Source organism: uncultured Pseudomonas sp., from assembly GCF_913774235.1.
GTDB lineage: Bacteria > Pseudomonadota > Gammaproteobacteria > Pseudomonadales > Pseudomonadaceae > Chryseomonas.
On the sequence record NZ_CAJYDW010000005.1, the window covers coordinates 396,984 to 453,828 of the forward strand.

The following is a 56,845-nucleotide window of genomic DNA, read 5'->3' on the forward strand; positions in this document are numbered from 1 at the left end:
CGACAGCCCCTGCACCAGGCCGATGGTGGCCTGCAGTTCGCGGCGACCCTGGCTGGTGTTGCCTTCCACCTGGCGCGAGCCCTCGGCGGCTTCGGTGGTGCTGCGGGCGACGTCCTTCACCGTGGCGCTCATCTCGGCGATGGCGGTGGCCACCTGGTCGGTGCCCAGGCGCTGCTGGGCGACGTTCTGGCTGGTCTGGATGGCCACTGCCGAGGCCTCTTCCGCCGCGGTGGCGACTTGCACGGTAGCGGCGCCGATCTCCTGGATCACCTGGCCGAGCTCCTGGCTCATGAGGTTGAGATTGCCGGTGATGGTGCCGAATTCGTCCTTGCCCTGGTAGGCGCAGCGGGCGGTGAGGTCGCGGGTGGCCAGGCGGGTGAGGGTGCCGTTGACCTGGTCCACCGCCTGCTTGATGTTGCGGATGATCACCCAGGCCAGCGCCGAGACGGCTACCAGTACCCCCAGTACCAGGCCGAGGGTGATCCAGAGGTCGCGACTGGCCTTGGCCCGGGCCTGCTCGGCCTGGGCACCGACGCCGGCGCCGAGGTCCGCCTCCACCTTGCCCATCAGGTCGATGCGCTGGGTGGCCAGGTTGAACCAGTCTTCCGGCTTGACGCCAAGGGCGTCGCCCAGCGGGACGGTGAAGGCCAGCTGTTGCAGCCGACTGACTTCCAGGGCACTGGGTTGCTTGAAGGTGTCTTCGAGCTGGCGGACGAACTCGGGCGTGGCCTTGCGCTGGAACGCATCGGCATAGGCGGAGAATTCACCCAGGTTGCGGGCGAAGCGCGACAACAGAGCGGCATCGAAGCGATTCTGGTTGAAGGCCAGGCCGAGTAGTACCCGCTCGCGACCGGCGCGTTCCTTCATCTCGACGAACAGGTTGAGGGCGCCCAGGGCGCGCAGGATGGCCGGATCGTTCACCCCGGCTTCGAGGGCGTGGGTATAGCCGATCAGGGTTTTGATCAGATCGGTGTAGGCGGTGCCGGACTGGGTGCTGTTGAGGCTCAGGCCATCCACCTTGCTGCGCAGCTCACGCAGGCCGTCCGTGGCTCCCAGGGCGGTCTGGAGGTCGGCGTCATCGCTGGTGGCCAGGGCGCGCAGGGCGGCGAGAGCCTGGTCGCTGTCCTGGCGGAAGGTCTTGAGCTTGTCCTGCATCGCCTTGCCGCCGCTGCCGAGGAATACGCCGCTGGCGCCGCGCTCGCGCTGCAGGCTGGTGACCAGGTTGCTGATGCGTTGGGCCGCGGCGCTGGCGGTCACGGTATGCTCCATTTCCCTGAACGTCTTGTAGCGCTCGGCGGTATAGAGGCTGGCAACCACCAGAAAACCGGCCAGCGGCAGGACCAGGATCAGCAGCAGTTTGGTACTTAGGGGGGCGTTCCTGAGCATGGGTGGCTTCTCTGAGGCGAGCAACTGACGCGCGGATGGTGAGGCGATGAGCTGGCAAAGGTGGGAGGGCTTGCGTTTATGTCGGTGGCCAGAGAGGAATCTTTATAGTCAGGTTATTAAAGCGGACGAGAGGCTGTCGCGGGCGTGCCAAGCCACACGGCAGAACGGTAGCGAAAACAGCGCCCGGAGCGTCCGGGCGCAATCGGCGGACCTGGAGTTAGCCGAGCTGCGCCCTGGCGAGCAGGGCATAGCCCAGCAGCATGAGCGGCCAGCCCACCACCGGGCCGAACAGCAGGCGCCAGAGCCTCAGGCGCGGCACGAAGCCGACACCGTGGACCAGGCCGGCGGAGACGCCAAGCATGACCAGCATCAGCAGCGGATGGCTGTAGTGGCCGCTGGCGTCGAGCATCAACCCGGGATGGATCAGCAGCAGCAGCGCCAGGGGCGCCGCCAGCAGCAGGGACAGCGCCCGCCCCAGCGGGTGGACGCGGGGCAGGGCTTCAGCATTCTGCATCGTCATGGACGTCCAGCTCCCGAGTGCTTTCCAGCCAGAGGGCGTTGATGATGCCGAAGCTCGCGGCGAGCAGGACGCCGAGGATCCAGGTGAAGTACCACATGGCGAATCTCCTTGAGAGGGACCGATCAGTAGAGGCCGTGCGGGTTGGCGTCGATGAAACGATCATCGACCTTGCCCCACATCCGCACGTAGCTCCACAGGGTGTAGGCCAGGATAATGGGCACGAAGATCGCCGCCGCGACGAACATGATGCCCAGGGTGCGCTGGCTGGAGACGGCGTCCCATATCGTCAGACTCGACGCCGGCTCCAGGCTCGACGGCAGCACGAAGGGGAACAGCGCGCAGCCGGCGGTGGCGAGGGTGCCGACGATGGCCAGGGCGGTGCCGGTGAAGGCCAGACCGGCCTGGCGCCAGCTGCTGCCGAGCAGGGCCAGGATACCGCCAAGGACGCCCAGCACCGGCGCGAGCAGGGTCAGCGGCTGAGCCTGGTAATTGGCCAGCCAGCCCGGATTGCCGACCGTCACCACCTTGTGCAGCGGGTTCAGCGCGCTGCCGGGATCGCCCTGGCTGATCAGCAGGTAGCCGTCGACGCTGGAGACCAGCCAGACGCCGGCCAGGCCGAAGGTGACGAGATGCAGCAGGGCGCACAGGCCGGTGGCGCGACGGGCACGCTCGCCCATGGCCTGGTGGGTGCGCAGCATCAGCCAGCTGCCGCCGTGGGCGCAGAGCATGGCCAGGCTGACCAGGCCGCAGAGCAGGGCGAAGGGGTTGAGCAGGGCGAAGAAGCTGCCGCTGTAGGTGGATCTCAGGGTGTCGTCGAGCTGGAAGGGCAGGCCCTGGAAGAGATTGCCGAAGGCGACGCCGAACACCAGCGCTGGGACCAGGCTGCCGGTGAACAGGCCCCAGTCCCAAGCGGCGCGCCAGCGCGCGTCTTCCAGCTTGCTGCGGTAGTCGAAGCCCACCGGGCGCAGGAACAGGGCGAAGAGCACCAGCAGCAGCGCCCAGTAGAGTCCGGAGAAGGCGGTGGCATAGACCAGCGGCCAGGCGGCGAAGAGGGCACCGCCGGCGGTGATGAACCACACCTGGTTACCATCCCAGTGCGGCGCGATGCTGTTGATGGCGGCGCGGCGTTCCTTGTCGGTCTTGCCGATCAGGGGCATCAGGATCATGGCGCCCAGGTCGAAGCCGTCGGTAAGGGCGAAGCCGATCAACAACACGCCGATCAGCACCCACCAGCTGAGCTTGAGCATTTCATAGTCGAACATGGTGGTCTCCTCAGACGTTGGCCGCAGTGGTGGACTTGACCAAGGCAGCCTGGCGCAGGGCGTCGCCCACCTGGGCAGCGCGTTCGTGGAAGTAGCGGCCGGTATGCAGGCTGCTCGGGCCGAGCCGGGCGAAGCGAATCATCAGGTACAGCTCCACTGTCAGCAGCAGGGTGTAGAAGGCCACCAGGGCACCGATGGAGCCCAGCAGGTCGGCCGGGGCCAGGGTCGACGCGGACAGGTGGGTGGGCAGCACCTCGCTGATGGTCCAGGGCTGGCGACCGTGCTCGGCGACCCACCAGCCGGTCTGGGTGGCGATCCAGGGCAGCGGCAAGCTCAGCAGAGCCCACTTCAGTAGCCAGGGCTTCTGCAGCTCGTTACGCCGGGTCGAGGCCCAGAAGGCGCAGAGGAACAGCGCCAGCATCAGCACGCCGCAGGCGACCATGATGCGAAAGGTCCAGAACAGGCTGGCGACGCCGGGAATGGTATCCAGCGCGGCCTGGTGCACCTGCTCGGGCGTGGCCGTGGTGGGATCGTTCACGTACTTCTTCAGCAGCAGGCCATAGCCCAGGTCGTGCTTGTGGGCGTCGAAGGCAGCGCGAGTGGCGGCGGAATCGTCGCCGGCGCGTAGCTGCTCCAGCACCGCATAGGCCTGGGCGCCGTTGCGGATGCGCGCCTCGTACTGCAGGACCAGATCCTTGATGCCGGTGACCGGCTCATGGGTCGAGCGAGTGGCGATCAGGCCCATCAGGTAGGGGATCTTCACCGCGTAGTCGGTGCGCATCTCTTCTTGGTTGGGAATGCCGAACAGGGTGAAGGAGGCCGGGGCTACTTCGGTGTTCCACTCGGCTTCGATGGCGGCCAGCTTGACCTTCTGCACCTCGCCCACGCGATAGCCGGACTCGTCGCCCAGCACGATCACCGAGAGTACCGCGGCGGTACCGAAGGCGGCGGCCACGGCGAAGGAGCGTCGGGCGAAGCCGATGTCGCGACCCTTGAGCAGGTAGTAGCTGGAGATGGCCAGCACGAAGATGGCGCCGGTGACGTAGCCCGAGGCCACGGTATGAACGAACTTCACCTGGGCCACGGGGTTGAGCAGCAGGGCGCCGAAATCCACCAGCTCCATGCGCATGGTCACGTAGTTGAACTCGGCGCCCACCGGATTCTGCATCCAGCCGTTGGCCACCAGGATCCACAGCGCGGAGAGATTCGAGCCCAGGGCCACCAGCCAGGTCACCAGCAGGTGCTGGCCCTTGGACAGTCGGTCCCAGCCGAAGAAGAACAGCCCGATCAGCGTCGATTCGAGGAAGAAGGCCATCAGCCCCTCGATGGCCAGGGGTGCCCCGAAGATGTCGCCGACATAGTGGGAGTAGTAGGCCCAGTTGGTGCCGAACTGGAACTCCATGGTCAGGCCGGTGGTGACGCCCAGGGCGAAGTTGATGCCGAACAGCTTGCCCCAGAACCGGGTCATGTCCTTGTAGACCTGTTTGCCGGTCATCACATAGACCGACTCCATGATCCCCAGGATCACCACCAGCCCCAGGGTCAGGGGCACAAAGATGAAGTGATACAGCGCGGTCATGCCGAATTGCAGGCGTGACAGGTCCACGACGGATTCCGAGATCATCCCGGCAATCTCCTCAAGCGATGGGAAGGGGGCTAGTCCAGCAGGTGGGCGCTGACCGCCTGGGTGGCGTCGGGCGGAACCGTGGGGGCGCTGAACCAGAGGCTCTTGATCACCATCAGCAGCGCCAGCTTGAGCAGCAGGATGACCAGCAGTTCCTTGACCAGGCGTCCGTTCATGGCGACCTCGCGAGCCGTGGCGCCAATCCAGGACGGAGTGGCGGCTGCATGCAGGATGCGCCTGCTGGCCCTGGGCAAAACTGATCCAGATCAATTGGCCAGTGGCCATCGCCTGGGGCAGGTTGTCGCAGTCGTTCAGGTCGGGTTCAGAGGGGTTAAGACGGCGTTAAGACGCCAGGGCGCAAGGTGAAGCCGTGACTGACGCCGGACCGCTGCCGCGGCGACGCCAGGCCCCTTGCTCTCCACCGGAGGATTCACCATGAACGTCTTCAACAAGATGGCCGCTCTCGCCCTGCTCAGCACCGCCAGCTACACCGCCATGGCCGCGGAAGTGGAGCAGCGCCGTGCCCCGGCGGCGCCACAGCCGACCGTCGCCGAAGCCGACGTCGGCCGCAGCCAGGACGTGACCCCGGCTGGCTGGGACCAGGTGCTCGACCCCCATGCCTATGGCCAGGTCTCGGTGCGTTATCAGGCTCGTACCGTGGACCCCGCGCTGCTGCGGGGTGTCAGCTTCGGCTAGGACTGCGCCGGCGCTAGACGTACTGCGCCGCGGCGTACCCCGAGGCCCAGGCCCACTGGAAGTTGAAGCCGCCCAGGTGGCCGGTGACGTCCAGCACCTCGCCGATGAAGTACAGGCCGGGTGATTTGAGCGATTCCAGGGTCTTGGACGACACCTCTCGGGTGTCGACGCCGCCGAGGGTGACTTCGGCGGTGCGATAGCCCTCGGTGCCCGCCGGCACCAGCTGCCAGTCGTTCAGGCGGGCGGCGATGGCCTTGAGTTCGTCAGGGCTGTATTGCTTCAGCGGCTTGGACGCAAACCAGCTGTCGGCGAGCAGCGTGACCATCTTCTTGGTGAACAGCTCGCCCAGCAGGGTCTTGAGTTCGCTGTTGGGACGCGCCTGGCGCTGCTCGGCGAGCCACAGCGGCAGGTCGAGGTGGGGCAGCAGGTCGATGCTGAGGCTATCGCCGGGCTGCCAGTAGGAGGAGATCTGCAGGATCGCCGGGCCGCTGAGGCCACGGTGGGTGAACAGCAGGTTCTCGACGAAGCTCTGGCCGTTGCAGGTGATCCGGCAGTCTTCCACGGCAGTACCCGACAGGGCGCTGCAGAAGTCCTTCAACTGCGGATCGGTGACGGTGAAGGGTACCAGGCCGGCGCGGGTGGGTAGGATCTGGTGGCCGAACTGCCGCGCGACCTTATAGCCGAAACCGGTGGCGCCCAGGGTCGGGATCGACAGGCCGCCGGTGGCGATCACCAGGGACTCGCCACGCACCGGCCCCAGGCTGGTCTGCAGCTGATAGCCACCCTGGTCGAGGCGGGCGATCTCCTGCACCGAGGTATTGAGGCGGAGGTCGACACCGCCCTGTTCGCACTCGTCCAGCAGCAGGGCGAGGATGTCGCTGGCCTTGTTGTCGCAGAACAGTTGGCCGAGCTTCTTCTCGTGGTAGGGCACGCCGTGCTTGGCCACCAGGGCGATGAAATCCCACTGGGTGAAGCGCGCCAGCGCCGATTTGCAGAAGTGCGGATTCTGCGAGAGGAAGTTGGCCGGCTCGCAATAGAGATTGGTGAAGTTGCAACGGCCGCCGCCGGACATGAGGATCTTCTTGCCGGCCTTGTTGGCGTGATCGAGTACCAGCACCCGACGCCCGCGCGCGGCCGCGCTCAGCGCACACATCAAACCTGCGGCGCCGGCACCGATGATGATGACCTGGGTTTCGAACACGCTGAACTCCTTGCCTACCGACGTCTGGCTTGCGGCGGCGCATGTTACCCGATAGGTCGCACGAATAGCGTTTTCAAGGTGCGATCGTTAACGCTGGCAGTCTTGAGCGATGGCCGGTAGTGCGCACAGGGGCAGTATCTGAACGTTGATCGGCGTAGTCGTGACGGCTCTTTGTGCCGGCGCGGTTTGCGGGATATCCCATTGACATATCCCTTAGAGTGGTTAAGGTGGGATATACGCTTGATATATCCCGTGAGGTATCCCATGGAGCAAGGTTCGGTTTTTCAGAGCAATCGGAGTCAGGCAGTCAGGCTGCCCAAGGCGGTTGCCTTGCCTGATGACGTAAAGCGAGTGGATGTGGTCGCTCTAGGGCGCACCCGCATCATCAGTCCCGCTGGCGAAGCCTGGGATAGCTGGTTCGACGGCGAGGGCGTGACGGCCGACTTCATGGCAGAGCGTGAACAGCCTGCCGATCAGGAGCGCGAGACCTTCTGATGCTCAAGTTCATGCTCGACACCAACATCTGTATTTTCACCATCAAGAACCGCCCACAGGCGGTGAGAGAGACCTTCAAACGGCGCCACGGTCAGATGTGCATCAGTACGGTCACCCTGATGGAGTTGATCTATGGTGCGGAGAAGTCCTCCAACCCTGAGCGCAATCTGGCGGATGTGGAAGGCTTTGCCGCTCGCCTGGAAGTACTCACCTATGACCAGGACGCGGCCTTTCACACCGGACAACTTCGCGCCGAGCTGGCTCGTATTGGTCAGCAGATAGGTCCATACGACCAGATGATCGCCGGGCATGCCCGCTCCAAGGGGCTAATTATCGTCACCAACAACCGCCGCGAATTCGACCGTGTGCCTGGGTTGAGAGTCGAGGATTGGGCATCCTCGAACGAATGAAGGACAGCGGTTGGAGGCGCATCCTGGGTAGCGGATTCAGACTTCTGACTATTCGCCGTGCAACACAGTCAGGCAAAGTGTCGGCTGAGCAACAGGCGATACGCCGATTGATCTCTTAACCAATTGTTATAAAAGGATTTTTTAGATGGCATAGGCCGTGCAATGGCTGCAGGGTTTCCTTAAGGGAGTCCTTGCATGGCCGTTGCCACCTCACTCACTGCCATCCCCCGCGCCGTACCCGAACGTCCCGCCACCGTCCTGCGCGACGCCACCGAAGCACTCGATGCCGCGGCCGCGCTGGCCGAGGACTTCGCCCGCGAAGCGCGCAGCCGCGACCAGGAGCGACGCCTGCCCTGGGCCGAGCTGGAACGCTTCTCGGCCAGCGGGCTGTGGGCCATCACCGTGCCGCGCGCCTTCGGCGGCGCCGGGGTCGGCTTCGGCACGGTGGCAGAGGTCATCGCCCGCATTTCGGCGGCCGATCCGTCGCTGGGGCAACTGCCGCAGAATCACCTGGGCGTGGTCAACAACCTGCTACTGACCGGCAGCCCCGAGCAGCAACGGCACTACCTGGGGTTGGTGCTCCAGGGTTACCGCTTCGGCAATGCCTTTTCCGAAGCGCGCAGCAAGACCGTCACCCAGTTCGAGACGCGCATCCGCTTCACCGGCGACACCGCCTGGATCGATGGCGAGAAGGCCTACTGTACCGGCGCGCTGTTCGCCCACCTGGTCCCCACGGTGGCGCTGGACGAAGAGGGCCTGGCCCATCTCGCGCTGGTGCCCCGCGATGCCGGCGGCCTGACGGTGATCGACGATTGGGACGGCTTCGGCCAACGCACCACCGCCAGCGGCCGCGTGCTGCTCAAGGGCGTCAGCGTCCCGCGCAGCGCGGTGCTGCCGGCCTGGAAGGCTTTCGAGCGGCCCACGGCGGATGGTCCGGTGTCCCAGATCATCCAGGCGGCGGTGGATGTCGGTATCGCCCGCGGCGCCTTCGCCGCGACCTTGGCGGCGGCGCGCCAGTCACGTCCCTGGACCGACAGCGGTCTCGAATACGGCTGGCAGGATCCACTCGGCCAGGCGCTGATCGGTGACCTGAGCTGGCGTCTGGCCGCCGCCGAGGCCCTGCTGGAAGAGGCCGGAGTTGCCGTGGACAGTGCCCTGGCGGCGCCGTCCGCGGCCAGCGTCGCCGAGGCCTCGGTGGTGGTGGGGCAGGCCAAGGTGGCCTCGACCGAAATAGCCCTGGCGGCGGCCTCTCGCCTGTGCGAACTGGGCGGTACCCGCAGCGTCTCCGAACGCTTCGGCCATGACCGCCACTGGCGCAATGCCCGCACCCATACGCTGCACGATCCCGTGCGCTGGAAGTACCACCTCATCGGCAACCACCTGCTCAACGGCGTCGAGCCGCCCCGTCACGCCTGGAACTGATGCCATGACCGATCTCACCCCCGCTACCCATGCAGAACTCGCCTTCGCCGAAGGAGTCCTCGCGCACCTTCGCGAGGCGCTGCCCCAGGACGCCCGTGCCCGCGATCCGCTGGTGATCGCCGCGGTCGGTGATCTCCAGGTCCGCCTGGCCGCGGCGCGCGCCCTGGCGCATGCCAGCGCTGCCGATGTTGGGCCGCTGCCGCAGATCCAGGCACGCCTGGCCGCCGACCACGCCCGCCAGCTCGCCGCCGAGCTCCAGCGCGAATGGCTGACGGAAGCCCCAGCGCCACGTCAGCCCGGGCCGACCGTTCGCGATCTCCGGCGCCTGCTGGGCGAGCACCACCTGACGATCACCGACTAGAAAAGGACTGCCATGTCACTGCGTACACTGCTCCGTTCCCTGCTGCTCGTGCCGCTGTTGGCCACGGCCGCGCTGGCGTCTGCTGACGAGATCCCTTCGCTGGCCGGCAAGCGCATCGCCATCAGCATGACCGGCACCAGCCACTACTTCGATCTCAAGGCCTTCCAGGCCCAGGTGGAGGAGGTCAAGCGGCTGGGTGGCACCCCCATCACCCTGGATGCTGGCCGTAACGACAAGAATCTGGTGACCCAGCTGCAGACCCTGGTGACCCAGAAGCCGGACGCGGTGATCCAGACCCTCGGCACCCTGAGCGTGATAGACCCCTGGCTGCGCCGCATCCAGGCGGCCGGCATCCCGCTGTTCACCATCGACGCGCCGTCCCAGTACAGACTCAACAACACCACCTCCGACAACGCCGCGGCCGGGCGTGAACTCGCCGAGCAACTGGCCAAGGACACCGGGGGCAAGGGCGACATCCTGGTGTTCAACGGCTTCCAGGGCGTGCCCGTGTGCGCCATCCGCTACGCCGAGCTGCGCAAGGTACTGGACGCCCACCCGGGACTGAAGATCATCCAGCCCGAGCTGCGCGATGTGATTCCCAACACCGTGCCGGACGCCCGCGGCCAGATCGCGGCGCTGCTGAACAAGTATCCCAAGGGCCAGATCGCCGCCATCTGGTCGGCCTGGGACATCCCCCAGCTCGGCGCCAGCCAGGCGCTGATCGAGGCGGGCCGCACCGAGATCAAGACCTATGGCGTCGATGGCACCCCCGAGGTGCTGGAGCTGCTCAAGCGTGACGACAGCCCGGTGGGCGCGGTGGTCGCCCAGCAACCGGCGCTGATGGGCCGCACCGCGGTGCAGAACGTCGCCCGCTACCTGGCCGGCGCGCGCGACCTGCCCAAGGAGACCCATGTACCGACCCTGCTGACCACCAAGGCGAATCTGGACGAGGTCGCGGCGCTGCGGGGTGATCCATGAGTGCCCCGACTCTCGAACTGCAGGGTATCTCCAAGCGCTATGGCGCCACCCAGGCGCTGGACGGGGTCGACCTGACCCTGAGGGCCGGCGAAATCCACGGCCTGATCGGCGAGAACGGCGCCGGCAAGTCCACCCTGATCAAGGTGCTCGGTGGCCTGGTGACGCCCGATGCGGGGACGCTACGGCTGCACGGCGAAGCCGTGACGGGCGCAGGACCGCGCGAGTTGGCCCGGCGGGGGATCGCCATCATCCACCAGGAGCGGCTGTTGCCGCCCAACTTCACCCTGGCCGAGGCGCTGTTCTTCGGTCAGGAGCGGCGCCTTGGGCCGCTGCTGGATCGCCGCGGCCAGGAGCGCGAAGCGGAACGGCTGCTGGCCGAGCGCTTCGGTCTGCACTGCCGGGCGCGGACCCGGGTAGCGGAACTGAGCAGCGCCGAACAGCAACTGCTGCAGATCAGCCGGGCACTGCTGGCCACACCCAAGGTACTGGTGCTCGACGAACCCACGGTGGCCCTGGCCCATGGCGAGGTGGAGCGGCTGCTAACCCTGCTGCGCCAGTTGCGTGACCAGGGGCTCGCCTTGCTCTATGTGTCCCACTATCTGCAGGAGGTGGAGCGCCTCTGTGATCGCGCTACGGTGCTGCGCGGCGGCCAGGTGGTGGCGCAGGTAACACCCAGCACCACGCCGGCGGCGGCCATGGCGCGGCTGATGATCAACCGCGAGCTCGGCGAGGCCTATCCCAAGACGCCGGCGGCACGGGGCGAGGTGCTGTTGGAGACCCGCAAGCTGGGCCGCCCGGGTGTCTTCGCCGAGGTCGACCTCCAGGTGCGCCGCGGCGAGGTGGTCGGAGTGGCTGGCCTGGTCGGCTCGGGCGCCAAGGAGTTGCTCAAGACGCTGTTCGGCCTGCTGCCGGTGGCCGAGGGCGAGGTGCTGCTGGACGGTCGTGCGCAACGCTTCGCCAGTCCGCGCGCGGCGGTGCGCGCAGGCCTGGCGTTGTTGCCGGAGAATCGCCGCCAGCAGGGCGTGGCCCTGGATCTCACCGTCACCGAGAATCTCACCCTGGCGGCCTTGGAGCGTTTCAGCTGGTTCGGTCTCCGCCGGCCAGGCGCCGAGCGTCAGGCGGCACTAAGGCTACGCGAGGCGCTGGACATCCGTACCCCGGAGCTGGACACCCCGGTGCGTCACCTGAGCGGCGGCAACCAGCAGAAGGTCGCCTTGGGCAAATGGCTGGCCCGGGATGCGCGCCTCTATCTGCTCGATGAACCCAGCGTGGGCATCGATCTCGCCGCGCGGGCCGAACTCTATCGCCAGGTTGGGCGGCTGGTGGAGCAGGGCGCTGGTGTGCTGATCCTCTCGGTGGATCTGCCCGAGTTGCTCAACCTCTGCGACCGTATCCATGTCATGCATCGGGGGCGGCTGCTGCCCGCGCGCCCGGCGGCCGAACTCAGCGCCGCAGAGCTGCTGGCGGCCGCCACGGGCGCGGGTGTCGTGCCCGCGGAAGCGGAAGGGAGGGTAAGTCTTGGCCTCGCCTCCTGATCAACTGACGGCGCCCGCCCTGGCCTGGAGACCGGATCTTTGGCGCCATGGGGCGCTGCTGGCCTTCGGCGTGATCGCCGCGTTGTTCGCCTGGCGCGCGCCGGGCTTTCTCGGGACGGGGAACCTGGCCAATATCCTGGCCCAGGCCGCCATCCCCGGCATCCTGGCCCTGGGCCTGACCCTGGTGATCGTCGGAGGCGGTGGCAACGTCCTGGCTGGCGGGCTGGACCTGTCGCTGGCGGCCAACCTCGGGCTCTGCGCGGCCGTCCAGGCGACCCTGGTCAACGCCGGTTTTGGCGCGCCGCTGGCCATCGGCCTGACCCTGGTCTGTGGCCTGCTGGTCGGGGCGGTCAACGGCCTGACGGTGACCCTGCTGGGCCTGCCGCCGCTGCTGGCCACCCTGGCCAGTCTCAACGTGGTGGCCGGCCTGGAGCTGGTCTTGAGCGAGAACACCGTGCTGCCGGCCAGTGCGCCCTGGTTGGATGGACTGGCGCTCGGCAGCCTGCTAGGCATCCCAGCGCCCGGTTGGGTGCTGCTGGCGACCACCCTGGTGCTGGCGGTACTGCTGCAGCGCACCCCCTACGGCCTGCGGCTGGCGGCGGTGGGCGATCATCCCGAAGCGGCGCGCGCCGCCGGTCTACCGGTACGGACGCTGGTGTTTTCCAGCTATCTGCTGGCCGGCGGCTGCGCCGGCCTGGCGGCGCTGCTCTCGGTGGCCTGGTTCAGCGGCAGCACGCCGGGGTCGGGCGAGTTGCTGCTGCCCGTGGTAGCCATCGCCTTTCTCGGCACCGTGTTCTCTTGGCGCTCCCAGCCGAGCGTCGGTGGCACCCTGCTGGCGGCGCTGCTGGTGGGCATGCTCGGCAACGGCTTTCAATTGCTCGGGGTGAGCAGCTTCCTGGTCAATGGCGTCCAGGGTGCGCTGATCCTGCTGGTGGTGGCTGCGGCCAGTCTACGCAAGGAGGGCGGTCGATGAGCGCGACTCTTGCTCCGGCTCGTCCTGGCCTGCGCCTGGCGTTGCCCTTGCTGTTCCTCACGCTGGTGGTGGCCTTCGCCCTGGCCGCGCCCGGCTTTCTCAGCCAGGGCAACCTGCTCAGCCTGCTGCTGAACAATGGCCTGGTACCGGCGCTGGTGGCCCTGGGGCTGACCTACGCCATCGCCGCGGGTGGCATCGATCTCTCGGTAGGTATCGCCCTGGACCTGGCGGCCTTTGGCTGCATCGCCTTGCTCAACGCCGGCTGGTCACTGGCCGTGGCGCTCGCCGGTGGCCTGGGCCTGGGGCTGCTGGTTGGCCTGGCCAATGCCCTGCTGGTGGCCGGCGTGGGGCTGTCGCCTTTCCTCGCCAGCCTGGGGCTGCTGTTCATCGGCACCAGCCTGCAACAACTGCTGTCCGAGGGCGGGCTGCCGCTGTATCTGAAACCGGAGTTCAGGCCAGCCGCGAGCAGCTGGCTCGGGCTGCCGGCGGCGGTCTGGACGGTATTGCTGTTGGCCGTGCTCTACGGCCTGGTACTGGCTCGCGGCCGCCTGGGGCGCGCCTTGCTGGCGCTAGGCAGCCAGCCGCTGGTGGCGCGCTATTCAGGGCTGGCGCTGCGCCGCCTGGCGCTCTGGACCTGCCTGGCCACCGCCCTGGCGGCGGCAGTCGCCGGCATCCTGCTGGCGCTGCGCATCGACGCCTATGTACCGCTCTCGGGCAACGCCTACCTCATCAATGGCATCGGCGCCGTGTTCATCGGCGCCAGCCTCAATCGCTACGGCCGGCCCAACGTACCCGGCAGTCTGCTAGGGGTACTGCTGCTGGCGGTGGCCACCAATGGCCTGCTGCTGGTGGGCTGGAATTTCTATTGGCAGCAGGTCGCCACCGGACTGCTGATTCTCTTGGTGCTGACCCTCAACCAATTCGCCCGGCGCCACGACGCCTCCCACTAGGAGCCCCCATGTCCCGTGAAATCCGCCTCAATGCCTTCGACATGAATTGCGTGGCCCACCAATCTCCCGGCCTCTGGCGCCACCCGCGCGACCGCTCCTGGGAATACAAGGACCTCGACTACTGGACCGACCTGGCGCAACTGCTCGAACGCGGGCTGTTCGACGGGCTGTTCATCGCCGATGTCCTCGGTCTCTACGATGTGTACGGCGGCGGTCCCGAGGCCACCCTGCGCGAGGCCACCCAGGTGCCGGTCAACGATCCCCTGGCGCTGATCACTCCCATGGCGGCGGTGACCCGCCACCTGGGCTTCGGCCTCACCGCCTCCCTGAGCTTCGAGCATCCCTATCCCTTCGCCCGCCGGCTCTCCACTCTGGATCACCTGACCAAGGGGCGCATCGGCTGGAACATCGTCACCTCCTACCTGGAAAGCGGCGCGCGCAATCTCGGCCAGTCCGCCCAGGCCGATCACGACGCCCGCTACGACTACGCCGAGGAATACCTGCAGGTCGTCTACAAGCTGCTCGAAGGCAGCTGGGAGGAGGGCGCGGTGCTGCGCGATCGCGCCTCCGGGCGCTTCACCGACCCGGCCAAGGTGCATCCCATCGGGCACCATGGCCGCCACTTCCAGGTGCCCGGTTATCACCTCTGCGAACCCTCGCCCCAACGCACCCCGGTGCTCTACCAGGCCGGCGCCAGCAGTCGTGGGCGGCAGTTCGCCGCCGAGCACGCCGAGTGTGTCTTCGTCGCCGCGCCGTCCAAGACGGTGCTCAAGAAAACCGTGGCCGACATCCGCCGCCGGGCCGCCGAGGCCGGTCGCGATCCGCGTCAGGTGAAGATCTTCAACCTGCAGACGGTCATCGTCGGCGAAACCGATGCCCAGGCCCGGGCCAAGTGGCAGGACTACAAGGGCTACGTGAGCTACGAGGGCGCCTTGACGCTGATCTCCGGCTGGACCGGCATCGACTTCGCCGCCTACCGCCCGGACCAGGTACTCAAGCACCTGCACACCAACGCCATCCAGTCGGCGGTGGAGGCCTTCTCCACGGCCGATCCCAGTAAGCAATGGACGGTGCAGGAGCTGGCCGACTGGGTCGGCATCGGCGGCTTCGGCCCGCTGCTGGTGGGCAGTCCCGCGACGGTGGCAGACGAGTTGCAGAGCTGGGTCGAGGAAACCGACGTGGACGGCTTCAACCTGGCCTATGCCGTGACCCACGAGACCTTCGCCGACGTGGTGGAGCTGCTGGTCCCGGAGCTGCAACGGCGCGGCGTCTATAAGCGTGCCTATCAAGACGGTACCCTGCGCGAGAAACTCGGCGGGACCGGCCCACGCCTGCCGGCCGACCACCCGGCCGCGGGCTATCGGGACCTGGCGCGGCAGCGGGAAAAGCTCGGGGTGCTCCAGCCGGCCTAGGGGGCTGGGGTGTCCGCGAGACCGCGTCCCGCCTCGCGAATGGTTGGAGTGGAATGCCTATCAGGGCGCCCAATGCATCGCGGCTTCTTCCAGGATTTCCTGCAGACGCCGCGACAACTCTTCCACCGAATAGGGCTTGTGGATCAGCTCGAAGCCCTGGGCGCCGTTGGTGGCCAGGATATGGCTGTAGCCGGAGGTGAGCAGGATAGGCAGGCAGCGATACAGTCGGCGGATTTCGATGGCCAGTTCCAGGCCGCTCATGCCGGGCATGACCACGTCGGAGAAGACCACGCCGAAGTGGCCGGGTTTCTCGGCGAGCAAGGCCAGGGCGCGGTCGGCGTTCGACGCCAGGACCGGGCGATAGCCCAAGTCCTTCAGGGACTCGACGGCGAAGGTACCCACGTCGTGATTGTCCTCGACCACCAGCACCGCCAGGCCATGTCCATCGGCCAGCGCCTGGGTCTCGGGCACCGGCAACGCACCGGCCTCGCCGATCACTCGCGGCAGCGCGAGGCGGATGGTGGTGCCATGCCCGACTTCGCTGCTCACCTGGATCTCGCCGCCGGATTGCTTGATGAAGCCGAATACCTGGCTGAGGCCCAGCCCCGTGCCCTGGCCGACCCTCTTGGTGGTGAAGAAGGGTTCGAAGATCTGGTCGAGGTGCTCCCGAGCGATGCCACTGCCGGTGTCGCTGATCGAAACGACCACCGCGGCCGGGCTGTCCGCAAGAGCGGTGATCTCGATGCCGATGGTCAACTGGCCGGCCCCGTTCATGGCATCGCGGGCATTGACTGCCATGTTCACCAGGGCGGTGTCGAACTGCCCCGGGTCCGCGTAGATCAGGCAGGGATCTTCGGGCAGCGCCAGGGTGACCTGGATGCGCGAGCCCAGCAGCGTCTCGAGCATGTCATTCAGGGCGCGCACGTTGCCGCTCGCCGAGAACACCTCGGGCGCGAGCGCCTGGCGCCGGGCGAAGGCCAGTAACTGTCCCGTCAACTTCGCCGCCCGGTCGATGGTCGCGGAAATGGCGTTGATGTAGCGGTCGCGACGCTCTTCGCTCAGGTTCGGGCGCTTGAGCAGGTCACAGGACGACTTGATGACCGTCAGCAGGTTGTTGAAGTCATGGGCCACCCCGCCGGTGAGTTGCCCGATGGCCTCCATCTTCTGCGATTGCCGCAAGGCATCCTCGGCGTTGGCCAGGTCCAGGGCATTCTGCCGCTGCTGCGAGACGTCACGCACCGTGGCATAGATCAGCCCGTCGTTGTACACGGCATTCCACGACAGCCAGCGGTAGGAGCCATCCCGATGCCGGTAGCGGTTCTCGAAATTGCTCACCGGCTTGCCCTGCACCAGGGCGCTGAAGGCCTGGCGCGTGGTGGCCAGGTCGTCGGGATGGATGAAGGCCACGAAGGGCTCGGCCTTCAACTCCTCGAGGGTCCAGCCCAGCGTTCTCACCCAGGCGGGGTTGAGGCTGAGGAAGAAGCCATCGAGGCTCGCCACGCAGAGTGGATCGGTCGAGCACTGCCAGATCTGGTCGCGCTCGGCGGTACGCGCCGAGACCTGACGTTCCAGCTCATCGTTGAGCGCGGTCATGGCTTCGGTCCGCGCCTGCTGCGCCTGGCCGGCCAGTACGCGGCGGCTGATGTCGCGGGAGATGCAGACGATCTTCGGGTGGTCGCTGCCGGGCACCTCGAAGGGCGAGCAGGAGACTTCCCACCAGCGCGGTTCGCCTCGCGCGGTCGGGCAGAAGCCTTCCACGCGCGTGTTCTGGCCCTGGCGTGCCAGCTGGACGGCCTGGCGGATCTTGCCCTGTTCGTGTTCCGGCCACAGGGCGGCATATTCCGCGCCCATGACATCATCCAGGGACTGCAGCTGATTCAGCTCCAGCCCCTGGCTGTTCATGAATTCGATGTGGCCCTCGGCGGACAAAACCTTGACGCAGTCCAGGCTGGCCTTGAGCAGACTGCGCGAGAAGGATTCGCTGTGCAGGACATTGCGCGCGGCCAGGAAGCGGCGCTGCGCCGCGATTTCCAGGGCGATCATGCCGGCGAACAGTTCGAAGGTCGCCAGCACTTCCGGGCGACTGGGATGGGCGGGTCGCGGATCTATCGCGCAGAGGGTGCCGAAGAAGCTGCCGTCTTCGAGCACGATGGGCACGGAGATGTAGCTGCGCAAACCGTATTGCCGGGGGGTGTGGTGATCGCGGTAACGGTCGTCCTGCGCCACGTCGTCGATCACCACCGGTTGGCGGTGATCGCGGATTTCATCGCAGATCGTCGACTCAACCACCAGCTCGTCGCCGGGCCCGAGACCGAAACCGATCAGGTCGAGGGTGCTGCAGGCGATCCAGCGGTCATCGGTCACCCGGGCGACGGCGGCGAAGCCCATGCCGGTCAGCCGGCACACCGTGTCCAACATACGGGGAATCGCGGCGATCTCAGCCACGAGGTCGACGTCTTGCGCGAGACTGGCGGAAAGACTGGAAATCAGAGGCGTGGTGCTCATCGGGCCGCTCGTACGTCGCCCGGGCCGGGCAGAAGGGGAGTTAGCGAGCGACAGGCTGACGCCTCTGCTACAGGATGCGCGAGGCAGTCGTCACAGGCCGTGCCCGGCCAGTATAGCGGTCGCCCAAGCGCAGCGGTCGATCGGGTTGTTGCGATAACGGATAACTCGCGCACAGCTCAGCCTCGTTCGTTCTCTTGGCAACAGCGCGCACGAGGCTGCTCTCTGCGGGGCACCACGACACGTTCCGCGGGAGAAACCGCGGAGCGTCGACCAGGGCAAGCCGTGAGCGGAGAGCAGAATGGCAGGCGCAGGCGACGAACGGTAAGGCCTTTGTCTGCGCGGAAACGCTGGCTGCTCGCTGCGCAGCGCCCGGTGCAGAGCCCCCCGCAGGACGTTTCGGCGGCACTTTTGGGCTGGGCTTCCGGTCGTAACTCAGGCTTCGCTCGGTCGGTGAGCCGGCCCCGCGCCTTTCCCCACGCTCCGCTCCGAGACGACTCCTATGAATACCGCGAATTGGGCTTATCTCCTCATCGTCATTGCCGGCTTCCTGCAGGCTGCGGGCGCGGCCATGAACGGCTCGCTCAACAAGGCCCTGGTCAATCCCTGGCTGGCCACCTCCGTGTCCTTCGTGATGGTCACCTTCGTGGCGGTGGGCCTGTTCCTCTGCATGCCCAAGCCGCTCCCGTCGGTCAATCAGATCGGCAACATGCCCTGGTGGGCGCCGCTCGGTGGCATTGCCGGTGCCGTCGCGGTCTTCGCCGGACTCCTCTTCATCCAGCGGCTCGGCGCGGCTCCGGTGAATGGGGTCACCATCACGGCCAACCTCATCGCCAGCCTGGCCATCGATCATTTCGGCCTGTTCTCCATGGAGCAGCACGCAGTCAACGGTTGGCGCCTGCTAGGTGCGGTCTTCATGATCGCCGGGGTCGTGCTGATCGCGCGCTTCTGAACAGCCGCGGCTGTTCGTCCTTCGCTCGCCCTTTCGCCGGGATGGGCCAGCAGGGAAAGCTCGTCGCCATGGTTCCTGCCTGCTGTATGCCAGGGGCGCACCCGACGAACGCGTCAAGTGCGCTGCGGAGTCGCCGATGCCGCAGACGTCGATGAGCGACCAGCCGCGGGATGCCAGGACTTTCCTACCCACGTTAGGCCGCAGAAAGGTGCTCAGATAGTTGGGTATGGTGCCCAGGCCTCAACGCGAGCAATTGCCCGCCTTGGTAAAGCCTGCCGCCTTCGCCTCGGCTTCGGAAGCGAAGCGCACCTGGTTCTTGGGCGAGACCTGGGCATAGCTCGGGCAGCCCACGGCCAGGTGATAGACATGGCTATTACGGTTGCCGATGATCGACCCCACCTGGGACGGCGCTGGGCCGTCGGTCCTGGCAGATGCCGAGGGCGCCGACCTGGGCGCCGGTATAGGACTGACCACGCCGTCCCCAACGGGTTGGTAGCCGAGGGTCCAGTGCCGCTCACCGGACACGAAGGGGTTGGCATGGCCCATCACCGCGGCGATCCGTTGATCCCGCTGACGCTCCCAGGCGGTCACCGGATGCTGTTGATCCCAGGCCATCAGCAGTTGCTGCTGCTGACGCGACATGTTCAGCGCGTAGCGATCGAACATGTAGAAGGTGACGCGGGCGACCAGGCCCTTGACGTCGTCCCGCGGCTCAGCGACGCGCTCCTGGAAGTCGATCTTCGTCGAGCAGCGACCGTACTGGGGTTGCACGCCCTGCGCCATGCCATAGTTGAAATTCGCCCGGTCGCCATTCACCTCGCCGACGGCGGGGTAGAGATTGAAGAGGTCGGCCTCCATGGCGCGGAACACCGGGTCGTCGGCGACGCAGTGTTCGCGTCCGCCGTTCTGCCAGCACTGGCGCTGATGGCCGAAGGTCCAGGCGGGGACGATATGTTCCCACTCGGTGCGTTCGCCGCGGGTTTCCTGCTTGCGCGCCTGGAAGCCACAGGAGGGCGCATCGACCCGTCCTCCGGACTTGCCGACCCACGCCCATTGGCAACCGCAGTAGAGGTCGCCCTCGGCGCTGGTATTCTGGTCGAAATAAACTTTTTGTCTGGCGATTACCTTGGCGTCTACGAAGGTATCGGGTGCCGTTGCGTGAGCGGAGGTGACGAGCAGTGTGGCGAGGAAAAGCGACAGCAGCAGGCGCATGAATCTTCACAGGTCAGAAAGGGCGCCGAATTGTATAGCTTTTGCCAGGAGCGAGAGTGAGGTGGGACCCAAAGCCGTCCGAAGCGGGGCAGGGGTCTTCAGTCCTGTCCCGGATTGCGTCCAGCGCCCAGGCCGCATCGCTCAGACCTGCGCCATGCCACCGTCGACCGGCAGCTCGGCCCCGGTGATGAAGCTGCTTTGGTCGCTCACGAGAAACAGTGCGGCCGCGGCCACTTCATCGGCGCGAGCCATCCGGCCGAGCGGGATCAGCGTCGTCAGCCTCTCGCGAATCTCCGCGGACGCCGCCGCCATCATGGCGGTATCGGTCGGTCCCGGAGCCACCACGTTGACGCGGATATTGCGCGGCGCCAGCTCATTAGCCCAGGTCCGCGCGAAGGAGCGCACGGCGGCCTTGGTCGCGCCATAGACGCCATAGCCCTGGGTGCCGATGGTGGCGGCTATCGAGCCCACCAATACGACGGCGCCCCCGGCCGGCATGATCGCGGTCGCGGCTTGGGTGGCGAACAGCAGCGTGCGGACGTTGAGATCGAAGGTCCGGTCGAAATGGTCTTCGCTGATGGCGTCGAGCGGGGCGAACTCGGAGAGGCCGGCGTTGACCGCCAGCACGTCCACGCGCCCGGCTTCGCGCTGCACCGTCTCGAAGAAGGCCGAGAGTGCGGTCAAGTCGGAAGCGTCGACCTGGGCCTGACGCAGCCTGCCCGCACCGCACTCGACTTCACCCGCCTGGGCGCGACGACTGGTTGCGTACACGATGGCGCCTTCCGTTGCAAAGCGCTCTGCGATGGCACCGCCAATGCCGCCATGACCACCGATCACGACGGCAATTTTTCCAGAAAGGTTGCTCATAAGTCCTCACGAGAGTGATGTGGATGACTCTGAGCGAAGGTATCATTCCTATATCTAATCACAAGAACGCACCTGATGGTGCCTAGATATAGAGGCGTATACCCATGGCCAAAGACGCGCTTGAGCTACCGCTGGATGTCAATGCGACGCGGCCTATCCTCGAACACATCGCCAACAAGTGGACGGTGCTGATCCTGAGCGTGCTCTGCACCCAGCCGGCGCGGTTCAATGACCTTAAACGTCGCCTCCACGGCATCACGCATAAATCTCTGTCCGATGCCTTGAAGCGTTTGGAGCGCAACGGCCTGATCAGTCGCAAGGTGCTGCCGACGCAGCCGATCGGCGTCGAGTACACCATCACCCCACTTGGCTGCTCGCTGCGTGAACCCTTTGCCGCCCTCTACGAGTGGTCCCTGGCCAACGGTGCCGCATTGGAAGAGGCGCAGCGTGCCTATGACCTGGTGAGAAAGCGCCATGAGCAGGAGGAAGAGGTCTAGCCGCCGGATGATCTGGCCCCGGCTATCACCGGGCAGGTGAAGGGACAGGAGGGCCGTCCTGGATCTCCTGGTCACAGGTGCTTGCTGGGCGTGACAGGGCTCAGGACAACCTGGCCAGGAGCTGAGGCGCCTGGCACTCGTGGCTGACCGCTACCGACTCAACTCATAGACGCACATGTTCACCGTCGCCGCCAGATTCAGCGACTCGATGGCGCCCGAGCCTTCGATGGTGAAGGGCTGGGCGTTCAGGGCCGTGAGCTGCTCACGGGGTACGCCGCGGGCTTCGTTGCCGAAGAGGTAGCAGTCGAAGCTTTTGAACTCGGCTGACTGGAGGGGCGTGCCCTGCATGTCCAGGCAGGCGAGGCGCGGGAAGCGCGTCTGCAAACCGTCGAGTTCGACGTCGAGTTCCAGCGGGGTATGGAAGATGGCGCCCATGCTGGCGCGGACCACCTTGGGATTGTAGGGGTCGACGCTGCCGGGGCTGAGCAGGCAGCGAAAACCACCGAACCAGGCCAGGGTGCGTAGGATGGTGCCCAGGTTGCCGGGGTCTTGGATCTCGTGCAGGTAGACGGCGCGTTCGCCGGCACCGGTGATCGGTGCAGACGCCGTGGGCCCAGGCAGCGGTACCACCGCGAGGATGCCTTGCGGGGTCTTGGTATCGGCGAGCTGGGCCATCTGCCGGTCACTGATCAGGTGGGTCCGGAACGGACTCTGCCAGTGCTCGTAGGCGCTCGTCACATAGAGTTCCGACCGCTGCAGATGAGGATTTTGCAGAGTCGCCTTCTGCAGCTCCAACGCCAGGTGCTCGCCCTCCACCAGGAAGTGGCCGAATTCGGCGCGGTACTTCTTCTGGTGGAGCTTCTTGATGTCGTCGAGCTTCATCAGCCGGCGGCCCGGTCGAGCGGGGCGTTCAGCGCGTCGGCGTCGGCGAGCATCGACTTGGCCAGCGCCTCGGCCACCTTGATGCCGTCCACACCGGCGGACAGGATGCCGCCGGCATAGCCGGCGCCTTCACCGGCTGGGTAGAGGCCGCGCAGGTTCAGGCTCTGCAGGCTGTCGTTGTCGCGGGTGATGCGCACTGGCGAGGAGGTGCGGGTCTCGATGCCGGTGAGGATGGCGTCAGGGCGGTCGAAGCCGCGGATCTGCTTGCCGAAGGCGGGCAGGGCCTCACGAATGGCCTCGATGGCGTAGGCGGGCAGCGATGGCGCCAGGTCGCCCAGGCGCACACCGGGCTTGTAGGAGGGCTCGACGTCACCGAAGGCGGTGGAGGGCACGCCGCGAATGAAGTCGCCCACCAACTGGCCGGGCGCACAATAGTCGCTACCACCCAGCTCGTAGGCGCGCGATTCGAGACGCTCCTGCAACTCGACGCCGGCCAGCGGATCGCCGGGAAAGTCCTGTTCGGGATTGATGCCCACCACGATGCCGGAGTTGGCGTTGCGCTCGTTGCGCGAGTACTGGCTCATGCCGTTGGTGACGACCCGTCCCGGCTCCGAGGTGGCGGCCACCACGGTGCCGCCCGGGCACATGCAGAAGCTGTACACGGCGCGGCCATTCTTGGCGTGATGGACCACCTTGTAATCGGCGGCACCGAGTTCCGGGTGGCCGGCGTACTTGCCCAGCCGAGCCTCGTCGATCATGCCCTGGGGGTGTTCGATGCGGAAGCCGATAGCGAAGGGCTTGGCCTCGATGAAGACACCCTGGCGGTGCAGCATACGGAAGGTATCGCGGGAGCTGTGGCCCAGAGCCAGCACCACATGGCGGCTGTGCAGCGTTTCGCCATTGGCCAGCACCACGCCTTCGAGCTGGCCGTCGTCGATCAGCAGATCGGTCACCTTGCTCTCGAAACGGACTTCGCCGCCGAGGGCGATGATCTCCTCACGCATGGCTGCTACCACGCCGGTCAGGCGGAAGGTGCCGATGTGCGGCTTGCTGACGTAGAGGATTTCTTCCGGCGCACCGGCGCGGACGAACTCGTGCATCACCTTGCGGGCGTAGAACTTCGGGTCCTTGATCTGGCTGTAGAGCTTGCCGTCGGAAAACAGCCCGGCACCGCCTTCGCCGAATTGCACGTTGGATTCGGGCGTCAGCACCTTCTTGCGCCACAGCGCCCAGGTGTCCTTGGTGCGGCTGCGGACATCCTTGCCGCGCTCGAGCACGATGGGCTTGAAGCCCATCTGGGCGAGCAGCAGGGCGGCGAACAGGCCGCAGGGGCCGAACCCTACGACCAGCGGGCGCTCGGTCAGAGTGGCCGGGGCCTGGCCGACCGGGTAGTAGCCGGTGTCCGGCGCCGGGCGGACCTGCAGGTCGTTGGCGAAGCGCGCCAGCACCGCCGCCTCGTCGCGCACTTCCAGGTCGATGATGTAGATGAACAGGATGACGCTGTTCTTCTTGCGCGCATCGTAGCTGCGCTTGAACACGGTGAAGTCGAGCAGATCGGCGTCGCGCAGGTTCAGGCGACTGACGATGGCCTGGCGCAGCTCGGCGGGAGTATGGTCGAGCGGCAGGGACAGTTCGTTGATGCGAATCATGACAAAGATCCTGGCCGGTGACTCCGGCAAAGGAAGGGACGAGGAGGGGTAGGGCGGCGATTGTACCCGCCGGCCCCGGCGCTGTCAGGCCGAGGCGATGGGTGCTCGCGCGGGCCGTCCAGCGGTCGCCCTGGCGATCGCAGATTCGTCCCTGGCCGTTATCGGCTTATAATCGCCGCCACTTTGCGGCCGGCCAGACTTGGCGTGCGGCCGCTTCTCAGCGATTTTCCGTGGTAGCTCCAACATGAAAAGATCCAAAAGCAGCCGGCGCTGGCTGGATGAACACGTCAACGATCCCTTCGTCAAACGCGCTCAGAAAGACGGACTGCGCTCGCGCTCCAGCTACAAGCTGATCGAGCTCAACGAGAAGGACAAGCTGATCCGCCCCGGCATGCTGGTCATGGACCTGGGCTCGGCGCCCGGTGGCTGGTCGCAGGTGGCCGGTGGCATCGTCGGCGACCAGGGCCGGGTGGTGGCGACCGACATCCTGCCCATGGGCGCGCTGGACAATGTCGACTTCGTCCAGGGCGACTTCACCGATGATGCCGTCTTCCAGAAGATCCTCGGCGTGCTCGATGGCCGCAAGCCCGATCTGATCGTCTCCGACATCGCGCCCAACATCAGCGGCGTCGCGGCCGCCGACCAGGCCGCCGCCATGTACCTGGTGGAACTGACCCTCGACATGGTGCGCCAGGTGCTCAAGCCGGGCGGCAACTACGTGGTCAAGGTCTTCCAGGGCGAAGGCTCCGACGTCTTCCTCAAGGACGTGCGCACCTCCTTCGAGAAGGTTTCGATCCGCAAGCCCGAAGCCTCGCGCCCGCGTTCGCGTGAGGTCTATCTGGTAGGCAAGGGCTTCAAGGGCTAGGCTCCGTACGAAAAATGCCTGCGCTCGGCGACTTTTCGTACAGAACCTAGATCGACCCTGGCATCAGGCGGGCCTGTTGGATGGTCCGCTGGTGATTGCGCGCCACGGGCTTAGCCAGTCCCCGCCTCCGGCGAAACCCTCATCCGTCATTAATCCCTACCGCTACCCGCTGACGATCTGCACCGCCAAGTCGGGCTGCGTGCAGTGCAGCGTCGCACCTTCAAGGCCGTTCATGCCGCAATCGAGCGGAAAGGCTGCTTAGCCAGGGCCTGAATCGGCTGACTCAGCTGTTTATCGACGTCCCACAACTGTGAGCCGATGTGTCCGTCGAGAGTTAATTCCTGAGCGACTGCTAGGGTTTCCTATTCATCTGCGCTCTTGCAGTGGTTATGGCGATCTTGGGCCGAAGCGCAGGGAGCTGGATAGATGGATGTGTATGTGTTCGAGACGGCCAGACGATTGCTGACGACTATCTACGGGGCCTTGTATGAGATGGAAAGCGGACATGGCTTCAGATGCGTAAAAGCCGAGCGAGGACAGATCTTTCTGTACCGGCCCGTTGCGGGTCTGGCCGATGGGAATCTGGGTGAAATTGCCTTTGAAGTCGAATCCCATGCCAGGAGAGCGGGTCGGGGAATCGTTGAAACCAGAGCCTTTTTCAAGCAGCTGAAGCTCGAAAACGGACATGCCACCGAACGCGACAGACGCTATGACTGGCCGCGGATCGGCTTTTCTGAAAAGGCAGAGGTCAACCTCATAGTGCTGCGACTGCAGGAGTTTCTCGGCCTGCAGCGTTGAAGCGTCCAGCGTCGCTTTCTGTGTGCGAGGTCGGTGCTGCGCGTCTGGCCTGTCTGGCGGTACCTGCCCCCCGGGGATCGACTTCATCCAGGACGATCAGGTTAGGCGCCGTCCAGCCTGGCGCGGACACAGCCTTCCATGTCCAACAGCCCACTGCTTTTCCAGCCCCCTGCAGCTGATCCGCAGCGGGCTGGCATGAGGCCGGCTCAGGCCGCCGACGCCGCGGCGAGCAGGGCGTGATCGTCCTCGCCCAGGACCCGCTCCATGTCGAGCAGAATGACGAAACCCGCCTCGTGCCTGGTCATGCCCGCGATATAGTCGGTGCGGATCGAGGCGCCGAAGCGCGGCGCCGGCTCGATGTCGTCGGCGGCGATCTCCAGCACCTCGCAGACGGCATCGACGACGATGCCGAACAGTTGGGGACTGCCGTGGACCCGGGTTTCCAGGACCACGATGCAGCTGCGCCTCGAGGTCTCGGTCACCTGGTCGTAAAAGCGCACGCCCAGGTCCATCACCGGCACGGCGGCGTCACGCAGGTTGATGACGCCGCGTAGCGCGGGCGGCAGCAGGGGGATCGTCGTGACCGCGCCATACTCGATGATTTCCCGCACGCAGCCGGTATTGACCCCATAGCGCTCGTCGCCTAGCTGAAAGATGAGGAACTGTCGGGAGAGCATCAGGCGTGCTCCTCGAAACGAGCGAAGCCGGCGGGTACGCCACCCAGGGGCGCACGGCGGCTGCCGTCGAGCAGCGCCGAGGCGCGTTCGGCCAGCCCCGGACCCGACCGGGTGGGTGCCGGCGTTGCCGTCCGCGGCGTGGCCGAGGCGCTGCTCAGCGTGAAGAACTCCATCAGTTGCTGGAGCTGCTCGGCCTGGCTGCTCATTTCTTCCGCGGTACCGGCCAACTCCTCGGAGGCCGACGCATTCTGCTGGGTGACCTGGCTCAGCTGCAGCATGGCGCTATTGATCTGCTCGACGCCGGAACTCTGCTCTTCCGAGGCGGAGGTGATCTCCTGCACCAGGTCGGAGGTCTTGCTGATGGAGGGCACCATCGCGTCCAGCAGCGCGCCGGCCCGCTCGGCCAGGGCCACGCTGCCCTGGGCCACGGTACTGATCTCCTGGGCGGCCACCTGGCTGCGCTCAGCCAGCTTGCGTACCTCGGAGGCCACCACGGCGAAGCCCTTGCCATGTTCGCCGGCACGGGCGGCCTCGATGGCGGCGTTCAGGGCCAGCAGATTGGTCTGGTAGGCGATGTCGTCGATGATGCCGATCTTGGCGGCGATGGTCTTCATGGCGACCAGGGTGTCGCGTACCGCCTGGCCACCCTCGTTCGCCTCGCGATTGGCCTTGCCCGCCATACCGTCGGTGACCTTGGCGTTCTCGGTGTTCTGGGCGATGGACGCCGACATCTGCTCGACGCTGGCGCTGGTCTCTTCCACGGATGCCGCCTGCTCGGTGCTCGCCTGGCTGATGCTCTGGGCCGTGGCCGAGATCTCTTCGGAAGCGCTGGCCAGGCCATCGGAGGCGCTGCGCACGTCACTGATGATCTGCGCCAGGCGTTGGCTCATGCCATCCATGGCGCGCAGCAGCGAGGCGGTTTCGTCGCGGCCTTCGGCCTGGATGCGCTGGGTGAGGTCACCGGCGGCCAGGCGATCGGCGACATCCACGGCCGCGCGCAGCGGCCGGGTGATGCTGCGACTCATTAGGAAGCCCAGAAGCACACCGAAGGCCACACCGATGGCGATGATGCCGATCAGCATCACCCGGCTGCGGGCATAGAGCTGGTCGGTAAGATCGTTGGCATCGCTGGCGTTCTGTTCCTTGCGCTTGGACAGCTCGCTCATCAGCGTACCGACCTGGTCGCCGTAACGGCGCACGCTGACCAACTGGGCGTCCAGCTCGGGATCGGCCGCGCGCAGGGCTCTATCGCTGGCGATCGCCATGGCCTTGTCCAACTGGGTGGTATAGCTGGTGAGCAACTCGTCGATCTGACGGAAATTGGTCGCCGAGGCTTCGCTGGCGAACAGCGGGCGAGCCTTGGCCAGGTTTTCCCGCACGTTGGCGAGGCCCAGCTTGACCTCCGCCTGGGCGTGGCTGCGGTCTTCATCGGAGGTCGCCAGCAGGTAGTTGCTGCGGGCGCGGCCGATGAAGACGAGGTTGAGATTGGCCTCCTTGATGTAGGACAGCCCGAGCAACTCACGCTGGTAAAGCTGGGTCGCCAGGTCGTTGATCTGGCCGCTGTTGTTAAGGCCCACCACCCCGACGACCAGGCTGATGGCCGCGACGGCGATGAAAGAGACGATGAGGCGGGTGCCGATCCGGAAATTCTTGAACATCTTGAGCTCCTGCTGAAATGGCTGGCGACAACGGCGAGCCAAGGTCGACGACGGGATAGTGGCGTCAATAGTCAGTCTTTCGGAGCGAAAACAGGGAAATTTATAGTGGCATAACGCCATATCATTAAATAAAAACAGTTGCTGTAGTTAGCGTTCGCGATATTCCGATAATGGTTCTCGCGATAACTTGGTAAGGGGAGGAAGTTGCCTGGCGTTTCGATTTTCCGATAAGGCAGATGATCGCTAGCAGCCGCTGTCAGCATTAAGCGAAACGGAAACTGGGCCCTTGCCAGTTGAGATCGGTAGATCACGGAATCCAACGTCGGCGACTGCCGCTTCCTTCAGCGAAGCGCCGTCTGGCGAGCCTTGGCGCCGGTTTTGACGCATGCAGCGCGCGCTGACTTGGGGTGACACAGAGGGCAGGAATACACCGGGCTCGATAATGGGGCGCAAGTTTTCTCAGGCGGTTAAGTTGCAGGAGAGAGCCTATTAAATATTTTCGTGATTGATAGGGTGCAGTCCATTGTGCAGTGTTTATTCGTTGGCTATTTAATGGTGCTCGGGAGCCGGAGTGGCCCGTCCTTGAGGGGTTCGGTAATTAACCGAAGCGGCTTTTCAAAAGAGGATCAATTATGTTTTCCCGCGTCAGATAGTGGGTGCATAGTTGTTCATCATGAAGGCAATGACGCGCGCCTTTGAACCCACCTCGATCTTCTCCGGTCGGGGCCAATGCCAGGCCGCCGTGCCGATACGGTTGCCAGGGGCCGTTCAGCAAGCGTCTTGCGTGCGGCAACTGACCTTGCCCCTCTCACCAGCAGGGGAACCTCCTCAGTGCAGGGTTTCGTCCAGCAGGTTCTTGAACAGGGCAGTCTGGGGCCTGGCTGTCCGGGGAATGTCGGCCTGGTCGAACCAGCTCGCATCGGCTTCCGGGTGCGGTCCGCTCAGGGCGACCACACCCTGGCCGAAGGCGTAGCGGGCCGCGGCGATATCACCGTTGGCATAGGTCGCCAGCGCGTGAAAGCCAGGCGCATGACTGGGTGGCAGATAGGGGCCGTCCTGGTAGAAGACGTGGTCATCGTGCCCCGCCCAGCGAACGGCGACCGCGGTGTCGTCGATGGTGGTCACGGGAAAGCCGGGTCGGCCCACCTCGGAGTCCAGCTCCTCGGGAATCAGCGCGAGGTTGTTGGCATCGGCCAGATAGGCGCCCATGCAGAGTCCCAGGTAGCGACCACCGTTGGCGACGTAGTCGCGTAGCGCGGTGGCCCGCGCATCCCCCAGGCTGTTCAGCGCGGCGGGAATGTCCTGGCCACCGCCCGGCTGCACATAGAGTGCATAACGGTGCAGGGTGGCGGGGGTGATGTCGATGGCTTCCTGCGGGCCGATGAAGTCCACCCGGTAGCGGGGATCCAGGTGTTCGATCGCGGTGCGAACCGTTTCGGAGCAGTCATCACAACCGGCCGGCCCGCGATAGACGGCCACCGCTACGGTGGGCAGCGGTTCGGCATAGGCGAGACGCATCAGGCCTGCCAGGCCAAGCGCGGCGATCAGGGCACCGCGTATTCGAGTGGAATCTTTCATCGGGAAACTCTTCGGTCACCAGCAGGGGCGCTTCAGCATACGTAATGCAGTACCTGGGTGTTGAGGTTGGATCAGACCGGCGCGGTGCCGGGGCGCAGGTAGGGCAGCACATGGGCGACATAGTCGGCCTTGCCCAGCTCGATGCCCTGGGCGCGCAAGATGGCGTAGGCCGTCATCACATGGAAGTAGAACTGCGGCAGCGCCCAGTCGCGGACGTACTGCTCCGCCGAGAAATCGAACACCATGCCCTGCGGCAGCGCGTGCTCTACGGGTGCTCCCTCGGCGAGGGGCGACCGCTCAGCCGCCATGCTCCGTACCACCTGGAGCGTTTCGCTGATCCTGGCCTGGGCCGTGGCGATAGACCCGGGCCGCTCGGCGGCCTGGCGTCCTTCGTCGAGCAGCACTGTCAGCGAAGATGGAAAGGCCTGGCCGTGCAGGCGTAGCAGACCTTCCTGGGCCTGGACGCAGGCAAAGCGGATCTGGGTGGCGAGGGGGAACATGTCGGGTGCCAGACGCGCTACCAGCAGCGTCTCGGCGTCGCCCTCTGGTCGCTGGGTCTGCGCCTTGCCGAGCCAGGCCGACAGGGCCTGGAGCATGTGGGTGTAGGTGGGGACGAGGATATCCGTGAAGGTCATGGCGGTGTCCTAGGTTGTGGCGATCTCGGGCGGGCTCGGCTGGAGCAAGGTCTGATCGTACGCCTCATCCGCTACCTTCATTTGACAGCCATTGCGGGATAGGCCGCCTGGCCGGGACGTCGCGCTTGCGACCTGCCGTGGCTTGGCTAGCCTGGTCGATCCCCCCAGCCTGAACGCTCGGGTCGGGCTGTCCACGAAGATACCTCGGCGCGGATTGTCCGCCCGCGGTTCTCGCTAACGACCTGAATTCAAGAATATTTCATTAGGATTCAAAGACTTGAATGCCCATATATCCCCTGACATATGGACGCTCCGGTTCGCTGCCCCTTAGTTTTCCGTCCATCGGCTCAGCCTCGGACTATCAGGAAAGCACCATGGGACGCCTTGCAGGAAAAGTCGCTTTGATCACCGGTGGTGCAGGCGGCTGCGGCCTTTCGGCAGCCGAACTCTTCGCCCGCGAAGGTGCCAGGGTCGCCATTCTCGACCTGCCGAGCAGCGACGGCGCCGCCGCTGCTGAACGCATCCGCGCCGCGGGCGGCAGCGCCTGCTTCGTGGCCGCGGACGTCTCCGTGGCCGACCAGGTCCACGCCGCCGTCGCTCAGGTTGAGCAGCGCTTCGGCGCGATCACCGTGCTGATGAACCATGCCGGCACCATCCATGTCGGCCCCTTCCTGGAAACCGGGGAGGACGACTGGGATCGGCTGATGGCGATCAACGTCAAGGGCATGTTTCTGGTGTCTCGCGCCGTCCTGCCGGGGATGATCGCCGCCGGGGGCGGCAGCGTGATCTGCACCTCATCGATCTCTGGCGTGGTCGGTACACCGATGGAGGTGCTCTATTGCACCACCAAGGGTGCCTGCCACATGTTCGCCCGGGCGCTAGCCGTGGAATTCCGCGACCGCAACATCCGCAGCAATGCCATCTGCCCCGGCTTCATCGGCACCGCCCATGGTCGCCGCGAACTCGACCTGTTGCGCGAGCACGGTACCGAGGTATCCGACGCGACCCTGGCCGGGATGCAGGGTCGCCTCTGCGATCCGGCAGAGGTGGCGGCAGCCGCGCTGTTCCTGGCCAGCGACGATTCCAGCTTCGTCAACGGTACCCATCTGTTCGTCGATAACGCCTACACCGCGGCCTGACCGCAGCGAGACCGCGCCCCCGCCCATAACAAGGCGCGGCTCCCCAGCACCTGACACTGCCAACCAAAAAACCTAGAACACCTTGGCGAGAAGGAGCAACACATGGAAATCGAGAATCGCAGCGTCGAATTCATTCCCGAGCACGAACGCTATGGCTCGCCCAGGCGACTCTTCACCATCTGGTGCAGCGCCAACATGCAGGTCACCACCATGGTGATCGGGGCGCTGGGCGTGGTCGCCGGCCTGAACCTGGGCTGGACCTTCATCGGGCTGATCCTGGGCAACCTGATCGGCTCCGTGTTCATGGCGGCGCATTCCGCGCAGGGGCCGCACCTGGGTATCCCGCAGATGATCCAGAGTCGCGCCCAGTTCGGGGTGATCGGTGCCGGGGTGCCGCTGGCCATCGTGGTGCTGGCCTACATCCTGTTCACCGCCGCCAATGGCGTGGTGATGCGCGATTCGATCAAGGCGGTCGCGCCGGTCTCGGATAACAACGCCATCATCCTGTTCGGCGTGCTCACCCTCGTCGTCGGTTTCGTCGGCTACGAGTTGATCCACCGCATCGGTGCCTGGATGAATGCGCTCTCCAGTATCGTCTTCGCGCTGGCGGCCTATGCCGTCCTGCAGCACGGTCTGCCGAGCGGGGTCTGGGAGGTGTCGTCAGCTACCTTCAAGTTCGCGATCTTCTGCCTGGTGGTGACCCAGGCGGCGTCCTGGACGCTGGGCTTCGGGCCCTACGTGGCCGATTACTCGCGCTACCTGCCCAGCAGCATCTCCACCCGGTCGACGTTCTGGTACAGCTACCTGGGCATCATCGTCGGCTCCACGCTGCTGATGCTGCTCGGCGCCCTGATGGCCGCCTCCGCCATGGACGTGACCACCGATCCCGGTAGCGCCATCGCCAAGCTCTTCCCGGGCTACGAGACGCTGGTGTACTGCGTGATCATCGTCGGGGTGCTGGAATGGAACGTGATGAATCTGTACAGCTCGTACATGTCCACCACGACCATCTTCACTGGCTTCAACGGCAAGGTGCGAATCAGTCTGCTGACCAAGTTCGTCATCATGGCCATCGTCGCGGCCATCGTGACCTGGATCGCTATCGCTGCCCAATACAACTTCAGCGCCTACTTCAGCGACATCCTGATCGGCCAGGTCTATGTGCTGGTGCCCTGGAGCGCCATTAACCTTGCGGACTACTACTGGATCCGCAAGGGCCGCTACAGCGTGGCGGCCATGTACGACGTCAATGGCATCTACGGCAAGGTCAACTGGAATACCCTGTCGATCTACGCTATCGCCGTGGTGGTGCAGATCCCCTTCATGGAACTGTCCTTCTACAAGGGGCCGATCGCCGCCCTCGTCGGTACGGACATCTCCTGGCTGCCCGCGCTCGTCGTGCCCGCGGTGCTGTACTACGTCGCGAATCGTCACAAGCAGCTGCATTTGACCCCCTTCGCCAGCGTCCAGCAGATGTCCATGACCGCTCTGGAGCGCGCCTGAGCCGGATGGCGAGGCCAGCCCGGAGCGTTGCCGCTGCTTTCCCAGGCGCCACTACCGGGGCAGGCGGGATCAGCCCGGTAAGTGCCTGGATGCATCGTCGCGGACGCCGTTCGATTGAACGGCGCCCCACCCTGCGGGCAAGGCCGCGGCGCTCCCTTGGAACGCAGCGGGGAGGGGATGCCAGGCGAGTCTCCCCCTGGGCGCCTGGCTGGCACGTTTTTGGTATGTTGCAGGGCTCCAACCCAGGCGGCTCGCTGGGACGAAGGGTGAGACCCGTCGCCCGAGAGCGGCATGAGCGCGCTCGTCCTCCCGGCGCCCTCGCACCGGAGTGCCCTGATGAATACGCAAGACGTTGCGACCCTGGCGCGGCTGATCGCTGCCATCGGCAGTGCCGACCTGGGGCCAGCCCTCTGTGACCTGTTCGATGGCAGGGTCCGCTATGACATGAGCTGTCTCTACCTGTTCCGCTTCGACCAGCCGGCCGAGCTGCTGCACGATGGCTACCAGGGGCAGGTCGCCGCGCGCACCCTGGACGCCTACAGCCGGGGTGGCTACCTGCTCGATCCTTTCTACGTCGCCAGCATGAATCGCCATCCCGGCGGCCTGTGGCGGATGAGCGAGTTGGCCCCGGACAGTTTCTTCTCCTCGGGCTTCGCCATCTCGCCCGACCTTCACCCCTGCGTCTCCTCCACCCATGGCACCCAGATCGATGAGATCGGCTACATCATCCACCTGCGGGCGCGCACCGCCTTGGTGTTCACCCTGATGAAGGCGCAGGAACATGGCGCCTTTGACGACATCGAGGTTGCCTACCTGCACCGGCTGACGCCCCTGATCAGCGCCGCCCTGGAGCAGCACGGCCGCCAGTTGCCACGCCAGCTGGAGCCCGCGGGCGCGGACAGCCAGCTGGAAAGCGCCTTTGTCGGCGCTCTGGGACAACTGACCGAGGCCCAACGCTATATCGCCAAGCTATTGCTACAGGGCCACAGCACCGCCTCCATCGCCCGCCAGCTGGGTATTTCCGAGGGAACGGTGAAGGTGCACAAGCACAACCTCTACCAGCGTCTGGAAATCTCCAGCCATGCCGAGTTGTTCCGGCTGTTCATCGGCTATATCGCCCAGACCGGGCGCTAGTGGGGTGGTGCAGGCGTAGGCGCGGGATTTCCTGGCGCGGCGTGGCGACAGCGCCTAGACGCGCCGCCACCCTCGTACGGTCTATTTCCGCAAGACCGCACCTGCCCGCCATAGCTGCGAGAAGGTCCGCAGGCCGGCAGTCCGTCAGTGGCTATAGCCCGTCGGCTTGTTGCGGATGGTCTTGAGCAGGTCTTCCGGGCTGATGCTGGCGAGTGCCTTGGCCGCGGCCTGGCTGCCCGGCAGCGGCAGGTCGAGGATGTGGCCCTTCATCTTGCCGACCACGTGCATCTCGCAGGGCTTGCAATCGAACTTCAGGGTCAGCACCTCGTCGCCGTGGACCAGCTGCATGGGCGCGACCTTGGTGCGCACGCCGGTGACGCCCTTGGCCTGCTTGGGGCAGAGGTTGAAGGAGAAGCGCAGGCAGTGCTTGGTGATCATCACCGGCACCTCGCCCAGTTCTTCGTGGGCCTCGTAGGCGGCGTCGATCAGCTGCACGCCGTGGCGATGATAGAAGTCGCGAGCCTTCTGGTTGTAGACGTTGTAGAGGAACGACAGGTGCGCCTCGGGGTAGACCGGCGGCGGAGTGGTCTCGGCCTTGCGCCGGCCGCGCGGGTGGGCGGCAACGCGGGCGGCGGTCAGTTGCTCGATGGCCTCGCGACGCAGTGCCTTGAGCTGCGAATTAGGTACGAAGAAGGCCTGGGGCGCATCCAGGGCCACGTCCAGGGCGTGGTATTCGGTGGTGCCGAGCTGGGTCAGCAGATCGCGCAGGCCCTCCAGCGCCTGTTCCGGCTTGTTGGCCACACCGAAGGGACCGTCCAGGGCGACGGTCACGCTCACACCTTCTTCACTGATGGCGGTCAGGCGCAGATGCTCTTCACGCAGTTCGGCCTGCCAGCGCACGCCGATGCGGCGCTCGGCGCTGGTCTTGAGCAGCGCCTGCTGCCAGTTGTGGTCCAGGTTGCGCGACAGCGGGTGATTGGGTCTCAGGCGGAACAGCCCCTCGGGCATCTCGTTGGGCTCGACGCGATAGCGATAGCGCTTCTCGCCGTCCTCCTCGAATTCACCCTTGAGCTCGGCGACATTGGCGCGGAAGCCCACCACCTCGCGCTTGACCAGCACATTGAGGCCGTCGCCATTGGACAGCGGCTCCTGGGTGACGGCAATGAAGTCGCGCTTATTGACCTTTTCCACTTGACCCACCGGCAGCCCGGTAAAGGTCGGCGAATCGAAGGCGCCGATGTCCACCTTGCGCTCGGTGACGAAGTAGTCGGTGCTGCCGCGGTGGAAGGTCTTGTCCGGATCGGGCACGAAGAAGTGCGCGGTGTGGCCACTGGAGGCGCGCGCCAGGTCGCTGCGGTCTTCGAGGATCTCGTCGAGCAGCTGGCGATAGTAGGCGGTGATGTTCTTCACGTAGCCCACATCCTTGTAGCGCCCCTCGATCTTGAAGGAACGCACCCCGGCCTCGACCAGAGCGCGCAGGTTGGCGCTCTGGTTGTTGTCCTTCATCGACAGCAGGTGTTTCTCGTAGGCGATCACCCCGCCTTTTTCGTCCTTGAGGGTATAGGGCAGGCGGCAGGCCTGGGAACAGTCGCCACGGTTGGCGCTGCGGCCGGTCTGGGCGTGGGAGATGTTGCACTGGCCGGAAAAGGCCACGCACAGGGCGCCATGGATGAAGAATTCGATGGCCGCCTCGGTCTCGGCGGCGATGGCTGCAATTTCCTTGAGGTTCAGCTCGCGAGCGAGCACCAGCTGGGAAAAGCCGGCCTGGTCGAGAAACTTGGCCCGCCCCAGGGTGCGAATGTCGGTCTGAGTACTGGCGTGCAACTCGATGGGCGGAATATCCAGCTCCAGTACACCCATGTCCTGCACGATCAGCGCATCCACGCCCGCGTCGTACAGCTGGTGGATGAGCTTGCGCGCCGGCTCCAGCTCGTCGTCATGCAGGATGGTGTTAATGGTGGTGAACACCCGCGCGTGGTAGCGGCGAGCGAACTTAACCAGCTCGGCGATCTCGCTGACCTCATTGCAGGCATTGTGCCGCGCGCCAAAGCTCGGCCCACCGATATAGACGGCATCCGCCCCATGCAGGATGGCCTCCCGCGCGATACCGACATCGCGGGCAGGGCTGAGCAATTCCAGATGGTGCTTGGGCAGGGACATGGCGGTTCTTCTCGATCAGGCGTGGCACGGCAGGGTGGGTATTGTAGCTGGGGAGGAGGGCATCATTGAATGCATTTTCAGTACTGATTAGGTTTTGTACAAAATCGCTTGCGTTCGATGATGCTTCGTTGAAAAGCGCCTAAATTGGCAGCCCGTTGATCTATCATTCGTAAGCTTCATTTCCTAAGTATTTTCGCCGCGCCTGATCCTCGCGCGATGACTTTCGTACAGAACCTGACATAAAGTAGCAGGCTGCTCTCGGTACAGCTTACTGTTTGATCTAGTAGGTTTAAAAATAACAAATAATAAATATTTAGCGCCCATGCCTGTTTTTGCTATCTTCTATATGCGCAAAAGTGATGTGCAGTTTGATAATGTTTTTATGGATGGAATGGTTTTATCTTATTTAAGAGGTGTGTTTATGAGAGGTGAACTTGAAAAAATAGCTTCATTGTTTAGTAGTGTGGAAAGTTTTGGCTTTTCTGAGTTTAAAGAAATTATTGAATTGTTGAAAAGATTTTTTTTGAAGCTTAATTCGCTAGAGATAGAAGATTTTAGGTCTTCCCATTTCGAGCTCTCACAGTTGGCGCATTTGCAAGGGCATCATTGCCTGCCGTTTTTTTGTAATATTATAAAGAACGGGATTCATGATTTTATAAAAATACCTGCTTTTCCAGCGGCAAGCAGTTTGGAAACAGATCTAAGTCATAATGATTTTTTTGAATTGTTCAAACGTTGCATGTTGGCTCAGTCAGCAAATGGAATCAGGGTGCTTGATTATAAAGTTCCAGACTTAAGCCCTTGGACATCAAGCCAGGTTCTGCCAAAAGTTGTGGAAATGCTAGAGTATCTTGCCATTAACCCGCTTGAGGAAAGCTGCTTGCCCGGCGATCTTGCGAGCGTGGGAAACTGCTTAGGAATGTCTCGCGAGCTTAGCCGACAAAATGGTGTGCTGCATGAGACATATATACAGTTCGAAGCAATACTTGAGAGACTTGCTCGTGACGGCTACCATCAAATAGCTCGCGATTATGCAGAGGAAGCGATAGTTTGTGCGGTATCGGATGGTTGCCCTGAATACGGACACTATTGCCGCTTTTCTTTAGCATCTTTACAGCAGAATCCTATTGATGCATCTATCCATGGGGGGCTATTGTTGGCAAGTCTTAGCTTGAAGGATAGCATTCCGCAAGATTTTCAATATAGAGTTTTAAGTGCGCTATTTACTTTTTTTAGAAATATACATGATTGCGATACGGCGGATAGTTTGTATGAAATGATCATGTCCCTTGAATACATTGGGCCCTATAATAGGCAAAAAACACATACAGCGTATCTTAATTTGCTATTAATGAGCGATTCAGAAAAGGCTCTATATGCAGCAAATGACTTCGCTACAGAGAATCTGGAAGAAATATTACGATTTGGCGATGCATCAGCGGTGCCTTGGCTTGCGATCATCAGTAGCCTAAAGTTTTTACATCCACAGCAGTTTCATACGAAGCTTGGTTTGGTTTCTCTAGAAAGTCACATTGAATCAGTTTTGTCCGAAAATCAAATAGAAAGTATCCGTGATGCAATTTTGCCTCGGCGAGGCAGCACTAAAAAAATGATAATAGATGCGCTCGATAAGTTGCATTTAACGAGAAACGGGAATGATCATATTTATGAGGTAAACAGGTTGCAATTTAGTGCTGCAAGGCTATTAGAAAGCTCCCTAGAAATCGGCGACATTGAGGGGGTTGTGCTCGCACATCGTGTTATGTCGGACGGTAGTTTGGCATTTGAGTTAAACAGCCTGGGCGAAAGGAAAATAATTCGAAGCGATGACGTTGGTCTAAATGGATTTAAAGGAAGAAATGAAAAGTATTTTGAGATGGTTTGTAGGGAGTTATTATTGTGCGATAAGTATCGCTATGTTTGGTTGGGTTTTGATGGCGAAAAGCTATATTATTTAATTTGTGAAGATGGTCAATTTTTACCCTGCGGGATTGTTCCTAATATTTCCAAAGCACAGGTTTTTGTTTGGCTTGAAAAGGATTTGCCTAAATTGGGTTTTAACGACAGTCCGATTACGACAGGGCCTTTAATAACACGTGAAGATATTTGGCTAGAAGAAAGCAAGTCTATACGAAAAAATCTTCCTAAATTGTATTTACCAGAAAGTAAAAAAAACACGATTGTTTTTTGTGACATAGAAATGTCTTGTTTTCCACATAATTTTATTAGTGAGCCAAATGACGGTGAAATTAGTCGAATCATCTGTAACCCTCTGTCGCTAGATAATTATCTGCGTTACAAGCCATTGCATATAGATGTATCGGAAGTTTCTATTTGGGCGCCTATTGAGGCCGATGATACTGCTATTTTGTTGGCTCATGGTCGTTTGATTAGTTGCATGGCTGAGTATAAATTAATTTTGTCAGAAAGCATGGTTCCCAATTTTGAGCGTCAAACAGATATTAAAGCATTTATTTGTCATGGAGGTAGATCCAAGAATGGTGGATTTACAGGGTTATATCCAAGTGACGATAAAAAATATATTTCATCCTCTATCCTAGGTAGCGGTAAGGTGGCTGTACTATTTATTTGTCATGGTGGGCACGTCAATTCTGACGTTTACGCTAGAAGTTTCCAGGCCTTAGCAAAGAATCTACTATCGGCAGGTTACGAGGCAGTTATTGCGCCGTCTTGGAGTCTGAATGTTGTAATTCCAGGGCCTTGGATGACGGCGTTTATTGGTTTTTTGACGTTGGGGGGTAATATTGTAGATGCTAGTCTGTATGCTAATAATAGGATCAAGAGCATATATCCAGTCGAAAGTGCTTGGGCTGCGATGCATGTGTTCGGTAATCCTCATGTTTATGGGAAAAGTTTAGAAGACTAATGAGAGTTAGCGGCAGCTTCTAGTTTTGTAACTATGAGGTTGCCTTTGTTATGTTGTTATATAGAATCGGTTCGCGCTTGTCCTGTTTAAAGTGGTGCTGAGAGGGCACGCTATAAGAATTTATTTTGTTTTTCTATGTGGGAATTAAATCTTAAAACCAAGCTCTCTTGGTTGGGTACTTGTATTTTGAACGGTTCAAAAGCCGCTCAGCTCACGAAATTTATTATTATTGTGATATTCAACCCACTCGATCACGTCATAAGGGATGTAAAGATTGCGTTTGGTGCGAGATATTGCGATGTAAACGGCGCATATCCGTTGGTCGAATTCATCGGTGTTTCTTAGTTTTTCAGTGGTGAGAAGAGCGGGCGTCAATAAAATATTGTCGAATTCCGTTCCTCCAGCCATTTCCGCCATCATCAGTAGATACCCTTTGTTAGACTGTCCTACATTGGCTCTGATCCGATTTGCGTCTGAAACGTTAAAGCCATTCTCTAACTTTTTTTCCGCCCACAAAAAAGATTCATCAAACTGGTTTTCGTGGTGTAGTTGCTGCCAGTCTTTGAACTCGTTAAAGTAAAAATGTAACTCGCTGCTATTGTCATTTGGACTGTAGTAGTCAGGTTTGAAAAATTTAACAGCGGAGCTTATAAAGCTCATAAGATCTTCTTGGGATTCTTTATTTGCGACTTGAATTGGGCGATGAGCTTCGCTTAGCTCAATAGCCCATTTTAATGTATCCCAGTAGCTGGCTGTCATGATAACGCAGCCCTCGGGTGGGGCGAAGTCAAGTGGGTAGTGTTTGATACATATATCTGTATCGCTAATGCCTTCGAAGGGTGTTTTTATTTTTTTTGAATGACGATTTATTAAGGGGTTTATGAATTTTTCAATATTACGGCCAGATCGAACCGATTGAGATATCTCACTTTGCCGGATATCACGTCTTTTGGTCAATATTTTATGTTTTGCTTGCTGATATTCGTCCCCTAGAGTGATTAATACTTGTCGGCCTCTTTTGATGATTTGCAAAAGAGAGTCAGGAGTGTCTTGGCTTTCATCAATGAGGACGTGAGTGTAGCGGCTTGGTATAGTGCAACCTTCTACAGCTGCGCGTTTTATCATTACTAATTCTGGGAATCCGGTCTTTTTGTCCCAAGCCGGATTCGACTGTATATATGACCAAAGAGTAATGGAATACTGAAGAAGAACTTTTGCTTCCAAGTGGGATAAGGGCAGTCTAAAATCGGGTAGGTGGCTCTTTGATAGTGTGTGGCTACTAGAGAAGCAGTAGTTGGCTATTACCTTAAGGCAAATATCCAAAGTGGTGCGTTCATCGTAGTCCTGAATGCCCAAGATATTTAGTTGCTTAGCCAATACACCCTTGTTGGGTATGCTAGTAGATGGATTTTTTGTGGGATGATCTCTGTTTGGTAGAAGAGATTTTGCGAGAGCTTCAAAGGTAAATCCTGGCTTCTTACCGCGACCCTCCATGCGTTTGTGAAGAGCTACTAGCTTTTCGGTGGTTTTTGCTAATAAGAGTGTTCCATAGGGTGGTAAATAATCTATCAGCGCGCCCAGCAAGTGACTTTTGCCTATTCCAGCATAGCCTTGTACGTGAATGTCCTCGCCTAAATTTGCTCGGAAAATTCTAACTAACCGATCTTGGGCTGGGCTCAGCCACAATTCGCGGAACCGTGGTGTAACCATTTGCTCGCTGAAAGGGATCTTTTTCTTTTTAATACGAATCTTGAAATTAAAATCCCATGTGCCGTCGCTCGCCAAATAATCTGCTTCTTCTACCTCTTCTTTTGTGAGAAGAATTATTTTTATATTTTTGAGATTATTTAATCCGGCGTGCAATTTCTTTTGGCTAAATAGTCTCTGTGCTTCTGATAGTAAGCTTGAGTCTGCAGGTTTTTTTGAGTCAATTGACCATGCAATTAGTTTCGCTAAAATTTTTTCGATTGAATAAGGCGTGCTTTTCCCCGCGTTTTCTGCTAGGTGCTGGATCACTAAAACTGCAGCTAGCTCTGGGTTGGTCAGTTTGATTAAGGCTTGAGCTCCTTCTGCGCTTAATAGTATCTCGCAGGTCTCATTTGCAATGGGCAGAAAAAGAGAATCGCCTGAATCAAGATGTTCCGGTTGCATATGGCCTCGTAGCTAAGGTGCAATCTTTAATTAATTTATTGATGCTTGTTTGATGTTTTTAGTTTTTTTGGCGACGGCGTGTGTCAGTCTTTAAGTGTTTTTGGTATATGGTCCCGGGCAAGCGATATCCTACGATCATCGTTTAGCCAGCCAAGCTCAATGAGCCTTTTGCGAAGCGGTTCTTTTGGTACACTGAGCGTAACGCTTAGCTCGGATAGTACTATGTTCGCAGTCATGATGTTGCAGTTTTGGTGGTCAATATATATGTGATATATGTGGCCATGACCACGCCATTTGATGTCGTGTTTTTTAAGAATTGGATGTAGATGCTTTGCTAAAAATTCAGGGAGCATCCATTCAGAAGGCGATATGCTCATGCTTTTCCTTGCTATCAAGACTGACTTTTAAATGGTGGCTTCCAATTTTGCATGGAAATATTCCAAATGTCGTTATGTAGAAAAAATTCTACCGACCCTCATTCCCTTAGCAGCACCAATTAGCTCAATCCAATTGCCACATACGCTGCTTCCGTCTTCAGACGGTTCAATCATCATACGCCAGTCTCGCAAATCAGGCGTAAGTCTGAGGACTTGTACCCAGCTTCCATACCAAGCTGGCTTCTGCTTACAGCAACGCGCAGTTGTGGCTGCTGACTCTTTCGCTCACCCAGTCAGACTAGGTAGCTGCGGCTCCTGCGGATTGGGGCGATTCCATCCGGATTTTTAAAGTGCTGTTTGGTTGACCTTCGATCTCGACTACAAAGCATGCCTGGAATGCCGCTGACCTAGTCAGATGGAGGGTGACGCTTCACCATCGGCAACACCACCTCCCGCGTCAGCGGCGCCAACTCCAACTCACAAGCCTCCAACACCGAAACCCACACCGCCTCCTCAATTTCAGCCGCTGGAATCGCCTCATCTCCAGGCTTCATGGCTACCCTATACAACGCGCAATCAACCATGAAGCCAGGCTCATTGGCCGCTGGAGCCTGATACCGGCCAAGAAAGGTGGCGTCTCCGGGATCGATGACGAGACCAAGCTCCTCGTTCAGCTCCCGTACCAGGGCATCCAGCGGTTGCTCTCCACGATCGATCTTCCCTCCCGGCTGCATGAACGCCGAGGTGCCACGCTTGCGCACCAGTAGCAGTTGCTGGTGCTCGTTCAGCAGCACGGCTGCTGCGATGTGGAGGGTGGTCGTCAATGTCTGGACTCCGCTGGTTGGAGGGACCTTTCGGTCGCGAAGCCGTGAATCCTTGGACAGGGCAGGCGACTGGGGTGGGAGTGTACCTCGCTCAGCCAGGTCGCTTCGGTCGCGTCTAGCGGCGGAAGGTTCTGCGCACTTTTCTTTGACGCTCACGGGGAGGGGAGGGGAGGCGGTTTGCGTACGTAACCTATTGCCCAGTAAATAAAAACTGCCATCAGACTGCCGCCATAACGTCACACAACCGCTCTAGCCTCGCCGCCTCGTAGCAACTTGTAACAGGTTGTATCTACCTAGCTAAGGGGAAGAGTCGGTGAAACGTTCAGCTAAAAAACCCGCAGTGATCACGGCCGTATTCACGGCATCGCTGTTGGCGGTGTCGGTGCAGGCCGCCAGCCGCTCGGGCAACAACGCCATCAATGGCGTCGATCTGCTATCGGGCTACAACAAGCTCTGGACGCCCGGCGCGACCTGGGACACCGGTACGCCTACTGCCCTGGGGGCGCCCATTCTGCAGCGCAATATCCAGTACGTGGTCGATCTCGCGAAGACCCGCACCCAGGCTCAGGAAATAGCGGCCTATTACGATGACCGCCGCGACCAGAGCTACAGCATGATCAGCGGTCTGGGCTCCCTGGCCAGTGCCTACCAGGCGGCGTCCGGTGCCTTCACCACCATCCCGGTGTTCGACGCCTCCACCCAGACCACCAAATACACCGACAACGGCAACGGTGCCGGCGACGCCAACTCGCAGCTGGGCAAGGTGGTTCAGCTGGTCCAGGCGATCCGCAACGATGCCTCCACCACCCCGGCGAAGAACGCCTACCAATATCCGCGCCCCTGGCGGCAGGCGGGCGTGGACATCGTGCCGCTGTCGCTGCGTCCGGCGCTCAGTACCACGCCGCAGACCGATGGCGGTTTCCCGAGCGGCCACACCAACGCCGCCTACCTGGCGGCCATAGGCTTCGGTTATGCCGTGCCCCAGCGTCTGAGCGAGGAACTCTTCCGCGCCTCCGAGCTGGGTAACAACCGCATCCTCGCCGGCATGCATTCGCCGCTGGACGTGATCGGCGGGCGCATCACCGCCACCTATTTCGCCATCGACAACCTGGTCAACAATGCCCAACTGCGTAGCGATGCCTTCGCCCAGGCCCAGGCCTTCTTCACCCAGCAGTGCGGTGGCGACATCAACAACTGCATGGACAAGATCGATCCGGCTACCGACCGGCAGTCCCAGCACGCCCAGGACAAGGCGCTGTATACCGCCCGCATGACCTACGGTTTTGCCCCCGTCGGCCCGACCAACCTGGCGCCGGTGGTGCCGGTCAATGCCGAGGTGCTGCTGGAGACCCGCTTCCCCTACCTGAGCGCCAGCCAGCGGCGCGATGTGCTGGCCAGTACCGAGCTGTCTTCCGGTTACGTGGTGATCGACGAATCCAACGGCTATGGCCGCCTCAACCTGATGGCCGCCGCCGACGGCTATGCGGCCTTCAACGGCAATGTCAGCGTCAACATGGATGCCAGCCTGGGCGGCTTCAACGCCCGCGACGCCTGGCGCAACGACATCGGCGGCAGCGGCAGCCTGACCAAGAACGGCAGTGGCGAACTCATCCTCAGCGGCTTCAACACCTACAGCGGCGGGACGGTCATCAACGGCGGTACCCTGCGCGGCTATGCCCAGGCCTTCGGCAGCGGCGACATCACCGACAACGCCACCCTGGTGCTGGATCAGTCGGTCAATGACAGCCTGGCCAACAACCTGCACGGCAACGGCAGCCTGGTGAAGACCGGGGTCGGCTCCCTGAGCCTGACCGGCAACAGCGACTTCTCCGGTACCACCACCGTCAACCAGGGCCGCCTGGCCATCAATGGCAATCTCGGCAATTCGGCGGTCACGGTCAACTCGGGTGCCACCCTCGGTGGCAATGGCAGCCTCGCCAGCCTGCGCGTGACCCAGGGCGGTATCCTCGCGCCCGGCAATTCGGTGGGCCAGCTCAACGTCAATGGCAACGTGACCTTCGACCAGGGCTCGATCTACCAGGTCGAGACCGATGCCACCGGCCGCGCCGACCGCCTGGTCGCCACCGGCACCATCGCGGTCAATGGCGCCACCCTGGCGCTGGTCTCCAGCCCCTACTGGCAGCCGCTGGGCAGCTATCAGCTGCTGAGCGCGGGCAATGGCCTGAGCGGCAGCTTCGGGCAGATCCAGTCCGACTTCGCCTTCCTCACCCCGACCCTGAGCTACGGCGCCAACCAGGCGACCCTGAGCCTGCCGCGCAACGGCGTGGCCTTCGCCGACCTGGCCGACGGTCGCAACGCCCGCGCTGCCGCGGCGGGGCTGGATAGCGCCGGTGCCGGCAATGCGCTGTGGAATCAGGTCGCCGCGACCAACGCCGCTGGCGCGCGGAGCACCTTCCAGAGCCTGGGCAACGAACTGCATGCCTCGACCAAGACGGTGCTGGTGGAAGACAGCCGCCTGGTGCGCAACGCCATGGCCGAGCGCCTGCACGACGCCCAGGACGACGCGCCGTCCAGCTCTGGCATCCAGGGCCTGGCCGGTACGCCCGAGCGTGGCCTGGTCTGGACCCAGGCCCTCGGCGCCTGGGGGCGCAACGATGGCAGCCATGACGCCAGCAGCCTGGACAGCCATAGCCATGGCCTGCTGATCGGCGCCGACCTCCCGCTGGACGGTGGCTGGCGCGCCGGTGGCCTGGTGGGCTTCGGGCATACCGATCTTGACCTGCGCGACGAGTCGGGCTCGGCCACCAGCACCGATTACCACCTGGGTCTCTACGCCGGTAACCAGTGGGATGCGCTGAGCCTCAAGCTCGGCCTGGCCCATAGCTGGCATTCGGTGGAAGCCCGCCGTGATCTCACCATCCTTGGCGCCAATCAGCACCTGGCGCCCGACTATGACGCCGGCACCACCCAGGCCTTCGGCGAACTGGCCTACCGGATCGACGCGGGCAGCCTGAATCTTTCGCCCTTCGCCAACCTGGCCCATGTGCACCTGCAGACCGACGGCTTCCACGAGCGCAGCGGGGCGCTGGACCTGGACAATCCCCGGCAGAACACCGACGTGACCTTCAGCACCCTGGGCCTGCGCCTGGCGAGCAAACCGCTGGGTGACTGGAAGGTGGTCCCCAGTGCCACCCTGGGCTGGCGCCATGCCTTCGGCGATACCACCCCCGAACAGCAGGCGGCCTTCGCCGGCGGACCGGACTTCAAGCTGGTGGGCGCGCCCATCGCGCGGGAAGCGGCGGTGGTACAGGGCGCCTTGGACATGCAGCTGACCGAGGTGGTGTCGCTGGGCCTGGGCTACGACGGTCAACTGAGTGGTCGCAGCAAGGACCAGGATCTCAACGCCCGTCTCAGCTGGCGCTTCTAAGCCGCTGAGTCCCCTGGCTCCGTTGCAACGGCGGGGCCAGCCAAGGGCTCAGTCTGAGTCCTTGGCTGGCCGAGCAATTCATCCAGGATGCTCAGCCGGAACTGGCGCTGCAGGGTGACGGCATAGAAGCGTTCGGCGATCTCCGGCACCTCGGCATAGAGTTGCAGGGTGCCGCTGCGCAACTCGTCCTGCACCACCACCGCCGGCAGCAGCGCCAGGTCGCCGGAGTCGCGGGCGAGCAGGCGCAGCATGGCCATGTCGTCGACCTCGGCGCAGATCTGCGGGCTCAAACCCTGACCATTGCAATAGACCTCGAACTGGCTGCGTACGTCGCTGCTGCGCCCGGGCACGATCAGCCGCGCCTGCTGCAGGTCGCGATGCAGGTCGAAGGGGCGGCTGTCCTGGCGCGGTGGGCCGATCAGGCACACCGGCTGGCGATGGAGCAGGCGGCATTGCCAGGTGCGCTGGCTGTCGGCGCTGACCGCCTGGTTGGTCAGCACCACGTCCAGCTTGTGCAGCGCCAGGCGTTCCAGCAGTTCGTCCACGCCGCCGGACTCCAGCACGAGCACCAGGTCGTCACGCCCGAGGAAGGGGCGCAGCAGGTTTTCCTGGAAGTTGCGCGAGAGGGTGGCGACGGCGCCGATGCGCAACGTCTGATTCGCTTCGCGCGCATTGTGCAGGGTGTTCTGCAACTCGCTGCCGAGGGCGAAGATGGTCTCGGCGTAATCCAGCACCAGCTGTCCGGCCTCCGTCAGGCGCAGGCTGCGACTGGAGCGGATGAACAGGGGGTGGCCGAGCTGATCCTCTAGTACGCGGATCTGGGTGGAGAGGGCGGACTGGGAGACGTGCAGCGCCTCGGCGGCGCGGGTCAGGTTGCCTTCCTTGGCCACGGCCCAGAAGTAATGCAGATGATGGAAATTCAGTCGGCGCATGATTCGTTCTTTTAAAGTGAACGTTAGATTCATATCTATCTATTTCACATAATTCAAGCGCTCTTCGACACTAGCAGCCTCTGGTGTTCAAGGAGCGTGCACGATGTCTAGCCTGCTGTTTCCCCTGGCCCCGCTGTTGCCCTGGGCCTATGCCCTGGCCTTGGTGCCGGTCGCCTTACTCGCTTCCCCATGTCGCTTCTGGTTGCCCGCCCGGGTCGCCGGTTACCTCGGCGTTTTCCTGGTTTTGGCGGCCTGGTTGCAGGCCGTCCTGGTCGACCAGCCGCACGATCGCCTCGGCCTGGCCATGGCCGGACTGATCAGCCTGCTGGCGCTGGTAATCATCGAATACTCCCAGCGCTACCTGGAAGGCGAGCCCGGGCAGCGGCGCTATGTGCTCGCGCTGCTCGCCACCCTGGCCGCCGTCGCCACGGTGGTCACCACGGACGATCTCTTCCTGCTGGTAGGGGCCTGGATCCTCTCCAGCCTGTGCCTGCATCAGCTGCTCACCTTCTACCGCGACCGTCCCCAAGCGGTGGTAGCGGCCCACAAGAAGTTTCTCGCCAGTCGCCTCGCCGATGTCAGCCTGCTGCTGGCGACCCTGCTGCTGGTGCGGGCCACCGGCGACAGCCAGCTCGCCGCCATTCTCGACGCCGTAAACGCCCGCCTGCAGGCCAGCGGTAGCCTCGGCTGGGAACTGCAGGGGGCGGCCTTGCTGCTGGCCCTGGCGGTGATCCTCAAGTCGGCCCAGTTGCCGGTGCATGGCTGGCTGATCCAGGTGATGGAGGCCCCGACGCCGGTCTCGGCGCTGCTGCATGCCGGGGTGGTCAACCTGGGCGGTTTCCTCCTGCTGCGCTTCGCCCCGCTGTTCTCCGCCGCCGTCCCGGCGCAGAGCCTGCTGGTGCTGGTGGGCGGGGTGACCGCGGTACTCGCGGCCCTGGTGATGATGACCCGCATCAGCATCAAGGTGCGCCTGGCCTGGTCGACCTGTGCGCAGATGGGCCTGATGCTGCTGGAGTGCGGCCTGGGGCTGTACGAGCTGGCCCTGGTGCACCTGCTGGCCCATTCGCTGTACAAGGCCCATGCCTTTCTGGCGGCGGGCGAGACGGTGGCCCATGCCCGCCACCAGGCGCTGCTGCCGCGGATGCCCGCGCCCGAGCTGGGCGGTCTGTTGCGCGCGCTGGCGCTGGCGGCCCTGGCGCTGCTGCTGCTCAAGGGCCTCTGGGCCTGGGCGCTGCCGGCGCATGAACTGCCCTGGGTCGCGCTGACGATCCTCGCCATCGGCCTGGCGCCCTGGTGCCTGGGCCGCGGACAGCTGGCAAGCGGAGCGCTCACCTTCGGCCTGCTGCTGGGCGCCTACCTGGTGTGGCACCAGGCGGCCGGTTGGCTGCTCGACCAGCACCTCGCCGCGGCACCGCTACCGCTGACCGTCCTGGCCATGGCGCTGCTGCTCGGCCTCTACCTGCTGCAAGCCGTGCTCCTGGCCCAGCCGCGCGGCGCCCTGGCGCAACGTCTGTATCCCCTGGCCTTCGCCGGCTTCCACCTGGATGAGCACTTCACCCGCCTGACCTTCCGCCTGTGGCCGGCGCGTGCGCCGCAGCCCCTCATCGCGCCCCTTGGAGATCGCCCATGACTGCCTTCGAACCCCTTCCCGGCCTCCAACCGCTGGCGCTGCACGACGCCGCACGCCAGGCCTGTGCCCGCATCGCGCCGACCTGGCCGCTGGACCGGATGATCGCGGTCAACCCGCTGTGGGAAAGACGCGAGCAACCCTGGCAGGACGTCGCCGCGCAGCTCTGGCAGCGGGCGGGCAGCCGCCTGACCCTGGATGCCGCCGACTACCGCCAGGCCTGGCAGGAGGGCACCATCGCCAGGCGCCACCTGCTACAGGCATTGGCCGAGCAGGGCGGGGCCTGGACGCCCGAGCAGCTCCTGCAGGCCCTGAGTGCGCCGGAGGAATCCAGCCAGGTCTTGCCGCTGCTGGAAGACCTGGCCGAACCGGGCCTGCCGCTGCCGGGCTGGCCGGCACTGATCACCCAGCAGATCGGCCAGAGCTGCGCCGCCTGGTTCGATCGCGAGCAGGCTGACTGGCGGCCGGACGTCAGCGTCGGGCTGTACCGGGCCTGGCGCGAGAGCCTGCTGGCGGACCGGGGGATGAGCGTGCTCAGTGCCTGCCGCGACCTGCACCAGCGCATCGCCGCGCTGCCCCTGGAGCCGGAGGCGGCCCTGGAAGCCGCGGTGCGGCATCTCGGCTTGGCGGAAGCGGACTGGGCGCCCTGGTTCGACTGCCTGTTGCTGCGCAACCTCGGTTGGGCGTCCTGGTGCGCCTATCGGCGCTGGCAGGCCAGGTTGCAGGGCGAGGACGACCAGACGCTGCTGGAGCTGCTGGCCATACGCGCCGCCTGGGAATGGTTGGTGGATGATCGCCGGCGCGATGCCGACAGCCGCTGGCAACGCTGGCGTGCGGCCTGGCAGGAGCGGTTGCGGCAGCCCCCGTCAGCCAGCTGGCAGGCGCTGCAGCTATGGCAGCGGGCCGACGAACTGGCCTGGCAGGAGCAGTTGCACGCAAGCCTCTGCCAGAGCACTCCCGCCACCTTGCCCGCGGCGCCGTTGGCCAAGCTGTTCTTCTGTATCGACGTGCGCTCCGAACCCCTGCGGCGCGCCCTGGAACAGGCCTGTCCCGAGCTGGAAACCGGCGGTTTCGCCGGCTTCTTCGGCCTGCCCATCGCCTATACCCCGCTGGGGACGAACGCCACGCGCCCGCAATTGCCCGGCTTGCTCGCTCCGCAACTGCAGGTCAGCGACAGCTGTGGCGATGCCGACCAGGATCGGCAGTTGGCCGAGCAGCGCCAGCAGCGTCTCGCGCGTCAGGGCCGCTGGCGCCTGTTCGAGCGGCTGCCGGCCTCGACCTTCACCCTGGTCGAGAGCATCGGCCTGGGCTACGCCGGGGCGCTGCTGGGGCGCACCTACGGGTTGAGCGGCGGGGTGGTGCAGCCAGACCAGAGCGCCTGGCGCCGCCACGAATGGCAACGGCTGCAACCGCGACTGCCGGCCATGGCGCTGGAACAGAAGATCGACCTGGCCGCGCGTATTCTCACGGCCATGGGGCTCAGCGGGCCGGTGCCGGCGCTGCTGGTGCTGCTCGGCCACGGTAGCCAGAGCGCCAACAACCCGCAGGCGGCGGGGCTCGACTGTGGCGCCTGCTGCGGCCAGAGCGGCGAGATCAATGCGCGGCTGCTGGCTGGTCTGCTCAACGACCCCGAGGTCCGCACCGGTCTAAGTGCGCGCGGCCTCGAACTGCCGCCGCAGTGCCGGGTTCTCGCCGGGTTGCACAACACCACCACCGACGAGGTGCAGGTCTTCGAGCATGAGGCGCTACCCACGGCGCTCCAGCCGGCCTGGCAACGCCTGAGCGCAGCGCTGGACAGCGCCAGCGCCGCGGTGCGCCGCGAGCGGGCGGCGACGCTGGGCCTGGCGCCGCTGCAGCAGCCAGACAGGCTGCTCGGGCGGCTGCGGCGGCGTGCCCGCGACTGGGCGCAGACCCGGCCGGAATGGGGCCTGGCCGGCAATGCCGCCTTCATCGCCGCACCGCGCGCCCGCACCCGCGGGGTGGACCTGCAGGGGCGTGCCTTCCTGCACGACTATGACTGGCGGCAGGACGAGGGCGGCCGGGTGCTGGAGTCGATCATGATCGCCCCCATGGTGGTGGCGCACTGGATCAACCTGCAGTACCTCACCTCGACCACCGATAACCTGCGCTTCGGCAGTGGCAACAAGCTGCTGCACAACGTGGTGGGTGGCCATATTGGCGTGTTCGAGGGCAACGGCGGCGACCTTCGCATCGGCCTGGCGCGCCAGTCGCTGCACGACGGTGAGCGGTGGATGCATCGCCCGCTGCGCCTGCACGTGGTCATCGAGGCGCCGCGGGCCATGATCGACCAGGTGCTGGCGAACCACGCCGTGGTCCGCGACCTGGTGCGCAACGGCTGGCTGCAGCTGCTGCGCCTGGATGGGGAGCAGGCCGGCCTGGAGCGGCGCAGTGGCTCAGGCTGGCAGCCATTGCCGCAGGGCTGACCGTGGGGGCAAGAGTCGCCTGATCCCTCAGGCGGCTCTTGCCGTTCCGGCCGAGGGCCCTGGGGGCGACGGCTCAGGAGTCGAGGGCGTCGAAGAGCACCTTGAAGGCATTGCGGCGGGGGCGCAGCTGCGGCGGGATATTCGCGTCCTGGAACCAGGATTCATCCGCTTCTGGATGGGGCCCGCTCAGTACCACCACGCCAGCACCGAAACGATACCGCGCCGCGGCGATGTCACCATTGCCGTAGACGCCAATCACCCGAAAGCCAGTGCTCGCTTGCTGCGGAAAATAAGGCCCGTCCTGAAAGAACAGGGGCTCTTCGCGACCGCCCCACCTGACCAGAACCGCGCTGTCGTCGAGGGTGGTGATGGGAAAGCCTGGGCGGCCCACCTCCGAATCCAACTCCGCATCGATCAGGCCGAGATTGGCGGCATCGGCGAGATAGGCGCCCATGCAGATGCCGAGGTATTGACCGCCATGGGCCACGTAGGCGCGGATCGCCGCGCGCCTGGCCTGGCCCAGGCTGGCCAGGGCGGCGGGGATATCTTGGCCGCCGCCGGGCTGGACGTAGGCGACATAGCGCGCGAGCGTCGCGGTGGAGACATCGAGGGATTCGTTGGGGCCGAGAAAGTCGACGCGGTAGTGAGAGTCGAGGCGTTCTATCGCCTCTTTCACCGATTCGGCGCAGCCTTCGCACGCGGCTGGGCCGCGATAGACGGCGATGCGGATGACATCCGGCTGGTCGATACCGACCAGGGCGATCAAGGCGGATAGGGATATCAGGATCAACACCAGAAAGATGCCGAACTTGCGCATGGTGGTTTACCGGGGCGCCACTTTAATTGAGGGTCGGTGGGACGAGTCGTTATGTAGCGGACGGTTATTCAATAACGGTAGGCCAGGGTTCCGTCAGGCTCTTTGCGTTCGGCTTTATCAAAGATCGGTGTGCAGTGAATAGCCATTGAATCCGGCGGCGAACAATATTGTGCCCCAGAGGAAGAAGTCGGTCTGCAGGAATTCCTGCTTGATTGAAATTAGTCTGACTTCATTGTTCAGAGAAAAGGTCGGATCCAGGAGCCAGCCGATGAGTATGGCTGCTACTCCAAGCGCCATAGCGACTAATCCCAGGTATTTTATGGCGCATTTCACAGCCACTTTCCTTGTTTCGAACAATGCAGGGTGACAACGCTATTGGTTATATAATAACTATCTTTGAATCTTGTCCGTGTAAAACTCTATAAACGCCGGTAAATGTTTGTAAACGCGAGGGCGCTTTGAAATAACCCATCGGCCGGGATTTATGCCCAGGCTTGCATGCCTGGTACTCGCTACGGGTTCTTATCCGGGGCCTCGGCAAAACGCTGCCGTTCTGGCCCAGGGAAGCGCCCCTGGCCGACGTACCTCGTTCGAGGTCTCGACGTCTTTCGTTCATTCAGGGCGCCACTCGCCGCCGAGCGCGCGGAACAGGTCCACCCGGGAGATCATCAGCTGCAGGCGCGTCTCGATCAGGGCATTGTCGGCGGCATGGAGGCTGCGCTGGCTGTCGAGCAGCGTCAGGTAGTTGTCCAGCCCCCGGGCGTAGCGCTCGGTCGCCAGTGCGAGACTGCGGGCGGTGGCGTCGCGCAGACGCTGCTGGGCAGCGAGTTGTCGGCCGAGGGGCCCCTGGGCGACCAGTTGATCCGCCACCTCGCGGAAGGCTACCTGGATGGTCTTTTCGTAGCGCACCACGTCCTGGTCGCGGCGCACCTCCGCCAGCGCCAGGTTGGCGCGGTTGCGCCCGCCGTCGAAGAGGGGCACCTGCAACTGGGGCACGAAGCTCCAGGCCTGGTTCGTCGCGTTGAACAGGCCGTCGAGGTCGTTGCTGACGTAACCCGCACTGGCGGTGAGGGTAAGGCGTGGAAAGAAGGCGGCGCGCGCGGCGCCGATGTTGGCATTGGCGGCGCGCAGGCGATACTCGGCAGCGCGGATGTCGGGCCGGCGCACCAGCAAGTCGGACGGCAGGCCCGCGGGAAGTGGCTGGTCGAGACCCTGGCGGGCGAGAGGCAAGGGCGCCGGCAGGTCGCCGGCCGGATCGCCGCCCAGCAGCAGGCGCAGGCTGTTGTCGGTCTGGGCGCGTGTCCGTTCCAACGCGGCCATGTCGGCGGCGGCGGTTTCCACGCTGGTCTGGGCCTGCGCCAGCTCCAGCGCCGAACTCACCCCGATGGCCTGACGTTGGCTGACCAGATCGAGCTCCCGCTGGCGACTGGCCAGGGTGCTGCGGCCGAGAGCCAGGCGTTCGTCCAGGGCGATCTGGTTCAGATAGGCCGTAGCCACTTCCGCCACCAGCGACAGTTCCACGCCGAGGCGTGTCTCGCGTTGCGCCAGGTATTCGTCCAGGGCAGCGTTCCGCAGGTCGCGCAGGCGGCCGAAGAGATCCAGTTCATAGGCATTGGTGCCGAGTCCGACGCTGTACCGGCCAGCCGTCTGCGGACCGGATTTCTCCTGGCCGGCGGGCACGGTGCCCATGCCGCCCTGGGTTCGCTCGCGGGCGCGGCTGGCCGTCGCGTTCATTTCGACCATGAGATCGCTGCGGCTGATGCGATAGCGCGCCCGCGCCTGCTGAATGTCCAGGGCCACCAGGCGCAGGTCGCGATTGCCGTCGAGGGCCTGGTCTATCAGGGCGCGCAGGCGGGGATCGGCGAACAGCGCCTGGCGCTCCGGCAGGTTGCGGAGGCTATCGGTGGCGACCGGGTAGCGTTCCGGCACGGGCGCCGGCGGTCGCTCATGAGTAGGAGCCAGGGAGCAGCCCGCGAGCAGGACGCTCAAGACCAGCAGGGCGTGTCTAGTCATGGCGCGCCCAGGCGGCGAAGGGGAACGACAGGGCATTTGCCCCTGGAGGATGGGGGAGGGGGTGCGAGCGAAACATCGGCGGTCCTCTTGGAGAACGCCATGGTAGGCGTCTCGCACGAGCCACCCTGTAAAGGACTGTAGGTCTCTTGTGAAAGAGTGTTAAGCCTTGAGACGCTGCCCAGCAGGGACTGACGGCTGCTGCTGGACTGGCGGCTGGCGCTGCCGACCTTGAACGAGACCCTGGCGAGTCGACAGCGGTCCCTCTAGCGCGCTCCTCTGGCGGAGATCATTCCGTCCAGGAATGATTTCTGGTGCCTATTTATCGCTTTTTTCACCTGGGCGTCGTCCGTAAAACCTCCTCATCCCAATAACCATAACAAGTGAGGACACCATGACCGAATCCGTAGCTTCCAAGGGCGCTGTCCATTCGACCGAGCGCTCGCTCGGCCGGACGGCGACGATGACCCGCTATCGCTGGGTGGTGCTGGCGGTCATCGTCGTGGTCTATATGCTGGCCGCGGCGGATCGGGCGAACATCGGCATCGCGCTGCCCTACATCCAGAAGGAATTCGGCGCGACCAACGCCGAGGTAGGGTTGCTGGTCAGTGCCTTCTTCCTCTTCTATTCCCTGGGCCAGATACCGGCGGGTTTCCTACTGAGCAAGGTCAGCGTGCGGGTGGTGGCGCCCGCGGCCATCGGCCTGACCTCTCTCGTCACGCTGCTGATCGGTACCTCCCACAGCATCGGCATGCTCAAGCTCTATCGCTCCGCCCTGGGCGTCGCCGAGGCGGCGCTGCCGCTGTCGATGCTGAGCACCATCAATCGCTGGTTTCCGCCGCGGGAGAAGGGGACGGCCACGGGCGCCTTCCTGTCGGCAGCGAAGATGGGCGCGGTCATTGCGCCCCCGCTCGGCGCGATGCTGATCCTGCTCGATGGCTGGCGGACCATGTTCATCGCCTTCGCCCTGCCCGGCGTGCTGCTGGCCTTGCTCTGGTGGTGGCTGGTGCCCAGCGATCCCCGTACCTGCAAGCGGGTGAACGACGCCGAGGCCGAGCACATCGAGGATCAGACGACCACGAGCCAGGGGGCGGCGCGCAAACAGAAAGACTTCGGTGCTCTGGATCGGGCCCTGCGCTACGAGCGCACGTCCACCCTGGAGACCTCCCGGTCCGTCTTCCGCTCCTGGAACGTCTGGGGCTGCGGCCTCGGCTACCTGCTGATGACCGGGGTGGTGAACGTCCTGCTGGCCTGGCTTCCCAAGTACCTCGGCGAGGTGAAGCACTTCGAGCTGATGCAGGTGGGCTTCGTGGCGTCGCTGCCGTTCGTGGGCGGCGTGCTCGGCAACATCGTCGGTGGCTGGCTATCCGACAAGCTCCTCGACCGGCGCCGCAAACCCACGATGATGCTCAGTGCCGTGGCCACCTGCCTGATGATGATCGCCCTGGTCTACGCACCCAATGGCCTGCTCGCGGTGAGCCTGCTGCTGTTCGGCACAGGTTTCCTGCTCAACCTCGGCTACTCGTCGTTCTCGGTCTATTCCATGGGTCTCACCACGCGCACGACCTATCCGGTCGCGGCGTCGGTGGTCAACAGCGCCGGGCAGGCGGGCGGTGCCATCGCGCCCTTGATCACGGGTTTCCTGCTGGACGCCTACAGCTGGACCGCCGTGTTCCTCTTCCTCGGGGTCTGCTCCCTGGCGGCCCTGGCCTTCGTGCTGACCATCGCCGAGCCGGCGACCGCGCCCACCGAGTCGGCGGCTGCCTGATCGCCGTCGGCGTCGCCTAGCGCTGCAACTGCTGGGTGAAATCGCACAGCTGCGTCGCCAGGGCGGCCACCTCGGCGACGAAGGTCGAGGGGCGGTCGTTACGGTACATCGCCATGTAGGGCACCGGCGGCAATTGCGGATCGGCCTCGACGATGACGAGTTTTCCCTCGTCGACCAGGGGTCGGAAGCACTCGCGGGGCAGATAGGTCACGCCCAGGCCCGCCGAGGCCAGGCCGAGCATGGCGGTGAGGCTGTCGGACGAGAGAATTCGCGGCAGTTCGATGCCCCGGGCCTGCAGCCAGCGATTGACGAAGAGTCCCGATCCGGACTTCTTCCCCTGCATCAGCATCGGATAACTGGCCAGCTCGGCCAGGCTCACCACGCCCGCGCTCTTGACCAGTCCCGGCGCCGCCATCCAGGCGTTCTCCACCGTCGCCAGGGGCACGCTGGTGACCTCCGGTGCGGTGAAGGTGTCGGGGATCACGATGAGATCCACCAGGTCGTCCATCAGGCGTTCGTGAAGGGTGCGGCTCATGTCGACCTCCGGCTCGACGGTGAGCCCGGGGAAGTCCTCGACGAGCCGGGTCACCAGGCGCGGCAGCCAGGTCCAGGCGGTGAGTTCGGTAACCCCGAGCCGTAGGCGGCGGGTGGTGACGTGCTTGCCGTCCTTGAGCGAGGTGATGCGTTCGCTGAGATCGAGCATTTCCCGGGCGATGACCAGCAGCTCTTCCCCCTCGGCGGTGAAGCGCGCGCCGCGTTGCGAGCGATCGAACAGTTGCAGCCCGGTGGACGCCTCCAGTTCCTGCACCCGCTTGGAGATCGCCGACTGGGTGGTGTTGAGGTGCTCAGCCGCGCGTTCGAAGGTGCCCAGGCGTTCGATCCAGTGCAGCGCCAGCAATTGGCGGAGGGTAACCATGAGCATTCCTCGAAGGCATGAATGACCATACCTTAATATCGCTTTTTCTATTTAGCCAGGCGCCTATCCTCGACTTCATCCACGCAGAGGAGCCTCCATGAACGCCATCGCTTCCGCCCCGACCGATCTGGTCGCCGCCTTCGCCCGTACTTCCACCTCGATCATCAGCGATTGCCTGGATCGCCTGCCCGGGGCGCCGTTGCGGCCGTTCCACCGCATCGAGGGCACCATGGCCGGCATCGCCCTCACCGTGAAGGTACCCGCCGGTGACAACCTTGCCATCCATCAGGCACTGGAGTTGCTGGAGCCTGGCCAGGTACTGGTGGTCGACGGCGGCGGCGACCTGAGCCGGGCCCTGATGGGCGACATCATGGCCGCCATCGCACAGAAGCGCGGCGCGGCGGGCGTGGTGGTCGACGGCATGATTCGGGACCTGGCCACCATCGGCAAAGGCAGCTTTCCAATGTTCGCCCGCGGTGGCTATCACCGCGGTCCCTACAAGAACGGTCCAGGAGAGATCAATGTACCGGTGAGCATCGCCGGCATGGTCGTAGCGCCCGGTGACCTGGTGGTGGGTGACCATGACGGCATCGTCGCCTTTCCCTTCGACCAGGCGGAGGCCTTGCTGGAGCGCTGCCTGGCGACCGAGCGCAAGGAGGCCGAGATGCTGGCCCAGATCGCCGCAGGAACCTACAAGGGCGCCTACGCGGCCCACTGACAGGAAGACATAGTGACATGAAGATAGCCATCGTTGGAGCCGGAGAAGTCGGA

The 56,845-nt window shown here is 63.5% G+C and carries 48 protein-coding genes (2 of these 48 only partly in view); 24 read left to right on the top strand and 24 right to left on the bottom strand.

What is annotated here, in order from left to right; genetic code table 11:
• The 6 genes from QZ471_RS04260 to cydP form a co-directional block, all read right to left on the bottom strand.
• Nucleotides 1-1,386 carry the 5' portion of a methyl-accepting chemotaxis protein gene (locus QZ471_RS04260; RefSeq protein WP_295461156.1) on the bottom strand. Its footprint begins 576 nt before the window's first position, so 1,386 of the gene's 1,962 nt are visible here — the first part of the coding sequence; its start codon is at nt 1,384-1,386; its stop codon lies beyond the left edge, outside the window.
• Between the two features lie 217 nt (nt 1,387-1,603).
• Nucleotides 1,604-1,900, bottom strand: a complete 297-nt coding sequence (locus QZ471_RS04265) for a cyd operon YbgE family protein (RefSeq protein WP_295461460.1) — start codon at nt 1,898-1,900, stop codon at nt 1,604-1,606.
• Nucleotides 1,887-2,003, bottom strand: coding sequence for a cytochrome bd-I oxidase subunit CydX (cydX, locus tag QZ471_RS04270; protein ID WP_007158843.1), 117 nt, complete (start codon nt 2,001-2,003; stop codon nt 1,887-1,889). The genes QZ471_RS04265 and cydX overlap by 14 nt, the downstream gene beginning before the upstream one ends.
• A gap of 25 nt (nt 2,004-2,028) precedes the next feature.
• Nucleotides 2,029-3,168, bottom strand: a complete 1,140-nt coding sequence (gene cydB, locus QZ471_RS04275) for a cytochrome d ubiquinol oxidase subunit II (protein WP_295461160.1) — start codon at nt 3,166-3,168, stop codon at nt 2,029-2,031.
• Between the two features lie 10 nt (nt 3,169-3,178).
• Nucleotides 3,179-4,792: a cytochrome ubiquinol oxidase subunit I gene (locus QZ471_RS04280; RefSeq protein WP_295461162.1), complete on the bottom strand. Its 1,614-nt coding sequence runs from the start codon at nt 4,790-4,792 to the stop codon at nt 3,179-3,181.
• A gap of 32 nt (nt 4,793-4,824) precedes the next feature.
• Complete coding sequence (gene cydP / locus QZ471_RS04285; RefSeq protein ID WP_295461164.1) at nt 4,825-4,968, bottom strand: cytochrome oxidase putative small subunit CydP; 144 nt, start codon at nt 4,966-4,968, stop codon at nt 4,825-4,827.
• A 259-nt stretch (nt 4,969-5,227) separates the two neighbouring features.
• Here cydP and QZ471_RS04290 point away from each other — a divergent pair, with 259 nt between their 5' ends.
• The gene (locus tag QZ471_RS04290; RefSeq protein WP_295461165.1) at nt 5,228-5,488 is read left to right on the top strand and encodes a hypothetical protein; all 261 of its coding nucleotides are present in this window, start codon (nt 5,228-5,230) and stop codon (nt 5,486-5,488) included.
• Nucleotides 5,489-5,501: 13 nt separating this feature from the next.
• On the opposite strand, the gene QZ471_RS04295 is transcribed toward QZ471_RS04290, so the two are convergent.
• Nucleotides 5,502-6,689: an NAD(P)/FAD-dependent oxidoreductase gene (locus QZ471_RS04295; RefSeq protein WP_295461167.1), complete on the bottom strand. Its 1,188-nt coding sequence runs from the start codon at nt 6,687-6,689 to the stop codon at nt 5,502-5,504.
• Between the two features lie 264 nt (nt 6,690-6,953).
• Here QZ471_RS04295 and vapB point away from each other — a divergent pair, with 264 nt between their 5' ends.
• The 9 genes from vapB (at nt 6,954) to QZ471_RS04340 (ending at nt 15,225) form a co-directional block, all read left to right on the top strand.
• Nucleotides 6,954-7,184 (top strand): type II toxin-antitoxin system VapB family antitoxin, encoded by a 231-nt coding sequence (gene vapB, locus QZ471_RS04300; RefSeq protein WP_295461168.1) that lies wholly within the window; start codon nt 6,954-6,956, stop codon nt 7,182-7,184.
• Entirely contained in the window at nt 7,184-7,594 is a 411-nt protein-coding gene (gene vapC, locus QZ471_RS04305; RefSeq protein ID WP_295461170.1) for a tRNA(fMet)-specific endonuclease VapC, read from the top strand. The genes vapB and vapC overlap by 1 nt, the downstream gene beginning before the upstream one ends.
• Before the next feature lie 195 nt (nt 7,595-7,789).
• On the top strand, nt 7,790-9,016 hold the full coding sequence (locus QZ471_RS04310; RefSeq protein WP_295461172.1) for an SfnB family sulfur acquisition oxidoreductase: 1,227 nt from the start codon (nt 7,790-7,792) through the stop codon (nt 9,014-9,016).
• A 4-nt stretch (nt 9,017-9,020) separates the two neighbouring features.
• The gene (locus tag QZ471_RS04315) at nt 9,021-9,377 is read left to right on the top strand and encodes a hypothetical protein (RefSeq protein ID WP_295461173.1); all 357 of its coding nucleotides are present in this window, start codon (nt 9,021-9,023) and stop codon (nt 9,375-9,377) included.
• A gap of 12 nt (nt 9,378-9,389) precedes the next feature.
• Nucleotides 9,390-10,355 carry a sugar ABC transporter substrate-binding protein gene (locus QZ471_RS04320; RefSeq protein ID WP_295461175.1) on the top strand — a complete coding sequence of 322 codons (966 nt, stop codon included), beginning with the start codon at nt 9,390-9,392 and terminating at the stop codon, nt 10,353-10,355.
• Entirely contained in the window at nt 10,352-11,890 is a 1,539-nt protein-coding gene (locus QZ471_RS04325; protein ID WP_295461176.1) for a sugar ABC transporter ATP-binding protein, read from the top strand. Before QZ471_RS04320 ends, QZ471_RS04325 begins: the two co-directional genes overlap by 4 nt.
• Nucleotides 11,874-12,863, top strand: coding sequence for an ABC transporter permease (locus QZ471_RS04330; RefSeq protein WP_295461178.1), 990 nt, complete (start codon nt 11,874-11,876; stop codon nt 12,861-12,863). The genes QZ471_RS04325 and QZ471_RS04330 overlap by 17 nt, the downstream gene beginning before the upstream one ends.
• On the top strand, nt 12,860-13,813 hold the full coding sequence (locus QZ471_RS04335; RefSeq protein ID WP_295461179.1) for an ABC transporter permease: 954 nt from the start codon (nt 12,860-12,862) through the stop codon (nt 13,811-13,813). Before QZ471_RS04330 ends, QZ471_RS04335 begins: the two co-directional genes overlap by 4 nt.
• Before the next feature lie 8 nt (nt 13,814-13,821).
• Entirely contained in the window at nt 13,822-15,225 is a 1,404-nt protein-coding gene (locus QZ471_RS04340; protein WP_295461181.1) for an LLM class flavin-dependent oxidoreductase, read from the top strand.
• A 60-nt stretch (nt 15,226-15,285) separates the two neighbouring features.
• Here the strand turns inward: QZ471_RS04340 and QZ471_RS04345 are convergent, their stop codons facing one another.
• Nucleotides 15,286-17,730 (bottom strand): PAS domain S-box protein, encoded by a 2,445-nt coding sequence (locus tag QZ471_RS04345; RefSeq protein ID WP_295461183.1) that lies wholly within the window; start codon nt 17,728-17,730, stop codon nt 15,286-15,288.
• A gap of 499 nt (nt 17,731-18,229) precedes the next feature.
• On the opposite strand from QZ471_RS04345, the gene QZ471_RS04350 reads away from it, so the two are divergent.
• Nucleotides 18,230-18,679, top strand: a complete 450-nt coding sequence (locus QZ471_RS04350) for a DMT family transporter (RefSeq protein ID WP_295461184.1) — start codon at nt 18,230-18,232, stop codon at nt 18,677-18,679.
• 240 nt (nt 18,680-18,919) lie between these two features.
• Here QZ471_RS04350 and QZ471_RS04355 read toward each other — a convergent pair whose 3' ends face one another.
• Together QZ471_RS04355 and QZ471_RS04360 are read right to left on the bottom strand one after the other, a co-directional pair.
• Nucleotides 18,920-19,891 (bottom strand): endonuclease, encoded by a 972-nt coding sequence (locus QZ471_RS04355; protein WP_295461186.1) that lies wholly within the window; start codon nt 19,889-19,891, stop codon nt 18,920-18,922.
• Nucleotides 19,892-20,032: 141 nt separating this feature from the next.
• Complete coding sequence (locus QZ471_RS04360) at nt 20,033-20,758, bottom strand: SDR family oxidoreductase (RefSeq protein ID WP_295461187.1); 726 nt, start codon at nt 20,756-20,758, stop codon at nt 20,033-20,035.
• A gap of 104 nt (nt 20,759-20,862) precedes the next feature.
• Here QZ471_RS04360 and QZ471_RS04365 point away from each other — a divergent pair, with 104 nt between their 5' ends.
• Nucleotides 20,863-21,255: a helix-turn-helix domain-containing protein gene (locus tag QZ471_RS04365; RefSeq protein WP_295461189.1), complete on the top strand. Its 393-nt coding sequence runs from the start codon at nt 20,863-20,865 to the stop codon at nt 21,253-21,255.
• Nucleotides 21,256-21,405: 150 nt separating this feature from the next.
• Here the strand turns inward: QZ471_RS04365 and QZ471_RS04370 are convergent, their stop codons facing one another.
• Entirely contained in the window at nt 21,406-22,137 is a 732-nt protein-coding gene (locus QZ471_RS04370) for an RNA methyltransferase (protein ID WP_295461191.1), read from the bottom strand.
• Nucleotides 22,137-23,786, bottom strand: coding sequence for an NAD(P)/FAD-dependent oxidoreductase (locus QZ471_RS04375; protein ID WP_295461192.1), 1,650 nt, complete (start codon nt 23,784-23,786; stop codon nt 22,137-22,139). The genes QZ471_RS04370 and QZ471_RS04375 overlap by 1 nt, the downstream gene beginning before the upstream one ends.
• Before the next feature lie 244 nt (nt 23,787-24,030).
• Here QZ471_RS04375 and rlmE point away from each other — a divergent pair, with 244 nt between their 5' ends.
• Together rlmE and QZ471_RS04385 are read left to right on the top strand one after the other, a co-directional pair.
• Nucleotides 24,031-24,651: a 23S rRNA (uridine(2552)-2'-O)-methyltransferase RlmE gene (gene rlmE / locus QZ471_RS04380; protein WP_295461194.1), complete on the top strand. Its 621-nt coding sequence runs from the start codon at nt 24,031-24,033 to the stop codon at nt 24,649-24,651.
• 426 nt (nt 24,652-25,077) lie between these two features.
• Entirely contained in the window at nt 25,078-25,449 is a 372-nt protein-coding gene (locus QZ471_RS04385) for a hypothetical protein (RefSeq protein WP_295461195.1), read from the top strand.
• A 206-nt stretch (nt 25,450-25,655) separates the two neighbouring features.
• Here the strand turns inward: QZ471_RS04385 and QZ471_RS04390 are convergent, their stop codons facing one another.
• From QZ471_RS04390 to QZ471_RS04405, 4 genes are all read right to left on the bottom strand, one after another.
• Nucleotides 25,656-26,126: a chemotaxis protein CheW gene (locus tag QZ471_RS04390; protein WP_295461197.1), complete on the bottom strand. Its 471-nt coding sequence runs from the start codon at nt 26,124-26,126 to the stop codon at nt 25,656-25,658.
• On the bottom strand, nt 26,126-27,784 hold the full coding sequence (locus QZ471_RS04395; protein ID WP_295461199.1) for a methyl-accepting chemotaxis protein: 1,659 nt from the start codon (nt 27,782-27,784) through the stop codon (nt 26,126-26,128). The genes QZ471_RS04390 and QZ471_RS04395 overlap by 1 nt, the downstream gene beginning before the upstream one ends.
• Nucleotides 27,785-28,612: 828 nt before the next feature.
• Entirely contained in the window at nt 28,613-29,302 is a 690-nt protein-coding gene (locus tag QZ471_RS04400) for a BPL-N domain-containing protein (RefSeq protein ID WP_295461462.1), read from the bottom strand.
• A 131-nt stretch (nt 29,303-29,433) separates the two neighbouring features.
• The gene (locus QZ471_RS04405) at nt 29,434-29,997 is read right to left on the bottom strand and encodes a DUF1993 domain-containing protein (RefSeq protein ID WP_295461200.1); all 564 of its coding nucleotides are present in this window, start codon (nt 29,995-29,997) and stop codon (nt 29,434-29,436) included.
• 374 nt (nt 29,998-30,371) lie between these two features.
• Here QZ471_RS04405 and QZ471_RS04410 point away from each other — a divergent pair, with 374 nt between their 5' ends.
• The 3 genes from QZ471_RS04410 to QZ471_RS04420 all read left to right on the top strand — a co-directional run bounded on the left by QZ471_RS04410 (nt 30,372) and on the right by QZ471_RS04420 (nt 33,773).
• Complete coding sequence (locus QZ471_RS04410) at nt 30,372-31,136, top strand: SDR family oxidoreductase (RefSeq protein WP_295461201.1); 765 nt, start codon at nt 30,372-30,374, stop codon at nt 31,134-31,136.
• A gap of 102 nt (nt 31,137-31,238) precedes the next feature.
• On the top strand, nt 31,239-32,639 hold the full coding sequence (locus tag QZ471_RS04415; RefSeq protein WP_295461203.1) for a cytosine permease: 1,401 nt from the start codon (nt 31,239-31,241) through the stop codon (nt 32,637-32,639).
• Between the two features lie 336 nt (nt 32,640-32,975).
• Complete coding sequence (locus QZ471_RS04420; RefSeq protein WP_295461205.1) at nt 32,976-33,773, top strand: LuxR family transcriptional regulator; 798 nt, start codon at nt 32,976-32,978, stop codon at nt 33,771-33,773.
• Between the two features lie 144 nt (nt 33,774-33,917).
• Here QZ471_RS04420 and QZ471_RS04425 read toward each other — a convergent pair whose 3' ends face one another.
• Nucleotides 33,918-35,933, bottom strand: coding sequence for a U32 family peptidase (locus QZ471_RS04425; protein ID WP_295461207.1), 2,016 nt, complete (start codon nt 35,931-35,933; stop codon nt 33,918-33,920).
• Between the two features lie 322 nt (nt 35,934-36,255).
• Between QZ471_RS04425 and QZ471_RS04430 the strand changes: the two genes are divergently transcribed.
• Complete coding sequence (locus QZ471_RS04430; RefSeq protein ID WP_295461208.1) at nt 36,256-38,820, top strand: hypothetical protein; 2,565 nt, start codon at nt 36,256-36,258, stop codon at nt 38,818-38,820.
• A gap of 195 nt (nt 38,821-39,015) precedes the next feature.
• Here QZ471_RS04430 and QZ471_RS04435 read toward each other — a convergent pair whose 3' ends face one another.
• Nucleotides 39,016-40,971 (bottom strand): hypothetical protein, encoded by a 1,956-nt coding sequence (locus QZ471_RS04435; protein ID WP_295461210.1) that lies wholly within the window; start codon nt 40,969-40,971, stop codon nt 39,016-39,018.
• A gap of 784 nt (nt 40,972-41,755) precedes the next feature.
• Complete coding sequence (locus QZ471_RS04440; protein WP_295461211.1) at nt 41,756-42,172, bottom strand: NUDIX domain-containing protein; 417 nt, start codon at nt 42,170-42,172, stop codon at nt 41,756-41,758.
• 340 nt (nt 42,173-42,512) lie between these two features.
• On the opposite strand from QZ471_RS04440, the gene QZ471_RS04445 reads away from it, so the two are divergent.
• Nucleotides 42,513-45,560 (top strand): autotransporter domain-containing protein, encoded by a 3,048-nt coding sequence (locus QZ471_RS04445; RefSeq protein WP_295461213.1) that lies wholly within the window; start codon nt 42,513-42,515, stop codon nt 45,558-45,560.
• Here QZ471_RS04445 and QZ471_RS04450 read toward each other — a convergent pair.
• On the bottom strand, nt 45,557-46,492 hold the full coding sequence (locus QZ471_RS04450; RefSeq protein ID WP_295461215.1) for a LysR family transcriptional regulator: 936 nt from the start codon (nt 46,490-46,492) through the stop codon (nt 45,557-45,559). The genes QZ471_RS04445 and QZ471_RS04450 overlap by 4 nt on opposite strands.
• Before the next feature lie 103 nt (nt 46,493-46,595).
• Between QZ471_RS04450 and QZ471_RS04455 the strand changes: the two genes are divergently transcribed.
• Nucleotides 46,596-48,122 carry an NADH-quinone oxidoreductase subunit L gene (locus tag QZ471_RS04455; protein WP_295461217.1) on the top strand — a complete coding sequence of 509 codons (1,527 nt, stop codon included), beginning with the start codon at nt 46,596-46,598 and terminating at the stop codon, nt 48,120-48,122.
• A complete protein-coding gene (locus QZ471_RS04460) occupies nt 48,119-50,563 on the top strand; it encodes a DUF2309 domain-containing protein (RefSeq protein WP_295461219.1) in 2,445 nt (814 codons plus the stop codon). Before QZ471_RS04455 ends, QZ471_RS04460 begins: the two co-directional genes overlap by 4 nt.
• Before the next feature lie 73 nt (nt 50,564-50,636).
• Here the strand turns inward: QZ471_RS04460 and QZ471_RS04465 are convergent, their stop codons facing one another.
• The 3 genes from QZ471_RS04465 to QZ471_RS04475 form a co-directional block, all read right to left on the bottom strand.
• On the bottom strand, nt 50,637-51,380 hold the full coding sequence (locus QZ471_RS04465) for a BPL-N domain-containing protein (protein ID WP_295461221.1): 744 nt from the start codon (nt 51,378-51,380) through the stop codon (nt 50,637-50,639).
• 117 nt (nt 51,381-51,497) lie between these two features.
• Complete coding sequence (locus QZ471_RS04470; protein ID WP_295461222.1) at nt 51,498-51,713, bottom strand: hypothetical protein; 216 nt, start codon at nt 51,711-51,713, stop codon at nt 51,498-51,500.
• A gap of 279 nt (nt 51,714-51,992) precedes the next feature.
• Nucleotides 51,993-53,393 (bottom strand): efflux transporter outer membrane subunit, encoded by a 1,401-nt coding sequence (locus QZ471_RS04475; protein ID WP_295461224.1) that lies wholly within the window; start codon nt 53,391-53,393, stop codon nt 51,993-51,995.
• Nucleotides 53,394-53,784: 391 nt separating this feature from the next.
• Here QZ471_RS04475 and QZ471_RS04480 point away from each other — a divergent pair, with 391 nt between their 5' ends.
• The gene (locus QZ471_RS04480) at nt 53,785-55,158 is read left to right on the top strand and encodes an MFS transporter (RefSeq protein ID WP_295461226.1); all 1,374 of its coding nucleotides are present in this window, start codon (nt 53,785-53,787) and stop codon (nt 55,156-55,158) included.
• Nucleotides 55,159-55,174: 16 nt separating this feature from the next.
• Here QZ471_RS04480 and QZ471_RS04485 read toward each other — a convergent pair whose 3' ends face one another.
• Nucleotides 55,175-56,074, bottom strand: a complete 900-nt coding sequence (locus QZ471_RS04485) for a LysR family transcriptional regulator (protein ID WP_295461228.1) — start codon at nt 56,072-56,074, stop codon at nt 55,175-55,177.
• 97 nt (nt 56,075-56,171) lie between these two features.
• On the opposite strand from QZ471_RS04485, the gene QZ471_RS04490 reads away from it, so the two are divergent.
• Together QZ471_RS04490 and QZ471_RS04495 are read left to right on the top strand one after the other, a co-directional pair.
• On the top strand, nt 56,172-56,792 hold the full coding sequence (locus tag QZ471_RS04490) for an RraA family protein (protein ID WP_295461229.1): 621 nt from the start codon (nt 56,172-56,174) through the stop codon (nt 56,790-56,792).
• A 17-nt stretch (nt 56,793-56,809) separates the two neighbouring features.
• A protein-coding gene (locus tag QZ471_RS04495) for an NAD(P)-binding domain-containing protein (RefSeq protein WP_295461231.1) crosses the window boundary here: on the top strand, nt 56,810-56,845 show its 5' portion. It continues 834 nt past the right edge of the window; 36 of the gene's 870 nt are visible here — the first part of the coding sequence; it begins with the start codon at nt 56,810-56,812; its stop codon lies off the right edge, out of view.

Excerpts from the sequence above, each read along its gene's own strand:
- QZ471_RS04265 (WP_295461460.1), bottom strand. The coding sequence starts at position 1,900 with ATGCAGAATGCTGAAGCCCTGCCCCGCGTCCACCCGCTGGGGCGGGCG.
- cydX (WP_007158843.1), bottom strand. The coding sequence starts at position 2,003 with ATGTGGTACTTCACCTGGATCCTCGGCGTCCTGCTCGCCGCGAGCTTC.
- cydB (WP_295461160.1), bottom strand. The coding sequence starts at position 3,168 with ATGTTCGACTATGAAATGCTCAAGCTCAGCTGGTGGGTGCTGATCGGC.
- QZ471_RS04280 (WP_295461162.1), bottom strand. The coding sequence starts at position 4,792 with ATGATCTCGGAATCCGTCGTGGACCTGTCACGCCTGCAATTCGGCATG.
- cydP (WP_295461164.1), bottom strand. The coding sequence starts at position 4,968 with ATGAACGGACGCCTGGTCAAGGAACTGCTGGTCATCCTGCTGCTCAAG.
- QZ471_RS04290 (WP_295461165.1), top strand. The coding sequence starts at position 5,228 with ATGAACGTCTTCAACAAGATGGCCGCTCTCGCCCTGCTCAGCACCGCC.
- vapB (WP_295461168.1), top strand. The coding sequence starts at position 6,954 with ATGGAGCAAGGTTCGGTTTTTCAGAGCAATCGGAGTCAGGCAGTCAGG.
- vapC (WP_295461170.1), top strand. The coding sequence starts at position 7,184 with ATGCTCAAGTTCATGCTCGACACCAACATCTGTATTTTCACCATCAAG.
- QZ471_RS04310 (WP_295461172.1), top strand. The coding sequence starts at position 7,790 with ATGGCCGTTGCCACCTCACTCACTGCCATCCCCCGCGCCGTACCCGAA.
- QZ471_RS04315 (WP_295461173.1), top strand. The coding sequence starts at position 9,021 with ATGACCGATCTCACCCCCGCTACCCATGCAGAACTCGCCTTCGCCGAA.
- QZ471_RS04320 (WP_295461175.1), top strand. The coding sequence starts at position 9,390 with ATGTCACTGCGTACACTGCTCCGTTCCCTGCTGCTCGTGCCGCTGTTG.
- QZ471_RS04325 (WP_295461176.1), top strand. The coding sequence starts at position 10,352 with ATGAGTGCCCCGACTCTCGAACTGCAGGGTATCTCCAAGCGCTATGGC.
- QZ471_RS04335 (WP_295461179.1), top strand. The coding sequence starts at position 12,860 with ATGAGCGCGACTCTTGCTCCGGCTCGTCCTGGCCTGCGCCTGGCGTTG.
- QZ471_RS04340 (WP_295461181.1), top strand. The coding sequence starts at position 13,822 with ATGTCCCGTGAAATCCGCCTCAATGCCTTCGACATGAATTGCGTGGCC.
- QZ471_RS04345 (WP_295461183.1), bottom strand. The coding sequence starts at position 17,730 with ATGAGCACCACGCCTCTGATTTCCAGTCTTTCCGCCAGTCTCGCGCAA.
- QZ471_RS04350 (WP_295461184.1), top strand. The coding sequence starts at position 18,230 with ATGAATACCGCGAATTGGGCTTATCTCCTCATCGTCATTGCCGGCTTC.
- QZ471_RS04355 (WP_295461186.1), bottom strand. The coding sequence starts at position 19,891 with ATGCGCCTGCTGCTGTCGCTTTTCCTCGCCACACTGCTCGTCACCTCC.
- QZ471_RS04360 (WP_295461187.1), bottom strand. The coding sequence starts at position 20,758 with ATGAGCAACCTTTCTGGAAAAATTGCCGTCGTGATCGGTGGTCATGGC.
- QZ471_RS04365 (WP_295461189.1), top strand. The coding sequence starts at position 20,863 with ATGGCCAAAGACGCGCTTGAGCTACCGCTGGATGTCAATGCGACGCGG.
- QZ471_RS04370 (WP_295461191.1), bottom strand. The coding sequence starts at position 22,137 with ATGAAGCTCGACGACATCAAGAAGCTCCACCAGAAGAAGTACCGCGCC.
- QZ471_RS04375 (WP_295461192.1), bottom strand. The coding sequence starts at position 23,786 with ATGATTCGCATCAACGAACTGTCCCTGCCGCTCGACCATACTCCCGCC.
- rlmE (WP_295461194.1), top strand. The coding sequence starts at position 24,031 with ATGAAAAGATCCAAAAGCAGCCGGCGCTGGCTGGATGAACACGTCAAC.
- QZ471_RS04385 (WP_295461195.1), top strand. The coding sequence starts at position 25,078 with ATGGATGTGTATGTGTTCGAGACGGCCAGACGATTGCTGACGACTATC.
- QZ471_RS04390 (WP_295461197.1), bottom strand. The coding sequence starts at position 26,126 with ATGCTCTCCCGACAGTTCCTCATCTTTCAGCTAGGCGACGAGCGCTAT.
- QZ471_RS04395 (WP_295461199.1), bottom strand. The coding sequence starts at position 27,784 with ATGTTCAAGAATTTCCGGATCGGCACCCGCCTCATCGTCTCTTTCATC.
- QZ471_RS04400 (WP_295461462.1), bottom strand. The coding sequence starts at position 29,302 with ATGCGTCTCGCCTATGCCGAACCGCTGCCCACCGTAGCGGTGGCCGTC.
- QZ471_RS04405 (WP_295461200.1), bottom strand. The coding sequence starts at position 29,997 with ATGACCTTCACGGATATCCTCGTCCCCACCTACACCCACATGCTCCAG.
- QZ471_RS04410 (WP_295461201.1), top strand. The coding sequence starts at position 30,372 with ATGGGACGCCTTGCAGGAAAAGTCGCTTTGATCACCGGTGGTGCAGGC.
- QZ471_RS04415 (WP_295461203.1), top strand. The coding sequence starts at position 31,239 with ATGGAAATCGAGAATCGCAGCGTCGAATTCATTCCCGAGCACGAACGC.
- QZ471_RS04420 (WP_295461205.1), top strand. The coding sequence starts at position 32,976 with ATGAATACGCAAGACGTTGCGACCCTGGCGCGGCTGATCGCTGCCATC.
- QZ471_RS04425 (WP_295461207.1), bottom strand. The coding sequence starts at position 35,933 with ATGTCCCTGCCCAAGCACCATCTGGAATTGCTCAGCCCTGCCCGCGAT.
- QZ471_RS04430 (WP_295461208.1), top strand. The coding sequence starts at position 36,256 with ATGCCTGTTTTTGCTATCTTCTATATGCGCAAAAGTGATGTGCAGTTT.
- QZ471_RS04435 (WP_295461210.1), bottom strand. The coding sequence starts at position 40,971 with ATGCAACCGGAACATCTTGATTCAGGCGATTCTCTTTTTCTGCCCATT.
- QZ471_RS04450 (WP_295461215.1), bottom strand. The coding sequence starts at position 46,492 with ATGCGCCGACTGAATTTCCATCATCTGCATTACTTCTGGGCCGTGGCC.
- QZ471_RS04455 (WP_295461217.1), top strand. The coding sequence starts at position 46,596 with ATGTCTAGCCTGCTGTTTCCCCTGGCCCCGCTGTTGCCCTGGGCCTAT.
- QZ471_RS04460 (WP_295461219.1), top strand. The coding sequence starts at position 48,119 with ATGACTGCCTTCGAACCCCTTCCCGGCCTCCAACCGCTGGCGCTGCAC.
- QZ471_RS04465 (WP_295461221.1), bottom strand. The coding sequence starts at position 51,380 with ATGCGCAAGTTCGGCATCTTTCTGGTGTTGATCCTGATATCCCTATCC.
- QZ471_RS04475 (WP_295461224.1), bottom strand. The coding sequence starts at position 53,393 with ATGACTAGACACGCCCTGCTGGTCTTGAGCGTCCTGCTCGCGGGCTGC.
- QZ471_RS04480 (WP_295461226.1), top strand. The coding sequence starts at position 53,785 with ATGACCGAATCCGTAGCTTCCAAGGGCGCTGTCCATTCGACCGAGCGC.
- QZ471_RS04485 (WP_295461228.1), bottom strand. The coding sequence starts at position 56,074 with ATGGTTACCCTCCGCCAATTGCTGGCGCTGCACTGGATCGAACGCCTG.
- QZ471_RS04490 (WP_295461229.1), top strand. The coding sequence starts at position 56,172 with ATGAACGCCATCGCTTCCGCCCCGACCGATCTGGTCGCCGCCTTCGCC.